At 68.9% G+C, this 52,693-nt stretch carries 70 protein-coding genes (2 of these 70 running past the window's edge); 19 read left to right on the top strand and 51 right to left on the bottom strand.

The features are described from left to right. Window positions 1-702: the 3' portion of a helix-turn-helix transcriptional regulator gene (locus tag OG627_RS21400; RefSeq protein WP_329067452.1), read on the top strand. It extends 150 nt beyond the left edge of the window; the window shows 702 of its 852 coding nt (coding positions 151-852); the start codon falls outside the window, past its left edge; its stop codon occupies window positions 700-702. An 8-nt stretch (window positions 703-710) separates the two neighbouring features. Here the strand turns inward: OG627_RS21400 and OG627_RS21395 are convergent, their stop codons facing one another. Then, a complete protein-coding gene (locus OG627_RS21395) occupies window positions 711-1,793 on the bottom strand; it encodes a protein kinase family protein (protein WP_329067451.1) in 1,083 nt (360 codons plus the stop codon). Window positions 1,794-2,144: 351 nt separating this feature from the next. Here OG627_RS21395 and fxlM point away from each other — a divergent pair, with 351 nt between their 5' ends. From fxlM to OG627_RS21375, 4 genes are all read left to right on the top strand, one after another. Next, entirely contained in the window at window positions 2,145-3,356 is a 1,212-nt protein-coding gene (fxlM, locus tag OG627_RS21390; RefSeq protein ID WP_329067449.1) for a methyltransferase, FxLD system, read from the top strand. A 79-nt stretch (window positions 3,357-3,435) separates the two neighbouring features. Next, window positions 3,436-3,603: a hypothetical protein gene (locus tag OG627_RS21385; protein ID WP_329067447.1), complete on the top strand. Its 168-nt coding sequence runs from the start codon at window positions 3,436-3,438 to the stop codon at window positions 3,601-3,603. A 141-nt stretch (window positions 3,604-3,744) separates the two neighbouring features. Continuing rightward, entirely contained in the window at window positions 3,745-6,555 is a 2,811-nt protein-coding gene (locus tag OG627_RS21380) for a lantibiotic dehydratase (RefSeq protein WP_329072846.1), read from the top strand. Then, a complete protein-coding gene (locus tag OG627_RS21375; protein WP_329067445.1) occupies window positions 6,539-7,819 on the top strand; it encodes a lanthionine synthetase LanC family protein in 1,281 nt (426 codons plus the stop codon). The genes OG627_RS21380 and OG627_RS21375 overlap by 17 nt, the downstream gene beginning before the upstream one ends. A 6-nt stretch (window positions 7,820-7,825) precedes the next feature. On the opposite strand, the gene OG627_RS21370 is transcribed toward OG627_RS21375, so the two are convergent. Next, entirely contained in the window at window positions 7,826-8,029 is a 204-nt protein-coding gene (locus OG627_RS21370; RefSeq protein ID WP_329067443.1) for a DUF397 domain-containing protein, read from the bottom strand. Window positions 8,030-8,034: 5 nt separating this feature from the next. Further along, window positions 8,035-8,898: a helix-turn-helix domain-containing protein gene (locus OG627_RS21365; protein ID WP_329067441.1), complete on the bottom strand. Its 864-nt coding sequence runs from the start codon at window positions 8,896-8,898 to the stop codon at window positions 8,035-8,037. Window positions 8,899-9,159: 261 nt separating this feature from the next. On the opposite strand from OG627_RS21365, the gene OG627_RS21360 reads away from it, so the two are divergent. The 3 genes from OG627_RS21360 to OG627_RS21350 are packed head-to-tail and all read left to right on the top strand — an operon-like array spanning window position 9,160 to window position 10,006. Further along, entirely contained in the window at window positions 9,160-9,639 is a 480-nt protein-coding gene (locus OG627_RS21360; RefSeq protein ID WP_329067439.1) for an ATP-binding protein, read from the top strand. Continuing rightward, window positions 9,636-9,851: a hypothetical protein gene (locus OG627_RS21355; protein ID WP_329067437.1), complete on the top strand. Its 216-nt coding sequence runs from the start codon at window positions 9,636-9,638 to the stop codon at window positions 9,849-9,851. Before OG627_RS21360 ends, OG627_RS21355 begins: the two co-directional genes overlap by 4 nt. After that, window positions 9,848-10,006, top strand: coding sequence for a hypothetical protein (locus OG627_RS21350; protein ID WP_329067434.1), 159 nt, complete (start codon window positions 9,848-9,850; stop codon window positions 10,004-10,006). Before OG627_RS21355 ends, OG627_RS21350 begins: the two co-directional genes overlap by 4 nt. A 98-nt stretch (window positions 10,007-10,104) precedes the next feature. On the opposite strand, the gene OG627_RS21345 is transcribed toward OG627_RS21350, so the two are convergent. From OG627_RS21345 to OG627_RS21325, 5 genes are all read right to left on the bottom strand, one after another. Further along, the gene (locus OG627_RS21345) at window positions 10,105-10,560 is read right to left on the bottom strand and encodes a hypothetical protein (RefSeq protein WP_329067433.1); all 456 of its coding nucleotides are present in this window, start codon (window positions 10,558-10,560) and stop codon (window positions 10,105-10,107) included. Between the two features lie 135 nt (window positions 10,561-10,695). Further along, a complete protein-coding gene (glmM, locus tag OG627_RS21340; protein ID WP_329067431.1) occupies window positions 10,696-12,054 on the bottom strand; it encodes a phosphoglucosamine mutase in 1,359 nt (452 codons plus the stop codon). Window positions 12,055-12,287: 233 nt separating this feature from the next. Then, window positions 12,288-12,815 (bottom strand): 30S ribosomal protein S9, encoded by a 528-nt coding sequence (rpsI, locus tag OG627_RS21335; RefSeq protein WP_114625523.1) that lies wholly within the window; start codon window positions 12,813-12,815, stop codon window positions 12,288-12,290. Between the two features lie 42 nt (window positions 12,816-12,857). Continuing rightward, window positions 12,858-13,301, bottom strand: a complete 444-nt coding sequence (gene rplM / locus OG627_RS21330) for a 50S ribosomal protein L13 (protein ID WP_114625522.1) — start codon at window positions 13,299-13,301, stop codon at window positions 12,858-12,860. Window positions 13,302-13,623: 322 nt separating this feature from the next. After that, complete coding sequence (locus OG627_RS21325) at window positions 13,624-15,243, bottom strand: ABC-F family ATP-binding cassette domain-containing protein (protein ID WP_329067428.1); 1,620 nt, start codon at window positions 15,241-15,243, stop codon at window positions 13,624-13,626. Window positions 15,244-15,347: 104 nt separating this feature from the next. Here OG627_RS21325 and OG627_RS21320 point away from each other — a divergent pair, with 104 nt between their 5' ends. After that, window positions 15,348-16,382: a hypothetical protein gene (locus OG627_RS21320; RefSeq protein ID WP_329067426.1), complete on the top strand. Its 1,035-nt coding sequence runs from the start codon at window positions 15,348-15,350 to the stop codon at window positions 16,380-16,382. 42 nt (window positions 16,383-16,424) lie between these two features. On the opposite strand, the gene truA is transcribed toward OG627_RS21320, so the two are convergent. The 31 genes from truA to rpsJ all read right to left on the bottom strand — a co-directional run bounded on the left by truA (window position 16,425) and on the right by rpsJ (window position 33,788). Continuing rightward, on the bottom strand, window positions 16,425-17,300 hold the full coding sequence (truA, locus tag OG627_RS21315; protein WP_329067424.1) for a tRNA pseudouridine(38-40) synthase TruA: 876 nt from the start codon (window positions 17,298-17,300) through the stop codon (window positions 16,425-16,427). A 76-nt stretch (window positions 17,301-17,376) separates the two neighbouring features. Beyond that, window positions 17,377-17,889, bottom strand: coding sequence for a 50S ribosomal protein L17 (gene rplQ / locus OG627_RS21310; RefSeq protein WP_329067422.1), 513 nt, complete (start codon window positions 17,887-17,889; stop codon window positions 17,377-17,379). 136 nt (window positions 17,890-18,025) lie between these two features. Further along, the gene (locus OG627_RS21305; protein ID WP_003956430.1) at window positions 18,026-19,048 is read right to left on the bottom strand and encodes a DNA-directed RNA polymerase subunit alpha; all 1,023 of its coding nucleotides are present in this window, start codon (window positions 19,046-19,048) and stop codon (window positions 18,026-18,028) included. Window positions 19,049-19,274: 226 nt separating this feature from the next. Continuing rightward, on the bottom strand, window positions 19,275-19,679 hold the full coding sequence (rpsK, locus tag OG627_RS21300) for a 30S ribosomal protein S11 (protein WP_003956432.1): 405 nt from the start codon (window positions 19,677-19,679) through the stop codon (window positions 19,275-19,277). A 66-nt stretch (window positions 19,680-19,745) separates the two neighbouring features. Then, window positions 19,746-20,126, bottom strand: a complete 381-nt coding sequence (gene rpsM, locus OG627_RS21295; protein WP_114625517.1) for a 30S ribosomal protein S13 — start codon at window positions 20,124-20,126, stop codon at window positions 19,746-19,748. Between the two features lie 177 nt (window positions 20,127-20,303). Further along, window positions 20,304-20,417, bottom strand: a complete 114-nt coding sequence (gene rpmJ / locus OG627_RS21290) for a 50S ribosomal protein L36 (RefSeq protein WP_003956441.1) — start codon at window positions 20,415-20,417, stop codon at window positions 20,304-20,306. Window positions 20,418-20,473: 56 nt separating this feature from the next. Further along, on the bottom strand, window positions 20,474-20,695 hold the full coding sequence (gene infA, locus OG627_RS21285; RefSeq protein ID WP_003956442.1) for a translation initiation factor IF-1: 222 nt from the start codon (window positions 20,693-20,695) through the stop codon (window positions 20,474-20,476). A 166-nt stretch (window positions 20,696-20,861) separates the two neighbouring features. Beyond that, the gene (gene map, locus OG627_RS21280; RefSeq protein WP_329067419.1) at window positions 20,862-21,698 is read right to left on the bottom strand and encodes a type I methionyl aminopeptidase; all 837 of its coding nucleotides are present in this window, start codon (window positions 21,696-21,698) and stop codon (window positions 20,862-20,864) included. Between the two features lie 123 nt (window positions 21,699-21,821). Next, the gene (locus tag OG627_RS21275) at window positions 21,822-22,472 is read right to left on the bottom strand and encodes an adenylate kinase (protein WP_329067417.1); all 651 of its coding nucleotides are present in this window, start codon (window positions 22,470-22,472) and stop codon (window positions 21,822-21,824) included. After that, complete coding sequence (gene secY / locus OG627_RS21270) at window positions 22,472-23,791, bottom strand: preprotein translocase subunit SecY (protein ID WP_329067416.1); 1,320 nt, start codon at window positions 23,789-23,791, stop codon at window positions 22,472-22,474. Before secY ends, OG627_RS21275 begins: the two co-directional genes overlap by 1 nt. Before the next feature lie 255 nt (window positions 23,792-24,046). Further along, window positions 24,047-24,502, bottom strand: coding sequence for a 50S ribosomal protein L15 (gene rplO, locus OG627_RS21265; RefSeq protein WP_114625513.1), 456 nt, complete (start codon window positions 24,500-24,502; stop codon window positions 24,047-24,049). Between the two features lies 1 nt (window position 24,503). Further along, a complete protein-coding gene (rpmD, locus tag OG627_RS21260) occupies window positions 24,504-24,686 on the bottom strand; it encodes a 50S ribosomal protein L30 (RefSeq protein WP_024491595.1) in 183 nt (60 codons plus the stop codon). Continuing rightward, complete coding sequence (gene rpsE, locus OG627_RS21255; RefSeq protein WP_114625512.1) at window positions 24,686-25,288, bottom strand: 30S ribosomal protein S5; 603 nt, start codon at window positions 25,286-25,288, stop codon at window positions 24,686-24,688. Before rpsE ends, rpmD begins: the two co-directional genes overlap by 1 nt. Window positions 25,289-25,335: 47 nt before the next feature. Next, complete coding sequence (gene rplR / locus OG627_RS21250; protein ID WP_114625511.1) at window positions 25,336-25,719, bottom strand: 50S ribosomal protein L18; 384 nt, start codon at window positions 25,717-25,719, stop codon at window positions 25,336-25,338. Window positions 25,720-25,722: 3 nt separating this feature from the next. Continuing rightward, window positions 25,723-26,262, bottom strand: coding sequence for a 50S ribosomal protein L6 (gene rplF, locus OG627_RS21245; protein WP_114625510.1), 540 nt, complete (start codon window positions 26,260-26,262; stop codon window positions 25,723-25,725). Between the two features lie 21 nt (window positions 26,263-26,283). Beyond that, window positions 26,284-26,682 carry a 30S ribosomal protein S8 gene (rpsH, locus tag OG627_RS21240; protein ID WP_030351444.1) on the bottom strand — a complete coding sequence of 133 codons (399 nt, stop codon included), beginning with the start codon at window positions 26,680-26,682 and terminating at the stop codon, window positions 26,284-26,286. Window positions 26,683-26,945: 263 nt separating this feature from the next. After that, the gene (locus OG627_RS21235; RefSeq protein ID WP_003948630.1) at window positions 26,946-27,131 is read right to left on the bottom strand and encodes a type Z 30S ribosomal protein S14; all 186 of its coding nucleotides are present in this window, start codon (window positions 27,129-27,131) and stop codon (window positions 26,946-26,948) included. A gap of 2 nt (window positions 27,132-27,133) precedes the next feature. Beyond that, the gene (rplE, locus tag OG627_RS21230; protein WP_114625509.1) at window positions 27,134-27,694 is read right to left on the bottom strand and encodes a 50S ribosomal protein L5; all 561 of its coding nucleotides are present in this window, start codon (window positions 27,692-27,694) and stop codon (window positions 27,134-27,136) included. Beyond that, window positions 27,694-28,017 (bottom strand): 50S ribosomal protein L24, encoded by a 324-nt coding sequence (gene rplX, locus OG627_RS21225; protein WP_114659657.1) that lies wholly within the window; start codon window positions 28,015-28,017, stop codon window positions 27,694-27,696. The genes rplE and rplX overlap by 1 nt, the downstream gene beginning before the upstream one ends. Window positions 28,018-28,019: 2 nt before the next feature. Then, on the bottom strand, window positions 28,020-28,388 hold the full coding sequence (gene rplN, locus OG627_RS21220; RefSeq protein WP_003974257.1) for a 50S ribosomal protein L14: 369 nt from the start codon (window positions 28,386-28,388) through the stop codon (window positions 28,020-28,022). Between the two features lie 100 nt (window positions 28,389-28,488). Then, window positions 28,489-28,773 carry a 30S ribosomal protein S17 gene (gene rpsQ / locus OG627_RS21215; RefSeq protein WP_329067412.1) on the bottom strand — a complete coding sequence of 95 codons (285 nt, stop codon included), beginning with the start codon at window positions 28,771-28,773 and terminating at the stop codon, window positions 28,489-28,491. After that, window positions 28,773-28,997: a 50S ribosomal protein L29 gene (gene rpmC, locus OG627_RS21210; protein ID WP_030351440.1), complete on the bottom strand. Its 225-nt coding sequence runs from the start codon at window positions 28,995-28,997 to the stop codon at window positions 28,773-28,775. Before rpmC ends, rpsQ begins: the two co-directional genes overlap by 1 nt. Continuing rightward, a complete protein-coding gene (rplP, locus tag OG627_RS21205) occupies window positions 28,997-29,416 on the bottom strand; it encodes a 50S ribosomal protein L16 (protein WP_014154587.1) in 420 nt (139 codons plus the stop codon). The genes rpmC and rplP overlap by 1 nt, the downstream gene beginning before the upstream one ends. Before the next feature lie 5 nt (window positions 29,417-29,421). Further along, window positions 29,422-30,270 (bottom strand): 30S ribosomal protein S3, encoded by an 849-nt coding sequence (rpsC, locus tag OG627_RS21200; protein WP_329067408.1) that lies wholly within the window; start codon window positions 30,268-30,270, stop codon window positions 29,422-29,424. After that, window positions 30,270-30,617 (bottom strand): 50S ribosomal protein L22, encoded by a 348-nt coding sequence (gene rplV / locus OG627_RS21195; protein ID WP_114625505.1) that lies wholly within the window; start codon window positions 30,615-30,617, stop codon window positions 30,270-30,272. Before rplV ends, rpsC begins: the two co-directional genes overlap by 1 nt. Before the next feature lie 40 nt (window positions 30,618-30,657). Next, complete coding sequence (gene rpsS, locus OG627_RS21190; protein WP_003966956.1) at window positions 30,658-30,939, bottom strand: 30S ribosomal protein S19; 282 nt, start codon at window positions 30,937-30,939, stop codon at window positions 30,658-30,660. A 12-nt stretch (window positions 30,940-30,951) separates the two neighbouring features. After that, window positions 30,952-31,788 carry a 50S ribosomal protein L2 gene (rplB, locus tag OG627_RS21185; protein ID WP_114659660.1) on the bottom strand — a complete coding sequence of 279 codons (837 nt, stop codon included), beginning with the start codon at window positions 31,786-31,788 and terminating at the stop codon, window positions 30,952-30,954. 50 nt (window positions 31,789-31,838) lie between these two features. Next, window positions 31,839-32,159 carry a 50S ribosomal protein L23 gene (gene rplW, locus OG627_RS21180; RefSeq protein WP_443073514.1) on the bottom strand — a complete coding sequence of 107 codons (321 nt, stop codon included), beginning with the start codon at window positions 32,157-32,159 and terminating at the stop codon, window positions 31,839-31,841. Continuing rightward, on the bottom strand, window positions 32,159-32,812 hold the full coding sequence (gene rplD, locus OG627_RS21175; protein ID WP_329067402.1) for a 50S ribosomal protein L4: 654 nt from the start codon (window positions 32,810-32,812) through the stop codon (window positions 32,159-32,161). The genes rplW and rplD overlap by 1 nt, the downstream gene beginning before the upstream one ends. Before the next feature lie 8 nt (window positions 32,813-32,820). Beyond that, window positions 32,821-33,465, bottom strand: a complete 645-nt coding sequence (rplC, locus tag OG627_RS21170) for a 50S ribosomal protein L3 (RefSeq protein ID WP_329067400.1) — start codon at window positions 33,463-33,465, stop codon at window positions 32,821-32,823. 14 nt (window positions 33,466-33,479) lie between these two features. Beyond that, the gene (rpsJ, locus tag OG627_RS21165; RefSeq protein ID WP_003948644.1) at window positions 33,480-33,788 is read right to left on the bottom strand and encodes a 30S ribosomal protein S10; all 309 of its coding nucleotides are present in this window, start codon (window positions 33,786-33,788) and stop codon (window positions 33,480-33,482) included. A 680-nt stretch (window positions 33,789-34,468) separates the two neighbouring features. Between rpsJ and OG627_RS21160 the strand changes: the two genes are divergently transcribed. Further along, complete coding sequence (locus OG627_RS21160) at window positions 34,469-34,903, top strand: RlpA-like double-psi beta-barrel domain-containing protein (RefSeq protein ID WP_329067397.1); 435 nt, start codon at window positions 34,469-34,471, stop codon at window positions 34,901-34,903. 256 nt (window positions 34,904-35,159) lie between these two features. Then, window positions 35,160-36,449, top strand: coding sequence for a serine hydrolase domain-containing protein (locus OG627_RS21155; protein ID WP_329067395.1), 1,290 nt, complete (start codon window positions 35,160-35,162; stop codon window positions 36,447-36,449). Window positions 36,450-36,489: 40 nt separating this feature from the next. On the opposite strand, the gene OG627_RS21150 is transcribed toward OG627_RS21155, so the two are convergent. From OG627_RS21150 to OG627_RS21115, 8 genes are all read right to left on the bottom strand, one after another. After that, window positions 36,490-37,596, bottom strand: coding sequence for a fatty acid desaturase (locus OG627_RS21150; RefSeq protein ID WP_329067393.1), 1,107 nt, complete (start codon window positions 37,594-37,596; stop codon window positions 36,490-36,492). A 42-nt stretch (window positions 37,597-37,638) separates the two neighbouring features. Beyond that, complete coding sequence (gene dapF, locus OG627_RS21145; protein WP_329067390.1) at window positions 37,639-38,634, bottom strand: diaminopimelate epimerase; 996 nt, start codon at window positions 38,632-38,634, stop codon at window positions 37,639-37,641. A 123-nt stretch (window positions 38,635-38,757) separates the two neighbouring features. Further along, window positions 38,758-39,666, bottom strand: a complete 909-nt coding sequence (locus OG627_RS21140; RefSeq protein WP_329067388.1) for a hypothetical protein — start codon at window positions 39,664-39,666, stop codon at window positions 38,758-38,760. After that, complete coding sequence (locus OG627_RS21135; RefSeq protein ID WP_329067387.1) at window positions 39,597-40,229, bottom strand: hypothetical protein; 633 nt, start codon at window positions 40,227-40,229, stop codon at window positions 39,597-39,599. Before OG627_RS21135 ends, OG627_RS21140 begins: the two co-directional genes overlap by 70 nt. After that, the gene (locus OG627_RS21130) at window positions 40,226-40,972 is read right to left on the bottom strand and encodes an AAA family ATPase (RefSeq protein WP_329067385.1); all 747 of its coding nucleotides are present in this window, start codon (window positions 40,970-40,972) and stop codon (window positions 40,226-40,228) included. Before OG627_RS21130 ends, OG627_RS21135 begins: the two co-directional genes overlap by 4 nt. Window positions 40,973-41,267: 295 nt before the next feature. Beyond that, complete coding sequence (locus OG627_RS21125) at window positions 41,268-41,456, bottom strand: DUF397 domain-containing protein (RefSeq protein ID WP_329067383.1); 189 nt, start codon at window positions 41,454-41,456, stop codon at window positions 41,268-41,270. 5 nt (window positions 41,457-41,461) lie between these two features. Then, window positions 41,462-41,650, bottom strand: a complete 189-nt coding sequence (locus OG627_RS21120) for a DUF397 domain-containing protein (RefSeq protein WP_329067381.1) — start codon at window positions 41,648-41,650, stop codon at window positions 41,462-41,464. After that, window positions 41,647-42,528 carry a helix-turn-helix domain-containing protein gene (locus OG627_RS21115; protein WP_329067379.1) on the bottom strand — a complete coding sequence of 294 codons (882 nt, stop codon included), beginning with the start codon at window positions 42,526-42,528 and terminating at the stop codon, window positions 41,647-41,649. Before OG627_RS21115 ends, OG627_RS21120 begins: the two co-directional genes overlap by 4 nt. Window positions 42,529-42,743: 215 nt before the next feature. Here OG627_RS21115 and OG627_RS21110 point away from each other — a divergent pair, with 215 nt between their 5' ends. From OG627_RS21110 to OG627_RS21095, 4 genes are all read left to right on the top strand, one after another. Next, window positions 42,744-43,190 carry an ATP-binding protein gene (locus OG627_RS21110; protein WP_329072842.1) on the top strand — a complete coding sequence of 149 codons (447 nt, stop codon included), beginning with the start codon at window positions 42,744-42,746 and terminating at the stop codon, window positions 43,188-43,190. Continuing rightward, on the top strand, window positions 43,178-43,420 hold the full coding sequence (locus OG627_RS21105; protein WP_329067377.1) for a hypothetical protein: 243 nt from the start codon (window positions 43,178-43,180) through the stop codon (window positions 43,418-43,420). The genes OG627_RS21110 and OG627_RS21105 overlap by 13 nt, the downstream gene beginning before the upstream one ends. Window positions 43,421-43,675: 255 nt before the next feature. Continuing rightward, window positions 43,676-44,659, top strand: a complete 984-nt coding sequence (locus tag OG627_RS21100; protein ID WP_329067376.1) for a helix-turn-helix domain-containing protein — start codon at window positions 43,676-43,678, stop codon at window positions 44,657-44,659. Window positions 44,660-44,780: 121 nt separating this feature from the next. After that, entirely contained in the window at window positions 44,781-45,221 is a 441-nt protein-coding gene (locus OG627_RS21095) for a peptidoglycan-binding domain-containing protein (RefSeq protein WP_329067373.1), read from the top strand. Window positions 45,222-45,322: 101 nt separating this feature from the next. Here the strand turns inward: OG627_RS21095 and OG627_RS21090 are convergent, their stop codons facing one another. Next, the gene (locus OG627_RS21090) at window positions 45,323-45,961 is read right to left on the bottom strand and encodes a response regulator transcription factor (RefSeq protein WP_329072839.1); all 639 of its coding nucleotides are present in this window, start codon (window positions 45,959-45,961) and stop codon (window positions 45,323-45,325) included. Further along, a complete protein-coding gene (locus tag OG627_RS21085) occupies window positions 45,958-47,898 on the bottom strand; it encodes a sensor histidine kinase (protein WP_329067371.1) in 1,941 nt (646 codons plus the stop codon). The genes OG627_RS21090 and OG627_RS21085 overlap by 4 nt, the downstream gene beginning before the upstream one ends. A gap of 302 nt (window positions 47,899-48,200) precedes the next feature. Here OG627_RS21085 and OG627_RS21080 point away from each other — a divergent pair, with 302 nt between their 5' ends. From OG627_RS21080 to OG627_RS21065, 4 genes are all read left to right on the top strand, one after another. Next, on the top strand, window positions 48,201-48,764 hold the full coding sequence (locus tag OG627_RS21080) for a papain-like cysteine protease family protein (protein ID WP_329067369.1): 564 nt from the start codon (window positions 48,201-48,203) through the stop codon (window positions 48,762-48,764). 12 nt (window positions 48,765-48,776) lie between these two features. Further along, window positions 48,777-49,664, top strand: coding sequence for a hypothetical protein (locus tag OG627_RS21075; protein ID WP_329067367.1), 888 nt, complete (start codon window positions 48,777-48,779; stop codon window positions 49,662-49,664). A 451-nt stretch (window positions 49,665-50,115) separates the two neighbouring features. Continuing rightward, the gene (locus OG627_RS21070; RefSeq protein ID WP_329067365.1) at window positions 50,116-50,784 is read left to right on the top strand and encodes an RNA polymerase sigma factor; all 669 of its coding nucleotides are present in this window, start codon (window positions 50,116-50,118) and stop codon (window positions 50,782-50,784) included. Next, entirely contained in the window at window positions 50,781-51,905 is a 1,125-nt protein-coding gene (locus tag OG627_RS21065) for a CU044_5270 family protein (protein WP_329067363.1), read from the top strand. The genes OG627_RS21070 and OG627_RS21065 overlap by 4 nt, the downstream gene beginning before the upstream one ends. Window positions 51,906-51,969: 64 nt before the next feature. On the opposite strand, the gene OG627_RS21060 is transcribed toward OG627_RS21065, so the two are convergent. Together OG627_RS21060 and OG627_RS21055 are read right to left on the bottom strand one after the other, a co-directional pair. Then, entirely contained in the window at window positions 51,970-52,344 is a 375-nt protein-coding gene (locus OG627_RS21060; protein ID WP_329067361.1) for a winged helix-turn-helix domain-containing protein, read from the bottom strand. Further along, a protein-coding gene (locus OG627_RS21055; protein ID WP_329067359.1) for a hypothetical protein crosses the window boundary here: on the bottom strand, window positions 52,341-52,693 show its 3' portion. The gene runs 118 nt beyond the window's last position; the window shows 353 of its 471 coding nt (coding positions 119-471); the start codon falls outside the window, past its right edge — the gene reads right to left on this strand; its stop codon occupies window positions 52,341-52,343. The genes OG627_RS21060 and OG627_RS21055 overlap by 4 nt, the downstream gene beginning before the upstream one ends.

Genomic DNA, 52,693 nt, shown 5'->3' with positions numbered 1-52,693 from the left:
TACACGCGGCTGGAGCAGGCCCGTGCCCCGCGCCCGTCGCGCGAGGTGCTGGCCGGTCTGGCCCGCGCGCTGCGGCTGTCGGACGCGGAACGCGCCCACGTGCACCATCTGGCCGGGGCCCCGCCGGGCCCGGCGCCCGGCCCTTCCCGTGAGGTGCGGCAGTCCATCCTCGACCTGCTGGACCGGCTGCCGCAGGCCGCGGCGATGGTGATGTCAGCGGCGGGCGAGGTGATCGCCTGGAACGATCTGGCCGCCGCCCTCATGGAGGACTTCTCCGCGCTGCCGCGCCGCGACCGCAACTTCGTACGCCGTGTCTTCCTCGAACCGCACGGTGCGGACGGCCCCCTGTACGGGCTCGCGGACGCGGCGGAGTTCGCCCGCTCGGCGGCCCAGGACCTGCGCGCCACCGCCGCCCGCTATCCCGACGACCCCGAGGTGTCCGCGCTGGTGGCCGAACTGCTCTCCGGCAGCGAGGAGTTCGCCCGCCTCTGGTCCTCCCACGACGTGGCTTCGGCGCCCGCGCTGTGCAAGACGTTCCGCCACCCGATGGTCGGCCCGGTCACCGTGAACTGCGACGTCCTCCAGATCGCCGACCGCGACCAGCGGGTCGTGATCTACACCGCCGACCCCGGCTCCCGGTCCGAGGAGGCGCTGCGGCTGCTGTCGGTCGTCGGCACGCAGAGCATGGACGTACCGGGCTGAGCGCCCGGTCAGCGCGTCCCCCGGATCCGGCGGATCCCCTCCAGCGGGTACGGAGTCTCCCGGCTCTCCCGTCCGAGTGCGCCGATGAAGTCCGACACCACCACGGCGAGCGGCGCGTCCCGGGCGATGATCGCGGCGGCTGCCGCCGGAATGCCGGTGGGCCGCTCGCCCCCGGCCCAGGCGCGCAGCAGCGCCGCGCGCTCCTCGCCCCGGCGCCCGTACAGGGCGGCGACCAGCCAGTGGACCAGATACGAGGTGGTGTAGGCGCGGTCATAGGTCCGGTGCCGGTCGAAGAAGCCGGTCTCCTCGGGCGACAGCGCGAACCGGGAGGAGAGGGAGAGGCCGTAGTCGGCGAAGAAGAGGCGCCGGCCGTCGGTCAGGATGTTCTCGAAGTGCGCGTCGAAGTGCAGGAGCCCCCGGCTGTTCATGAAGGAGACACCGGCCCCCAACTCCCGCTCCACCATGGCGCAGGCCCGGTCGACGGCCTCGCCACCGGCGTCCACTTGCTCGCCGAGCCACTGGTGCAGGTTCCGCGGGATGTACTCCAGGAACAGCGCGACACTGGCCGACGCGTCCCGCAGCCCCTCGATCCTGCGGCGCACAGGCGCCCCGCCTCCCCAGAAGGCGACGGCCCGGTCCACATCGGCCAGTTCTTCGGGCAGGGACACCGAGTCGGGCAGCACCCGCCAGTGGTACATGAGCGGAAAGCCCTCGTACTCCCCGGCCAGGACCCAGTCCGTGGTCATGGTGTGCACGGCCAGCTCCCGCCACGCCCCAAAACCCGGCCCGCCAAGGCCGTACTGGCAGAAGCCCGGCAGCCCGAACAGGTTCGCCGTGGACCGTACGTGCTCCGGCCGCCGCTCCCAGTCGGTCAGGGGCACCCGCTTCACGAAGACCGGCGTCCCGGCCACCTCCAGCAGGGCCGACGTCCCACCGACACCGGCCCCCAAAGGCGCGGCACCCTCCACGAGCGAGCCCAGCGCCCGGTCACTGAGCAGCGCCAGCGACGCGGACACGCCACCATGAGCGGCAAGCCGCACACCAACCGGAGACGTCAACCCATCACCTTCTAAACAGGGGTGAAACGACATTGATCCGCCGTGCTTGCCTCTCCCTTCCGAGCCAGACACACCGCGCCCTGGGTACTGCTGGTGACACCACAAGCCGCCCTCCGCGAGGACAGAGCCCACCACCTCACGGCACTGGTGAAGAGCCCCACAGTACGTAACCCTCTCGCAGAGTCCGGAGCACGCTCGGTCACATATACCAATGCATGCGATATCCATCAACCGGCTTGCCCGGCAGCCACAGCCCACCGCACTCTGACTGAGCAGCAGCCGCGTAAGGGAGCGGCAGAGCAACTACGATCCAACCCAAAACGCCTTTTTGATGGCAAACCTCCAGGTATGAATGGAAATTCCTTGACTGGAAAGGGTGTTGGAGTGCAACTGGACGCTGCGGCCACCGCCGCCAGGATGAACGCCGACCTGGCCAAGAATCTTCAGCACAAAGGCAGGATCACCAGTCCGCAAGTGGCCGCCGCGTTCGCGGCCGTGCCAAGGCACCTCTTCGTCCCCGGTACCCCGCTGGAGGACGCCTACCGCGACGACGTGGTGTTCACCGACCGCGACGCCGACGGGCAGCCGGTCAGTTCGGTCTCCGCGCCTTGGCTGGTGGCCACGATGCTGGAGCGCTTGCGTGCGCGACCGGGCGACAAGGTGCTCGAAGTCGGCTCAGGCGGTTACAACGCGGCGCTGCTGAGCTACCTGGTCGGCGCCGAATCCTCCGTGACCAGCCAGGACATCGACCCCGACGTGATCGATCGTGCCGCGCAGTGCCTTGAGGCCGCCGGGTACCCGAAGGTCCGCCTGGTCACCGGTGACGGACACTTCGGGGTCCCCGACGGCGCCCCTTACGACCGCATCATGGTGACCGTCCAGGCAACGGCGATCGCCCCAGCGTGGCTGGACCAACTGGCCGATGACGGTCGCCTGGTAGTCCCGCTCCGGCTACGAGGCATGGGGCGCCTGCTCACCTTCACCCGGGAGGGCAACCATTGGCGCGGAGGCGGCTGGGACTTGTGCGGCTTCGTACGGATGCGGGGGCAGGCCGAGAACGCCATGGGCACGACGCTGCTTGGTGGCGGCGTCCGGCTGCGATGGGACGGCGGCCCGCAGCCCGACCGAGACGCCCTGACCACGGCCCTGGCGAGTGAGCGCCAGGAGGCATGGACCGGAGTGACCGTCGGTGTCACCGAAGGCACTCGGCCCGTCGTGGACATGTGGCTGGCGACTGTGCTGGACGTGTTCGGACGCCTTCACGTGGACCAGCAGATCCCTGATCGGCAGGGCGGGCCATGGACGCTTCCCGGCGGCAGCTCCGCCACTTGGAGCACGGGCAGTATCGCCTACCTGACCATGCGCCCGGTGGACGACGGCGATTCCAGGTTCGAGTACGGAGTCGCCTGGCACGGTCCGGACGGGTCCCTGGCCGAGTCGTACGCGCGGCAGCTTCGCGCGTGGGACCGCGACCACCGCCGAGGAACGGGCCCGGCCCTCCTCCTCTACCCGGAAGGCTCAGCCCACCAGCCCGTGCCGGCAGCCGGACGTGTGCTGGAGCGGCCTGGCCCTCGCATGGTACTCGCCTGGCAGTGAGCATCACCGTTCCCCAGATCTCCCGGGCCACCACGGCGCGGGCACACCATCCCTTCGATGTGCAGGAGAGGAGGTTGACATGAGCATTGCCCTGTCCGAAGTGTTCCGGCTGGATGCCGCCAACACCGATCTGTCTCAGATCCGGTACGGCTTCGCTGAAACCGATGGCGACACCACCGGCGACGGCTGCGGGGAGTCCCCACCGCAGGGCCCCACCACGGGGTGCGTGACTCCCGACGCCCCGTAGCCGGTCGGCGGTCGGCGGTCGGCGGTCGGCGGTCGGCGGTCCAGCAAAGAGGTCGGGGTGGCGCGGTCATGTCCCGCGCCACCCCGCACAACGTGATGGGGCACGGTGGCAGGGAACGTCTTTACTTTCGGCCCGGTGGCAATGGCCCGTATTCCGCTGCTGGCCTGCGGCACAGACCAGGGGGAGGGGCTGATCGACGAGGGGCTGATCGAGGAAGGACTGTTCTTGGCCTCCCGGTCCCTGGAACAGTCGGCCCGCGACTCGCACAAAGCCGAAGTGACACGCACCGCCTACAGGATCCGGGCACAAACGCGGACGACTCCCCATGGTGTGTGGTGCGGGGTTGCCACCGCCCGGCTGGGGGGCCACCAGGTGGTGCTGCGCCTGGGCGAACGTCACCAGGCGGTCACCGTGCCCAGCCCTCAGTGGTTGCTCGGCTTCACGGACAGCGCCTTTCGGGCACCGGGCGTCGTACCGATGCTGGTGTTCACAGTGAACAACCTGGTGGTGGGTCATGGGGCCCGGTACGAGGCCGAGCATCCCGGCCGGGACGGATCCGGGCAGCTCGGCAGCGTCCTTGTCACCGGACTGTCCACGTGGCTGCTGAAGACATGCGCCGATGGCGTACTGGGGAGCGACGTCATCGCTGCCGTCCTGGAACGCTATCCGGGCGCGACGGCGGAGGCCGCCGAAGAGGCGCTCACACACATGGTCCGCACGGGAATCCTGCTGACCGACATTCTTCCCGAGGACCCGCGCGACGATCCGCTCGGACATCTCCTGCGCAAAGTCCCCGGATCTGCCCCCGAACACGCGCTCCTGATCAGGCTGCGGGAGCTGCTGAGAGAGGCCGACCAACACCCACCCGGTGCGGCACAACGACTCAGGCTACTGCGCTCGGCCCGGTCTCTCGCCGACCAAATCCACCTTGTCGACCGCCCGATCACTGTGGACACACTGGCCGACGCCGAACTGCGACTGCCCTCGGCCGTCGGCGCGCAAGCCGCCCTGGCCGCATCGGCGTTGTGGCGGATCAGCCACCGCACGCCCCCGCTGCGTCTCTGGTCGGACCGGTTCGTAGAGACGTACGGACGGCATCGCATGGTGCCGCTCCTGGAAGCCATCGACCCGACCGTCGGCATCGGGCCCCCACATGCGGGCGATGCCATCGCGGCCACCACCGAGTCCGGCGAGAGCCGGGAACAGCACAGTCGGCTGCTGGCTTCCCTCCTGTCGGACGCCCTCGCACACGGGCGGACCGAGGTCGAATTGACCGAGGAACACATCGAGCGCCTGGACCACGGTACGGGCCCGCCGCCGCGCAGCGCGGAGATCCACGTACGTATCGTGGCCGAGGCGGACGGCTCCTCCCGTTTGGTGGTCGGCCGCCTCGCCGCCCAGGACGCCGGCTCGGCCTCCGGCCGGTTCGCGCGGTGGCTCCCCCAACTGACCCCAAGCACACCGGACATCAACGGACCTGTTATTGCCGAGGTCGTCTGCCGACCCCTTTCCGCCAAGGCCGCAGGTCTGGCCGTCGAGACCGGGTTTGCCCCCTTTCGCATCCCGGTCGGCGTCCCCACCCGTGACGGTGACCTGCACCCGGAAGACTTGGCGATCACCAGCTCCAGCCGACAGTTGGTGTTGTGGTCGCACACCCTCCAGCAGCAGGTCGTACCGGTACTGTTCAGCCGCATCACCCGCGACCTCCTTCCGCCCGCCGCCCAACTCCTGCATCTGCTCGGCCACGTCGACGAGCGGCCCTGGCACACCTGGTCGTGGGGACCGGCCGCCTGCTTCCCGTACACCCCCCGGGTCAGCTGTCGCGGCGTCGTCCTGGCCCCGCAACGCTGGCTGCTGCCGGACGACGTGGTGGCCGCCGCAACGAGACAATCCACCTGGCATCGGCGCCTTGCCACCTGGCTCGCCACGACCTTTCCGCCGGTTCCTCCGGTCGTCGTGGCCGAGGAGTCGGACCGCCAGCTCCCTCTCCGCCCACACGACACGGATCACCAGGAGATCCTGCGGCGCACGGTGCTGCGAGGGACCCGATCGCTGACCGAAGCGCTCGGACACGGCAGCCACGAACTGGCGGTGAGAGGCCCGCGCGGCCGCCATCCTCTCGAACTGGTGGTCGCTCTTCAGCGCCGCACCAGCCCAGCGCAAGCCCTCACCGACCCCCGCACCGCTCCCCGGCCCCGAACAGCGGACACTTGCCCTCCGGGACGGGACTGGCTGTCCGCCGCCATCGCTGTTCCCGCCCGCCATCAGGACGCCGTACTGGAACGGCTTCCACCTGTCCCCGCCGGAGCCAGGCTGTTCTGGCTCCGCTACGACACCCCGGCACTGGGCCCGCACCTGCGCCTGCGCTTCCAAGCAGACCCGGGCACCTTGAGCGGACTGTCGCACTCCCTGGGAGAGTGGGCAGTCGGCCTCGCCGAGCAACGCCTGAGTGACGGACAACTCCACTATGCGCCCTATGTACGCGAGACACAGCGATACGGCGGTCCCCACTGCGTCCACGCGGCTGAGGACGTCTTCGTCGCCGACAGCGCCCTCGTCCTCGCCGCGCTCAACCACCCGGGAACCGAAGACGACCGCCTCCTACTCGCCGCTCGCTCAGCGACCGCGATCGCCCGCTGGTGCACCTCACCGTCCGCACTCCGCAGCGGCCCGCTGACCTCTGTCGAACGCAACCGACGGGAACGGCTACGCGCCCCAACCCGCACCGGCACCGTCCCGCCCCGGCTCACCACATTGTGGGAAGCACGGCAAGAAGCCCTGTCCGTCTACCGCGTGCTCCTTCCCACCCCGGAGATAGCCGACCGCTGCGCCTCGGACCTGATCCACATGCACTGCAACCGGCTCCTGGGCTCCGACTCCGGCCAAGAACGCATCGCCCGGTCCTTGGCCATCGACCTTTTCCACATCCAGGCCCATGTCCTCCGGCACTGACGCGCCGACCGCGCAAGCGACGGGCGTCGCCGACGCCCTGCTTGATCCGGAACGAGTCATGGCGGCCCTCCCGCCGCAAGCCGTTGCGACACTGTGCGACGGACTGGCGGGTACCGCGCTCCTGCACGCCTGTCTGGCCCAGTACCGGCCCGAGTTCGCCACGGCAGCCGCCGACCACTGGAAGGCAGCAGCCGACCTGCAAGCCGGCACACCACCGGACGGCATCCACACCGGCCCCGGCGCTCTGGCAGCCTCCCTGATCGTCGGAACGGGCTATCTCCCCGACCCCGGCCGCCACCGCGAGACCGTAGAAAGCGCCACGGCATGGCTGTCCGCCCGCGCCGAAGGTCTGGCCCGTCACCAGCGGCGGCGCGCCAACAGCGAGCGACCGGGCACGCCGTGGGCGGTGTACGACGCGATCAAGGGCCTGACGGGCGTCGGCCGCGTCCTTCTCGCCGCCCACACCGCCGGACACCACGACGCGGCCGACCGCGGACTGACGGCCGCGCTCACCACCCTCACCGCACTGATCCACACCCGGTACGGTTCCCGGCCAGGCTGGTGGCTGCCCGCCGTCGATCATCCACCCCCCGTCACCGTCCATCCCTCGGGCGCCGCCACCACCGGCCTCGCCCACGGCATAGCCGGTCCCCTCGCCTTCCTCGCGTCCGCCCACACGGCGGGCCGTACCGTTGCCGGACAGCCGGAGGCGATCCGTACGGCCGCGTCCTGGCTCCTCAGCTGGCAGGAGCCCACCGCGTCCTGGCCGACATTCGTCAGCGGCAACGACCTTGACGTCCCGCCCGCCCGGGAAGCGCGCCGCCGCGCACCGGGCAGGGGGGACGCCTGGTGCTACGGCAGCCCGGGGATCGGCCGTGCTCTCGCCCTCGCCGGCAACGCCCTGGCCGAGCCCGCCCTGACCGGCGCCGGGCACGACGCCATCGCCGCTCTCGGCGACCGCGACCGCGGCCCCGGCCGATGGGACACGGAAGGCCCCACGCTGTGCCACGGGTCCGCCGGAGTCCTCCAAGCCGCCGCCAGAGCCGGGTGCTGGGCCGTCGCGCGACAGGCCGCCGACCGTACGGCAGGCTTCCACGACCACCGACGGCCCTTCCGTTTCCCTCATGTCAAAGCCGGGGCGAGGTACGACAACCCCGGCTTCCTGACCGGCGCCACCGGAATCGCCCTTGCTCTGGCCGACTACAGCGGTCTGCTTCCCTCCAGCCCGGCCGCCTCCTGGGACTGCCTGCTGCTGCTGTCCTGACCGGCCCTACACGCCGCCGACGAAGGCGGCCCACGCGGAGGCAGGGACGACGAGGGCGGGGCCGGCCTTCTGCTTGGAGTCGCGGACGCCGACGTGGCCGGTGCCGGCGAGGTCGGCCACTTCGACGCACGCGGTGCCGTTCTCCGCGCTGTACGAAGACTTGAACCAGGCCGTCCCAGAGCTGAGTTGAGATATGGCGCGGTGATTCATGAGGGTCAGATCTCTCGTGCTAGTCGTTGCAGGAACATGGCTGTCTCACCAGGGGCAAGGGCCCCGGCCCGCAAGGCGTCGAACCTGCGGGTGAAGGTCCAGATCGTGGTGTCCTTATCGCCAAGGCTCGACCCGTCGACCGCATCGGACTGGACCACCGTGGGCAGCGGGCCGCCGAAGTCCATCAGCGCGAAGTTGAAGCTACAGCGGTAGGTCGAGATGCTCGCAGGGAGGATCTGAATCGTCACGTTGTCCAACTGCGAGAGCCTGATGATCTCCTCGTACTGTTCCCGCATCACATCAGGTCCACCGATCACCCGCCGCAGCACGGCCTCATCCAGGATGACCCAGAGTTCCAGCGGACTGTCCCTGCGAGTCAGCAACTCCTTGCGCTGCATGCGGATCTGAGTGTGGCGCTCCACGAACTCGGTGTTCGTCTCTTCGACGGATTTGGCCGTAAGAAACATCTCCCGGGCGTAGCGCTCGGTCTGAAGCACTCCGTAGACAACACCCGGCTGCCACGCACGGATGCTGCGTGCTCCACTCTCCAGCCCGATGTACATACTCATGCCGGACGGCAGCACGCTGCGATAGAGCGACCACCAGCCCCTGTTGAGCGAGTCACGGTGGATCTCCACCAGGAAAGTCACGTCTTCCTCGTCCACCACCCCATAGCGGTCGAGCAGGTCCTTCAAGTCCTGGACCTTCGGCAGACCGGTCAACCCGTTCTCCACGCGGTGGAGCTTGGACGGGGAAAACGTCAATCCGTCAGTCGCCTGCGCCAGGGTGAAACCGGCTTTGTCCCGCAACTCTTTCAGTTCCCAGCCAAGTTGCATACGCCGGACCGTTGGTCCTGTCGGTGCTGCCACGAGCGTGCCTCCGTAGTGGTAGAGCCTGCCGCGCTGCGGTGCTTGTGTCGAGTCTGGCAGCGCAAGTGCTCTCCGGAGATCCGTTAGCCCCTTCGATCACATATACCAACCCATCGGGGATTCCCACTTCAGCTTGCTTAGCAGGTACAACACGTCCCAATCTGGCTGAGCGACCACCCGGTCACCGAAGGTAGCAATCGCTGAAGTTACCGCTTACGGGTGATCTGCGCCCAAAACCCAGAAAAGCCGCTGGAGTTCCCCATGCCCCTCCACCACCCGGCCGACCCCGCCCGCCCTTCCAACCAGCAATCCTCCGCCCACCGCCCATTCATACTCAGCGCACGAGAGGCACACGGCGCCCTCCCCTCCCCCACCGGTCGGCCCGCCTACAGCCAGACGCTCCCCTGCGAGCCCGCGTCCGCCCACCGGGCCAGGCTCCTCGTGAGCGCGGCCTGCACCGCATGGGAACTGCCCGGCCTGACGGACAGCGCGACGCTGCTTGTATCGGAACTGCTCGCCAACTCCGTTGAGCACAGCGCCAGTCGGCTGGTTCGGGTGGTCGTCTCGCACCCCGAGCACGGCCGCGTACGGGTCGCCGTCGCCGACAACTCTCCCGCCCCGCCCACCCCCCGCACCGCCCCCGACGACGCCGAGGACGGCCGTGGACTCGCTGTTGTCCAGGCCCTCTCGGACCGGTGGGGTACGGACCTCAGGCGCTGGGGCAAGAACCGCGAGCCGTGAACCACCGCCCCGCGGACGGGCACCCGCCCCTGACCCGGCTCACACCCCGGCAGCAGATGGCCATCGACTGCGTCCGCTGCGCCCGCCGCCTCGGCATGGACGGCCGCGTACTCGGCGAGGTGCACCACCTCGGCCGGCTCTTCCGCCTCTGGGTCTGCACACCCGACTGCGCGGGGCCTCACCGCACACACCACGCGGACGGTACGACGTGATCAGCCTCCCGAATCGCCGCAGGATCCTGCTGGAGACCGCGCTGACCAGCCTGACGACCGCCATCCTGCTCATATCCCTGGCCTACGGAGCCACCGTCGACACGAAACATCCTCCCGCGCTCGACCCCCGCCACAGCCGTCCGGAAGGACGGTGAGGCCCAACCGCTCGTACCGCTCCCGGTCCGACCGTGATCAGCTCACCGGCCGGCTCCGACCAGCCAGTCGGCCAACTGCTGATCGTCGCTCAACGCGATCAGTTGCACGAAAGCCCAGTGGTCCCGGTGATCAGGGGCGGTACGGAGCCGGTCCTGCCAGTCCTCGGCATACTCCCGTCCGCCGAGACCGGGAGCCCCGGCAGGAGAATCGACCAGCCCCCGGCCTCTGCCACGGCTTCCGCCTTCGACGGGCAGACCTGTGCCAGATGGTGGCGCGGCCGCTCCGCGTCCACCACCGCGCCCCGGCGGTTCTCGCGCCGAACCGTGGCCACCCGGTGCTCACCTGCCCGGCCCTCACCGGCCGCGCCGAGGAGTTCCTCGCCGGCGCCCCGCAGTTCGGCGCGGGCAGCCTCGATCTCCTGCGGGCTGAACGCACTGTGCGCGGACTCATGCTCGGCTACGAGTTCGGCGAGATTGTCACGCTCGATCTGCCTCTGCGCGGAGACGTCAGCCACCGGCCCGTCGCCCACCCCGAAGGTCGTGTCATCGTTCATGCAACGATTCTCACGGCAAATGGCGTGCCCCAGGTCACGCGGGCGGGCCCGGCACGCGCCGTACCCGCCACGCTCAAGCACCCGCGCCGGACTCCGGGACCGCCCGAACCCCGCGCCCGACCCGCCCTCCGGCCCTCAGCCCAGCGTCGCCTTCACCGCGTCCGCCAGCCGGCTCGCCACCGAGCGCGCCTGGTCGATGTCGGCGGCCTCGACCATGACCCGTACCAGCGGCTCCGTGCCCGAGGGGCGCAGCAGGACGCGGCCCGTCGAGCCCAGGTCGCGTTCGGCCTCCGATACCGCCGAGGCCAGCTCCGCCGAGGTCTTCACCCGGGACTTGTCGACGTCGGGGACGTTGACGAGGACCTGGGGCAGCCGGCTCATGACGCCCGCCAGGTCGCCCAGCGTGCGGCCGGTCGCGGCGACGCGGGCGGCCAGCATGAGGCCGGTAAGGGTGCCGTCGCCGGTGGTGGCGTGGTCGAGGACGATGACGTGGCCCGACTGTTCGCCGCCGAGGGCGTAGCCGTGCTCCTTCATGGATTCGAGGACGTAGCGGTCACCGACCGCCGTCTCGACCAGCGTGATGCCCTCGCGCTCCATCGCCATCTTGAAGCCCAGGTTGGACATGACGGTCCCGACGACCGCGTTGCCGCGCAGGGTGCCCGCCTCGCGCATCGCGAGGGCCAGCACCGCGAGGATCTGGTCGCCGTCGACCTCCTCGCCCGCGCCGTCCACGGCCAGGCAGCGGTCCGCGTCGCCGTCGTGGGCGATGCCGAAGTCGGCGCCGTGTTCGACGACGGCCGCCTTCAGCAGCCCCAAGTGGGTGGAGCCGCAGCCGTCGTTGATGTTCAGCCCGTCGGGCTCGGCGCCGATCGTGATGACCTCGGCCCCGGCGCGGGCGAACGCCTCCGGCGACACCCGGGCCGCCGCGCCGTGCGCCTCGTCCAGGACGACCTTGAGGCCGTCGAGCCGGTTCGGCAGGACGCCGATCAGATGTGCCACGTACTGATCGAAACCTTCGTCGTACGTACGGACCCGGCCGACGCCCCCGCCGGTCGGCCGCGCCCACGGCTCGCCCGTACGGTGCTCGTCGTAGATCTTCTCGATCCGGTCCTCCAGCTCGTCGGCGAGCTTGTGGCCGCCGCGCGCGAAGAACTTGACGCCGTTGTCGGGCATGGCGTTGTGGCTCGCGGAGAGCATCACGCCGAGGTCGGCGCCCAGCACACCGGTGAGATACGCCACCGCCGGGGTGGGCAGCACACCGACGCGCAGGACGTCCACGCCCGCGCTCGCGAGCCCCGCGACGACCGCCGCCTCCAGGAATTCGCCGGACGCGCGGGGATCACGTCCGACCACCGCCGTGGGCCGATGCCCCTCGAACGTCCCCACTTCGCCGAGCACATGCGCCGCCGCCACCGACAGACCGAGCGCCAGCTCGGCCGTCAGGTCGGCGTTGGCGACACCGCGCACGCCGTCCGTGCCGAAGAGTCGTCCCACAGCTCTCCCTCCGAGAAACGGCCGGCGCAGCCATCCGCACCGACCGCAAATGCTCCGAAATTGCAAACTTATGTGCGCTCAAGTCGGCACATGAAAGCGATTGAGCGACGAGTGAGCGTCTCATGCTGTTATACGCCCGAGTAACCAAGAAAACGAACGCCCCGGCAGCACGGAGTGCCGCCGGGGCGTTCGTATGCCGTAAGGCCGTAAAGCCTGGTCCGGCAAGCGAGCGACTAGCGCTTGCTGTACTGCGGGGCCTTGCGGGCCTTCTTGAGACCGGCCTTCTTGCGCTCGACCGCGCGGTCGTCGCGGCTCAGGAAGCCGGCCTTCTTCAGCGTGGCGCGGTTGTTGTCCACGTCCGCCTCGTTCAGCGAGCGGGCCACGCCGAGGCGCAGGGCGCCGGCCTGACCGGAGACGCCGCCACCCGAGATGCGGGCGATGACGTCGTAGCGGTTGTCCAGCTCAAGCACCTTGAAGGGCTCGTTGACAGCCTGCTGGTGCACCTTGTTGGGGAAGTACTCCTCAAGGGTGCGACCGTTGATCTTCCACTTGCCGGTGCCCGGAACGATCCGGACGCGGGCGATGGCGTTCTTGCGACGACCCAGGCCGGCGGCGGGCTGGGGGTCGCCGAAGCGGCCCGCCAGGGACTCGGAGGTGTACTCACCCTCGACGGGGACCTCCGACTCGAAGGTCGTCACCGCGTCGAAGGTCTCCTCGGCCTCGGGGGCCTCGACGGGGGTCTCTGCAGTGGTCTCGGCCACGATGCTCCTCAGATTTCTTTTCGTCTTAGGGGGTGGCCGGAACTACTGCGCGACCTGGGTGATCTCGAACGGGACCGGCTGCTGCGCAGCGTGCGGGTGCTGGTCACCCGAGTAGATCTTCAGCTTCGAGAGCATCTGACGGCCCAGGGTGTTCTTGGGAATCATGCCCTTGATGGCCTTCTCGACGGCCTTCTCGGGGTTCTTGGCGAGCAGCTCGTCGTAACGGACGGAGCGCAGACCACCCGGGTAACCGGAGTGGCGGTACGCCATCTTCTGGGTCTTCTTGTTGCCGGACAGGTGCACCTTGTCCGCGTTGACGATGATGACGAAGTCACCGGTGTCGACGTGGGGCGCGTAGATCGCCTTGTGCTTACCGCGCAGAAGGTTGGCGGCGGTGGTCGCCAGACGGCCCAGGACGATGTCCTGCGCGTCGATGATGTGCCACTGGCGCGTCACATCGCCGGGCTTGGGGCTGTACGTACGCACGGTCGTATGCCTTCGCTTCTTCAGTGAGTGGAGTCCTGACAAGGCCACCCGGACGATCACGACAGCCCTGGTGATACGCCGGGGACGCAACCCGTGTACCTACCGCTGTCCATCGGCCCGGTGGACCGGCGTAAGGGCCCCTCGCGTGAGAACGACCAAGCCAATACGCATAACGAACCAGAAGAATACCGTCGCTGCCCCGTACGGGTCAAAACGGGGTCCCAGCCGCCCCGGACCACGTCCAGGGACCCACCCCGGACCCCACCACGGACCCTGCCCCCGGACCACGCCCCGGGACCCCGTCCCAGGGGGCCGTCGGCCGTCACCGCTCCCGTACCACCCGGCCCTCGTCCCACACCGGCTCCGGCGCCTCCCGTACCAGCCCGTCCGCCCCGAACACCAGATAGCGGTCGAAGGTACGGGCGAACCAGCGGTCGTGCGTCACCGCCAGCACCGTCCCCTCGTACGCCTCCAGACCGTCCTGGAGCGCCTCCGCCGACTCCAGGTCCAGGTTGTCCGTCGGCTCGTCCAGCAGCAGCGCCGTCGTCCCGGCCAGCTCCAGCAGCAGGATCTGGAAGCGCGCCTGCTGACCGCCGGAGAGCTTCTCGAAGGGCTGGTCCCCCTGGCCGCTCAGCTCGTAGCGGCGCAGCACGCTCATCGCCCCGCCCCGGTCCTTCGCGTGCTCCGTCCACAGGATGTCGACCAGCGTGCGGCCCACCAGCTCGGGGTGGGCGTGGGTCTGCGCGAAGTGGCCGGGCACGACCCGGGCGCCCAGCTTCCACGTCCCGTCGTGCCGTACGTCCTCCCCGGCCAGCAGCCGCAGGAAGTGCGACTTGCCCGAGCCGTTCGAGCCCAGGACCGCCACCCGCTCGCCGTAGTAGATCTCCAGCGAGAAGGGCTTCATCAGACCGGTCAGCTCAAGGTTCTCGCAGGTCACGGCGCGTACGCCGGTGCGTCCGCCGCGCAGCCGCATGGTGATCTCCTGTTCGCGCGGCGGCTCCGGCGGCGGTCCCGCCTCCTCGAACTTGCGCAGCCGCGTCTGCGCGGCCGAGTACCGGGACGCCATCTCGTGGCTGACCGAGGCCGCCTGCCGCAGATTGACCACCAGCCGCTTCAGCTGCGCGTGCTTCTCCTCCCAGCGCCGCTTCAGCTCCTCGAAGCGGGCGAACCGCTCCCGGCGCGCCTGGTGGTACGTGTCGAACCCGGCGCCGTGCACCCACACGTCCGAGCCGGCCGGACCCGGCTCCACGCTCACGATCTTCTCGGCGGCCCTGGCCAGCAGCTCCCGGTCGTGCGAGATGAACAGGACCGTCTTACGGGTCTCCCGCAGCCGCTCCTCCAGCCACCGCTTGCCCGGTACGTCCAGATAGTTGTCCGGCTCGTCCAGCAGCAGCACCTCGTCGGGCCCGCGCAGGAGAGCCTCCAGAACCAGCCGCTTCTGTTCGCCGCCGCTCAGTGTGCGCAGCGCGCGGAACTGCGCCGTGTCGTACGGCACACCGAGGGCGGCCATCGTGCACATGTCCCAGACGGTCTCGGCCTCGTACCCGCGCGCCTCGGCCCAGTCGCTCAGCGCCTGCGCGTACGCCATCTGCGCGGCCTCGTCGTCGACCGTCATGATCGCGTGCTCGGCCTTGTCGACCGCGGCGGCGGCCTCGCGGATACGCGGCTGGGCGACGGATACCAGCAGGTCACGTACGGTCCGATCGTCCCGTACCGATCCGACGAACTGCGACATCACGCCGAGCCCGCCGCTGACGCTCACCGTGCCGCCGTGCGGCTGCAACTCCCCCGCGATCAGTCGCAGCAGTGTGGTCTTGCCCGCGCCGTTGGCCCCCACGAGCGCCACGACGCCGCCCTCGGCGACGCGGAACGAGGCGTCGGCGAGCAGCACCCGTCCGTCGGGCAGGTAGTACTCCAGGTGCGCGGCCTCTAGATGTCCCATGTCCGGCATTGTCGGTGCAGACGGCCCCTGGGCCCAATCGGTTTCCGGTCTCCGGACCCGTTCCCGGGGCAGACCGCGGGCATGCGCGGGCTTAAACTCCCGGCATGAGCTTTGGGCAAGGGGGGGCCTCCTGGGGTGACCCCGGTTCACCGGGACACGACCCGCATGGATCACAGGACCCGTACGCATCGCAGGCACCATACGGAACACCGCCGTCACCGGAGCCGTACGCACAAGAGCCGTTCGCTCAGGACCCGTTCGCCCAGAACGCGTTCGGACCCTCGAACCGGTTCGGCGCGGCGGAGCGTGACACGGAGGACCGGTACGGCACGCAGACCCCGGACTGGGGCGCGCTCGCCGACGAGTCCGCCGCGCGCGCCCGCCGCAAACGCTGGCTGCTGATAGGCGGCGGCGTCCTCGCCACCGGCGCGATAGCGGCGGTCGTGGCGACCACCGTCGTCAGCGTGAACAAGGGCGACGCCAACGCCTCGGAGGGCCAGGCGAGCCAACTGCCCCCGGCCGCCGCGCTGCCGACGGAGACCACCGAGCCGGAGCCGGCCTTCTCCTCGGTCGCGCCGCCGCCCCCGCCGAATCCGAAGGACTTCGTCTCCAGCGCCGACAAGGACAGGGCGCCGCTGAGCGCCGAGACGCTCTTCCCCGGCGACAAGCTGACGGCCGCCGACCGCGTCTACCGCAAGGGCGCCACGACGACCACCACCAACTGCGCGGCGGCAGCGCAGGGTTCGCTCGGCTCGATCCTCGCCTCGAACAGCTGCGACCAGGTCATCCGCGCCACCTTCAGCAAGGACGGGATCGCCGTGACCGTCGGCGTCGCGGTCTTCGCGAACGAGACGCAGGCGCTGAAGGCCAAGGAGCAGGCGGAGGGCGGGATCGCCTCGCTCTCGGGAGCGGGCGTCCCGACCTTCTGCCGGGCCCCCTCGGTCTGCCGCAAGACCACCAACTCCTACGGCAGGTACGTGTACTTCACGGTCGGCGGCTTCACCAGCGGCCGGAACGTCACCACGTCGGACAAGGACGTCTTCACCACCGGTGACGACGTGGCGGAGTTCACGTTCCAGCAGATCCTGGCCCGCGGCCAGGCCCAGGCGTCGGCGGCCGCCACCAAACCCGTCGACTAGGCCGTTCCTGGCGATCCTGGCGAGCCGGGCCCGGACGGGGCGTCAGCAGCAGCCGTCCGGCGCCCCGCCCGCCCCGCCCAGCGTCCGCTTGTTGCGCGCCTGCCGATTGCGTTCACCGAGCAACTCGTCGGCCGGATAGCCGACTTCCTCCAGCGTCAGCCCGTGCGGCCGTACGACGTGGACCGCCGAGTCCCGTACCCCCGCCGCCAGCACCTTCGCCGGCCACTCCACGGGCCGGTGCCCGTCCCCCACGAACAGCAGCGCGCCCACCAGCGAGCGCACCATGTTGTGGCAGAAGGCATCGGCCCGCACGGTCGCCGTGATGATCCCGTCCGCGCCCCGCTCCCACTCCAGCCGCTGGAGCGTACGGATCGTCGTCGCGCCCTCGCGCCGCTTGCAGTACGCGGCGAAGTCGTGCTCGCCGACCAGCCCCGCCGACGCCGCGTTCATCGCCGCCACGTCCAACTCCCAGTCGTGCCAGAGCACATGTCCGCGCAGCAGCGGATCGACCCCGCCCGGATGGTCCGTCACGCGGTACGCGTAGCGCCGCCAGATCGCGGAGAACCGCGCGTTGAAGCCCGCCGGGGCCGGAGCCGCCCGCCACACCCGTACGTCGTGCGGCAGCCGCCCCGCGAGCCGCCGCAGCAGCCGCTCCGCGTGCTCCTCCCACACCTCCAGCGGCAGGTCCACGTGCGCCACCTGCCCGCGCGCGTGCACGCCCGCGTCGGTGCGCCCGGCGACGGTCAGCTCGTACGTACGGGAGGACCGCGTCACCGTACGCAGCGCGTCCTCGATCTCCCCCTGCACGGTGCGCCGGGTGCGCTGCTTCGCCCAGCCGGAGAAGTCCTTGCCGTCGTAGCTGAGGTCCAGCCGTACCCGTACGTGTCCGGGCGCCGCGCCCTCGGTTTCCTCGTTCACCCGACGATCCTCTCAAAGCAAAGCGGACGGGCCCGCCCCCGTGAGGGAGCGGACCCGTCCGTGCGAACAGCGGGACTCAGGCGTCCTTGGACGCCTCGTCCTTGACCTCGGCGTCGGCCGGCTTGGCGTCCTCGACGGTCTCGGCCGGAGCCTCGTCCTTCTTGAGGGCGTCTTCCTTGACGGCGCGCTTGGTCGCGGCCTCGGCCTCACCGGTGGCCTCCTGCGCCACGGTCAGCGCCTCGACCAGCTCGATGACCGCCATCGGGGCGTTGTCGCCACGACGGTTGCCGATCTTGGTGATACGCGTGTAACCACCGGGGCGGTTCTCGTAGCGCGGGGCGATCTCGGTGAAGAGCGTGTGGACGACGCTCTTGTCCGTGATCGACTCCAGCACCAGGCGACGGTTGTGGATGTCGCCCTTCTTCGCCTTGGTGATGAAACGCTCGGCGATGGGACGCACACGACGGGCCTTGGCCTCGGTCGTGGTGATGCGGCCGTGCTCGAAGAGCGACTTCGCGAGGTTCGCGAGAAGCAGCTTCTCGTGCGCGGCGCTGCCGCCCAGACGGGCACCCTTGGCGGGCTTCGGCATGGTGTTACTCCTTCATATCTGCACCGGCCGTGTCAGGTACCGATGTCAGTTCCCACGAGGCGGGCGCCTCGCGGAAGGCAAAATCAAGCCCGTCCGGCGATTGAGGACAGAGCCTCGACCGCCGGCCGGAGGCGTGTCAGTACTGCTCGGTCTCCACGAACCCGGCGTCCGCGTCGTCGTCGGCGCCGAAGGCGTCGGCGGCGGCGGTCGGGTCGAATCCGGGCGGGCTGTCCTTGAGCGCCAGGCCCATGCCGGCCAGCTTCGCCTTGACCTCGTCGATCGACTTCGCACCGAAGTTGCGGATGTCGAGCAGGTCGGCCTCGGACCGCGCCACGAGCTCACCCACGGAGTGGATGCCCTCGCGCTTGAGGCAGTTGTACGACCGAACGGTGAGCTCCAGCTCCTCGATCGGCAGGGCGAGATCGGCGGCGAGCGCGGCGTCCGTGGGCGAGGGGCCCATGTCGATGCCCTCGGCGTCGATGTTCAGCTCGCGCGCGAGACCGAACAGCTCGACCAGCGTCTTACCGGCGGACGCCATGGCGTCGCGCGGCCGCATGGCCTGCTTGGTCTCGACGTCGACGATCAGCTTGTCGAAGTCGGTGCGCTGCTCGACACGGGTCGCCTCGACCTTGTACGTGACCTTGAGCACCGGCGAGTAGATGGAGTCGACCGGAATACGGCCGATCTCCTGGCCCACCTGCTTGTTCTGGACGGCGGAGACGTAGCCGCGACCGCGCTCGACGGTCAGCTCCATCTCCAGCTTGCCCTTGCCGTTCAGCGTCGCCAGGACGAGGTCCGGGTTGTGGACCTCGACACCGGCCGGCGGGGCGATGTCGGCGGCGGTGACCAGGCCGGGGCCCTGCTTGCGCAGGTACATCACGACGGGCTCGTCGTGCTCCGAGGAGACGACCAGCTGCTTGATGTTGAGGATGAGGTCGGTGACGTCCTCCTTGACGCCCGGCACGGTGGTGAACTCGTGCAGGACTCCGTCGATCCGGATGCTGGTGACAGCGGCACCGGGGATCGAGGAGAGGAGCGTACGGCGGAGGGAGTTCCCGAGCGTGTAGCCGAAGCCCGGCTCCAGCGGCTCGATGACGAACCGCGAGCGGTATTCGTCAACGACTTCTTCGGTCAGCGAAGGGCGCTGAGCGATCAGCATGGCGAGATCCTTCAGTCATGGGCACCCACTATTTGATGCCCTATGTGCAAGGGTACGGGCGGCACGGCCCGAATGAGCCGTACCGCCCGCACCCCGAAAAACAACGCGTCGCCGACCCCGAGGGGTCAGACGCGGCGGCGCTTGGGCGGCCGGCAGCCGTGCCGCACCGTGTGGGGAATAATCCCCACGCCCCTAGCCCCAAACCCCGTCGTGGCCGATCCGGAGATCAGACGCGGCGGCGCTTGGGCGGCCGGCAGCCGTTGTGCGGGGTGGGGGTGACGTCCTGGATCGAGCCCACCTCCAGGCCGGTGGCCTGGAGCGAACGGATCGCGGTCTCACGGCCGGAGCCGGGACCCTTGACGAAGACGTCGACCTTGCGCATGCCGTGCTCCTGCGCGCGACGGGCGGCCGACTCGGCGGCCATCTGCGCGGCGAAGGGGGTGGACTTGCGCGAGCCCTTGAAGCCGACGTGGCCGGCGGAGGCCCAGGAGATCACGTTGCCCGAGGGGTCCGTGATCGAGACGATGGTGTTGTTGAACGTGCTCTTGATGTGGGCGTGCCCGTGAGCGACGTTCTTCTTTTCCTTGCGGCGCACCTTCTTGGCAGCGCCCTGACGACCCTTGGGGGGCATCTGTTTCTCCTACAGGGAGGTGGTCGGTCCTACAGCGAAGACCGCTGGTGAGCGTCCGGCTGAGGACTACTTCTTGCCCGGCTTCTTCTTGCCGGCGATGGCGCGACGCGGGCCCTTGCGGGTACGAGCGTTCGTGCTGGTGCGCTGACCGTGCACCGGCAGGCCGCGGCGGTGACGCAGACCCTGGTAGCAGCCGATCTCGACCTTGCGGCGGATGTCGGCGGCGATCTCGCGACGGAGGTCACCCTCGGTCTTGAGGTTGCCGTCCACGTACTCGCGGATCTTGACGAGGTCTTCCTCGGCCAGGTCGCGGACGCGGACGTTCGGGTCGACGCCGACGGCGGCGAGGGTCTCCTTGGACCGGGTGCGCCCGATACCGAAGACGTAGGTGAGGGCGACCTCGACGCGCTTTTCGCGCGGGAGGTCAACGCCTGCGAGGCGTGCCATTCATGGCTCCTGTTGATTCGGAGGTCTTCCGCAGCGTCTGTCCCGGCCGCCGTACGGATACGGTCCGGGTCCCCGGCCTCCGCCGGAGGTGTCGGTCCCGTCGCCGGGAGCCGGACACTGCTTGATTACGAGTTGCTCGCGTCGCGCGAAGTACTGCGAGAGGCAGGCGGTCGTGCGTCAGCCCTGGCGCTGCTTGTGGCGCAGGTTGTCGCAGATGACCATGACCCGGCCGTGACGGCGGATCACCTTGCACTTGTCGCAGATCTTCTTGACGCTCGGCTTGACCTTCATGGGATTGAGGTTCTCCGGGTCAGTGCGGACACCCGTCTGAGGGGCGCCAGCAAGATCTACTTGTATCGGTAGACGATCCGGCCACGCGTCAGGTCGTACGGAGACAGCTCCACCACAACCCGGTCATCGGGAAGGATCCGGATGTAGTGCATCCGCATCTTTCCGCTGATGTGCGCGAGGACCTTGTGACCGTTCTGCAGCTCCACCTTGAACATGGCGTTCGGGAGGGACTCGATCACGGTGCCCTCGATTTCGATGGCACCTTGCTTCTTGGCCACGCTTCGCCCTTCGAATCGGCTACCTTGATCGATTCTGGCAGCCGTATGAGGACACACGGGTACACCAGATCCGACGCGTCAGTCTACGGGAGCCCTCTCGAAAAGACGAATCCGTTCAGTTTGCCCAGAGCGGGAGATCTTTAAGCAGAGCAATGGGGCCGCCCCGCTACCCCAAGGGGTCCGGCGCCGCCGTGATCCCCAGCTCCGCCAGCTTCGCCCGGCCGCCGTCCGGGGCGGTGAGGACCAGCGGGCCCTCCTCGGTCAGGGCCACCGAGTGCTCCCAGTGCGAGGACCAGGTGCCGTCCGTGGTGACCACCGTCCACTCGTCCTCCAGCACCTCCGTATGGGGGGTACCGAGCGACACCATGGGCTCGATCGCCAGGCAGAAGCCGGGGATCAGCTTCGGGCCCTTGCCGCGCTTGCGGGTGACGTAGTTCAGCAGGTGCGGGTCCATGTGCATCGCCGTACCGATGCCGTGGCCGCCGTACTCCTCGATGATCCCGTACTTCCCGCCGCCGGGGCGGGGCTGGCGGCGGATGTACGTCTCGATGGCGCGGCTCACGTCCACCAGCCGGCTGCCGCCGCGCATGGCCGCGATACCGGCCCACATCGACTCCTCGGTGACCCGGGACAGCTCGACCAGCTCCGGGGCGTGACCGGTGCCGACGAAGGCGGTGAAGGCCGCGTCACCGTGCCAGCCGTCGATGATCGCGCCGGCGTCGATGGAGATGATGTCGCCGTCCTTGAGGACGGTCCTGTCGTCGGGGATGCCATGGACCACGACCTCGTTGACCGAGGTGCAGATCGTCGCGGGGAACCCGCCGTACCCGAGGAAGTTGGGCTTGGCGCCGTGCTCGGCCAGCACCTTGCGGGCGACCTGGTCCAGATCGTTCGTGGTGGCGCCGGGTACCGCCGCGGCACCGGTCGCCGCGTGCACGGCGGCGACGACCAGTCCCGCCTCGCGCATCTTCGCGATCTGCTCGGGAGTCTTGATCTCCACCATGGCTATGCCTTCCAATGATCGGTCACTACTGAACATCGTGTTCAACAGTAAGGCCGTGGCGCCCGGAGGGGCACCACGGCCTTACGAAATCTTCTGCTGCCGGCTCGGGCTGCCGCCCGGGCCCTACGCCCGCCCCAGCGCCTCCATCGCGCGCTCGGTCACCTCGGTGACCTTGCCGAGCGCGGAGATCGTCACTACCAGGCCCTGGGCCCGGTAGTGGTCGATGATCGGCTCGGTCTGGGTGTGGTAGACCTCAAGGCGGGTACGCACCGTTTCCTCGGAGTCGTCGTCCCGCTGGTACAGCTCGCCGCCGCAGACGTCACAGACGCCCTCCTTCTTCGGCGGGCTGTACGTCACATGGAAGACATGCGCGCTGTCGTTGCGGCAGATCCGCCGGCCGGCGATCCGCTTCACGACCTCGTCCTCGGGGACCTCCAGGTCGAGCACCGCGTCCAGCTTCAGGCCCTTCGCCGTCAGCAGTTCGTCGAGCACACCGGCCTGCGAGACATTGCGCGGAAAGCCGTCCAGCAGGAAGCCGTTCTCGGCATCCGGCTTCTCCATGCGGTCCTGCGCCATCGCGTTGGTGACCTCGTCGGGCACCAGGTTCCCGGCGTCCATGTACGCCTTCGCCTGTTTGCCGAGGTCCGTGCCCTGGCTGATGTTGGCCCGGAAGAGGTCGCCCGTCGAGATGTGCGGAATCGACAGGTTCTTGGCAAGGTACGCGGCCTGCGTTCCCTTGCCGGCACCGGGCGGTCCGACGAGGACGATTCGCATCAGCGGAGGAACCCTTCGTAATTGCGCTGCTGAAGCTGGCTCTCGATCTGCTTCACGGTCTCCAGACCCACACCCACGATGATCAGGATGCTTGTCCCGCCGAACGGGAAGTTCTGGTTAGCACCGCCGAAGCCCGCCAACGCCATCGTCGGAACAAGAGCAATCAGACCCAGGTACAGCGAGCCCGGCCAAGTGATCCTGTTGAGCACGTAGCTCAGATACTCGGCCGTGGGGCGACCTGCCCGGATACCCGGGATGAAGCCACCATACTTCTTCATGTTGTCGGCGACTTCTTCGGGGTTGAAGGAGATGGCCACGTAGAAGAAGGCGAAGAAGACGATCAGCAGGAAGTACGTCGCGATGTAGTACGGATGGTCACCCTTGACGAAGTGCGCCTCGATCCAGGTCTTCCAGGCGGAGTCGCCGCTGGAGAACTGGGCGACCAGGGCCGGGATGTAGAGCAGCGACGACGCGAAGATGACGGGGATCACACCCGCCTGGTTCACCTTGAGCGGGATGTACGTGGACGTACCCCCGTAGGACCTGCGGCCGATCATGCGCTTCGCGTACTGCACGGGGATCCGGCGCTGCGCCTGCTCGACGAAGACGACCAGGGCCACCATCACGAAGCCGATCAGGATGACGGTGCTGAACTCGATCCAGCCCTTGGCGAGCGTGCCGCTCTCCTTGATGGCCCACAGCGCGCCGGGGAAGCCGGCGGCGATGGAGATGAACATCAGGATGGACATGCCGTTGCCGATGCCGCGGTCGGTGACGAGTTCACCGAGCCACATGACCGCCGCGGTGCCCGCGGTCATGGTGATCACCATCAGGGCGGTGATGAAGATCGACTTGTCGGGCACGATCTCCGAGGCGACCGGGCAGCCGCTGAAGAGCGCGCCGCTGCGGGCGGTGGCGACCAGACCGGTGCCCTGGAGGACGGCGAGGGCGACCGTCAGATAACGGGTGTACTGCGTGATCTTGGCCGTACCGGACTGACCCTCTTTCTTGAGGGCCTCCAGCCGGGGGATGACCACGGTCAGCAGCTGCAGGATGATGCTCGCGGTGATGTACGGCATGATGCCGAGCGCGAAGATCGTGATCTGCAGCAGCGCCCCGCCGCTGAACATGTTCACCAAGCCGAACAGGCTGTTATTGCCCTTCTGGGCCGCGTCGACACACTCCTGGACATTCGCGTAGCTGACGCCGGGTACGGGGATGTGCGCCCCGAGCCGGTACAGCACGATGATGCCGAGCGTGAAGAGCAGCTTCTTGCGCAGGTCGGGCGTCTTGAACGCCCGGGCGAACGCGGTGAGCACGGTGCCTCCTGCGACCCCCGCGCTACTGCGTCAGAGGTGACGGTATTGAGGATCGACGGATAAGGAACGAGCGTTACCACGCGGCGAGTCCCTGCGGACACACCGCGCGGCGGGGGTCCGGGGGCGGTCCCCCGGCTTCAATACAGCAACAACGCACGCCACCTTACCGGCGACAGTGCCCCCCTTGGAACGACCAACCGGGGATGCCCCATTTAGGAGGCATCCCCGGTCGGATGTTCAGGCCATCGAGTTGTCTCAGACGAGCTCGGTGACGGTGCCGCCGGCAGCGGCAATCTTCTCCTTGGCGGACCCGGAGACGGCGTCAACCGAAACCTGGAGCGCTACGGAGATCTCGCCCTGGCCCAGGACCTTGACGAGGCTGTTCTTGCGCACCGCACCCTTGGTGACCAGGTCGGCCACCGTGACCTCGCCGCCCTCGGGGTAGAGAGCGGAGAGCTTGTCCAGGTTCACGACCTGGTACTCGGTGCGGAAGGGGTTCTTGAAGCCCTTGAGCTTCGGCAGACGCATGTGGAGGGGCATCTGCCCACCCTCGAAGCGTGCCGGAACCTGGTAACGGGCCTTCGTACCCTTGGTACCACGACCTGCGGTCTTACCCTTGGACGCCTCACCACGACCCACACGGGTCTTGGCGGTCTTGGCGCCCGGGGCAGGACGGAGGTCATGAGCCTTCAGCGGGCTGTTCTCCGCCATGTCAGTCAACCTCCTCAACCGTGACGAGGTGCCGCACGGTGTTGGCCATGCCGCGGAACTCGGGACGGTCCTCCTTGACAACCACGTCGTGCAGGCGCTTCAGCCCGAGCGAACGAAGGGTGTCGCGGTGGTTCTGCTTGCTGCCGATGTACGACTTCGTCTGCGTGATCTTGAGACGGGCCATTACGCACCCGCTCCCGCACGCGCACGAAGCAGGGCCGCGGGGGCGACGTCCTCGAGGGGCAGACCGCGGCGGGCCGCGATCTCCTCGGGACGCTGCAGGCCCTGGAGGGCCGCCACGGTCGCGTGCACGATGTTGATCGCGTTGTCGGAGCCGAGCGACTTCGACAGGATGTCGTGCACGCCGGCGCACTCGAGCACGGCGCGCACCGGGCCACCGGCGATCACACCGGTACCGGGGGAAGCAGGCTTGAGCAGGACAACGCCCGCGGCCTTCTCGCCCTGGATCGGGTGAGGAATGGTGCCCTGGATACGGGGGACCTTGAAGAAGTTCTTCTTGGCCTCCTCAACACCCTTGGCGATGGCGGCCGGAACCTCCTTCGCCTTCCCGTAACCGACGCCGACGGTGCCGTCACCATCGCCCACCACGACCAGCGCGGTGAAGCTGAAGCGACGACCACCCTTCACAACCTTGGCGACACGGTTGATCGCGACAACGCGCTCAACGTAAGCGGTCTTCTCGGCGGCAGCGCCACCGTCGCGACCCTTCCGGTCCCGCCGCTCGCCGCCACCGGCACCGCTTCCGCGGCGCTGGGGTCCAGCCATTGGATTTACCTCTCTCTGTTACGTCCGCTTTGCGTAGGAACCGGGGCTTAGAACTTCAGCCCGGCTTCGCGGGCGGCGTCAGCCAGAGCGGCAATGCGCCCTGCGTACTGGTTACCACCGCGGTCGAACACGACGGCCTCGACACCGGCGGCCTTGGCGCGCTCGGCGACCAGGGATCCGACCAGCTTCGCCTGGGCGCTCTTGTCGCCCTCGCCGCCGCGGATCGACGTGTCCAGGGTCGACGCCGACGCGAGCGTGTGGCCCGCGATGTCATCGATGACCTGCGCGACGATGTTGCGGTTGGAGCGCGTCACGACCAGACGAGGACGCTCCGGCGTACCGGAGACGTGCTTACGGACGCGGATGTGGCGACGCTTGATGGCGGCGCGCTTGTACGCGTCACCCTTGGCAATCTTTACACCGTATGCCATGGCTTACTTACCCGCCTTTCCGACCTTGCGGCGGATGACCTCGCCCGCGTACTTGACGCCCTTGGCCTTGTACGGGTCGGGCTTCCGCAGCTTGCGGATCTTAGCGGCGACCTCGCCGACCTTCTGCTTGTCGATGCCCTCGACAGAGAACTTCGTGGGCGTCTCGACCTTGAAGGTGATGCCTTCGGGGGCCTCGATGAGAATCGGGTGGCTGTAGCCCAGGGCGAACTCCAGGTTGGAGCCCTTCGCCTGGACGCGGTAGCCGACACCGCTGATTTCGAGCGCCTTGATGTATCCCGTGGTCACGCCGGTGATCATGTTCGCCACCAGCGTGCGGGACAGGCCGTGAAGGGCCTTGTTCTGACGCTCGTCGTTGGGGCGCAGCACCGAGAGGGTGCCGTCCTCGCCCTTGGTGACCTCGATCGGCGCGGCGACGGTGTGCGAGAGGGACCCCTTGGGGCCCTTCACCGCGACCGTGCGGCCATCGATGGTGACGTCCACACCGGCGGGAACCTGGATGGGGAGCTTGCCGATTCGCGACATGAGCTTTTCCTCCGTTCCCGACTACCAGACGTAGGCGAGGACTTCCCCACCTACGCCCTTCTTGCTGGCCTGCTGGCCGGTCAGGAGACCGTGGGACGTGGAGATGATCGCCACGCCCAGGCCGCCGAGGACCTTCGGCAGATTGGTGGACTTCGCGTACACGCGCAGACCCGGCTTGGAGATGCGCTTGATGCCGGCGATCGAACGCTCGCGGTTCGGGCCGAACTTCAGCTCCAGGACGAGGTTCTTGCCGACTTCGGCGTCCTCGACCTTCCAGCCGGTGATGAAGCCCTCCTGCTGGAGGATCTCCGCGATGTGCGACTTGATCTTGCTGTGCGGCATCACGACGTCGTCGTGGTATGCCGAGTTCGCGTTGCGCAGACGCGTGAGCATGTCTGCGATGGGATCAGTCATGGTCATGAATTGGCCTTCGGCCTCTCTCGCCGGGGTTTCCTGTATGCGCCATCCCTCTCCCCGAATCAGAGTCGGGACGGGTGCGGTGCGGGGACCTACGGCGTAGTAAGTCGTTATGGACGGCGGGCGCCCAACCCCACAAGCCTACGGCATGTGGAGGAGGGCTCCCGCCAACCAATTACTTACCGAGAGTTTCGAGCAGTCCGCCCACCCGTCGCCCGACCGCCACCCCTCAAGGGCGGCCTTCGGCCGACAGATTGGATTCAGGACTACCAGGAACTCTTGGTCACGCCCGGCAGCTCGCCGCGGTGGGCCATCTCACGAAGGCACACACGGCACAGGCCGAACTTGCGGTAGACGGAGTGGGGCCGGCCGCAGCGCTGGCAGCGGGTGTAACCGCGCACGCCGAACTTCGGCTTACGGGCGGCCTTAGCGATCAGAGCCTTCTTCGCCACGGTCAGTTCTCCTTGAACGGGAAGCCGAGGTGACGAAGGAGGGCACGACCCTCGTCGTCGTTGGTCGCCGTGGTGACCACGGTGATGTCCATGCCCCGGACCCGGTCGATCTTGTCCTGGTCGATCTCGTGGAACATGACCTGCTCCGTGAGACCGAAGGTGTAGTTGCCACGGCCGTCGAACTGCTTCGGCGACAGACCGCGGAAGTCACGGATACGCGGCAGCGCGAGCGACAGCGTACGGTCCAGGAACTCCCACATGCGGTCACCGCGGAGGGTGACGTGGCAGCCGATCGGCTGACCCTCGCGCAGCTTGAACTGCGCGATGGACTTCCGGGCCTTGGTGACGGACGGCTTCTGGCCGGTGATCGTGGTGAGGTCGCGGATGGCGCCCTCGATCAGCTTGGAGTCGCGGGCGGCGTCGCCCACACCCATGTTGACCACGATCTTGACGAGACCGGGGATCTGCATGACGTTCTCGTAGGAGAACTCCTCACGCAGCTTGCCCGCGATCTCCTCGCGGTAGCGCAGCTTCAGACGCGGCGCGGTAGTGGTCGCAGTCATCAGATGTCCTCACCGGTCCGCTTGGCAACGCGGATCTTGTTGCCCTCGTCGTCAAAGCGGTAGCCGACGCGAGTGACGACCTTCTTGCCGTCCTTCTCCACGACCAGCTGAACGTTGCTGACGTGAACGGGGGCCTCGGTGGTCACAATGCCGCCGGTCTGCGAACCGCGAGCCGTCTGACCGGCCTTGGTGTGCTTCTTGACCCGGTTGACACCCTCGACGAGAACACGGTCCTGCGTGGGGTAGGCCACAATGACCTTGCCCTGCTTGCCCTTGTCCTTACCGGTGATGACCTGGACCAGGTCGCCCTTCTTGATCTTCATGCTTACAGCACCTCCGGCGCGAGCGAGATGATCTTCATGAACTTCTTCTCGCGCAGCTCACGGCCGACCGGGCCGAAGATACGGGTGCCGCGAGGGTCGCCGTCGTTCTTCAGAATGACGGCGGCGTTCTCGTCGAAGCGGATGTACGAGCCGTCCGGACGGCGGCGCTCCTTGACGGTGCGAACGATGACGGCCTTGACGACGTCACCCTTCTTCACGTTGCCACCGGGGATCGCGTCCTTGACGGTGGCGACGATGACGTCGCCGATGCCCGCGTAGCGGCGACCCGAGCCACCGAGAACACGGATGGTGAGAATTTCCTTCGCACCCGTGTTGTCGGCGACGCGCAGTCGCGACTCCTGCTGGATCACGTCTATCTCCTGATCGTCTGCCGGTTCCCCGGGGGCCATTCTGCGAATGGCCCCCGGAGCCTGGCGGAACTAGTCCGAGAGGAAACCCCCTCGGAGGGTGTTACTTGGCCTTCTCGAGGATCTCGACGATGCGCCACCGCTTCGTGGCGGACTGCGGCCGGGTCTCCATCAGGAGGACGCGGTCGCCGATGCCGGCGGCGTTCTGCTCGTCGTGCGCCTTGAGCTTGTTCGTACGGCGGATGACCTTGCCGTACAGCGCGTGCTTGACGCGGTCCTCGACAGCGACGACGACGGTCTTGTCCATCTTGTCGCTGACGACCAGACCCTCACGGGTCTTGCGGTCTCCGCGGGAAGCCTTGGTCTCGGTCACGTTGTTCTCAGTCATCAGGCGCTCTCCACCGTCTCGATGCCCAGCTCGCGCTCACGCATCAGGGTGTAGATCCGCGCGATGTCCTTACGGACGAGCTTCAGCCGCCCGTGGTTTTCGAGCTGACCGGTCGCCGCCTGGAAGCGGAGGTTGAACAGCTCTTCCTTGGCCTCGCGAAGCTTGGCGACAAGCTCCTCGTTGCCCAGCTCGCGCAGTTCGGACGCCTTGGTAACGGCCGCCATCACGACTCACCTGCCTCGCGCCGAACGATCCGGCACTTCATCGGAAGCTTGTGAGCAGCGCGGGTAAGCGCCTCACGCGCAATCTTCTCGTTCGGGTAGGACAGCTCGAACATCACCCGACCGGGCTTGACGTTCGCGATCCACCACTCGGGGGAACCCTTACCGGAACCCATGCGGGTCTCGGCAGGCTTCTTGGTGAGCGGACGGTCCGGGTAGATGTTGATCCAGACCTTGCCGCCACGCTTGATGTGACGGGTCATCGCGATACGAGCGGCCTCGATCTGACGGTTCGTCACGTACGCCGGGCTCAGCGCCTGGATGCCGTACTCACCGAACGCAACCTGCGTGCCACCCTTGGACATACCGCTGCGCTTCGGGTGGTGCTGCTTGCGGTGCTTGACCCTACGGGGGATCAGCATTTCGGTCAGACCTCCGTTCCGCCGGTAGAAGGCGCCGCCGCGTCAGCGGCGGGAGCGGCGGTGGCCTCGGCCTTGGGGGCCTCGGCTCCGGCGCCCTGCTGCGGCTTACGGCCGCGGCCGCCACGCTCGCCACCACGGCCACCGCGGCCGGCGGGGCGGTCGTTGCCGCCACCACGGGCCGGACGGTTGCCGGCGCGGGCCGCGGCGTTCTCGGCGCGCACCTCGGCGATGTTCTTGACGTCGCCCTTGTAGATCCAGACCTTCACACCGATGCGGCCGAAGGTCGTCTTGGCCTCGAAGAAGCCGTAGTCCACGTTCGCGCGGAGCGTGTGCAGGGGCACGCGGCCCTCGCGGTAGAACTCCGAGCGGGACATCTCGGCGCCGCCGAGACGGCCACCGCACTGGATCTTGATGCCCTTGGCGCCGGCCTTCATCGTCGACTGCATGCTCTTACGCATGGCGCGACGGAAGGAGACACGCGAGGACAGCTGCTCGGCGACGGCCTGGGCCACCAGCTGAGCGTCGACCTCGGGGTTCTTGACCTCAAGGATGTTGAGCTGAACCTGCTTGCCGGTCAGCTTCTCCAGCTCGCCGCGGATACGGTCCGCCTCGGCGCCGCGGCGGCCGATGACGATGCCCGGACGCGCGGTGTGGATGTCCACGCGGACTCGGTCGCGGGTGCGCTCGATCTCGACCTTCGAGATGCCGGCCCGCTCCATGCCCTTCGTCATCATGCGACGAATGGCAACGTCTTCCTTGACGTAGTCCTTGTACAGCTTGTCGGCGTACCAACGGGACTTGAAGTCCGTGGTGATACCGAGCCGGAACCCATGCGGGTTAACCTTCTGGCCCATTACCGGGTTCCTTCCTTGCTGCTGACGACCACGGTGATGTGGCTGGTCCGCTTACGGATCCGGTAGGCCCGGCCCTGGGCGCGCGGCCGGAACCGCTTCAGGGTCGGACCCTCGTCCACGTACGCCTCGCTGATGACCAGCGAAGAGGCGTCGGTGTGGTCGTAGTTGTGAGCGGCGTTGGCGATGGCGCTGTCGAGCACCTTGCCTACCGTCACGCTCGCGGCCTGCGGGGCGAAGCGCAGGACCGCCTGAGCCTCCGTGGCATCCATGCCACGGATGAGGTCCACCACTCGGCGGGCCTTCATGGGCGTGACGCGGATGTACCGCGCCTGGGCCCTGGCTTCCATGGTTGTCCCTTCGGTGTAAGTCATAGTCAGTCACCCCGCGTTAGCGGCGCTTCGACTTCCGGTCGTCCTTGACGTGGCCGCGGAAGGTGCGAGTCGGCGAGAACTCGCCGAGCTTGTGGCCGACCATCGACTCGGTGACGAACACCGGGACGTGGATCTTGCCGTTGTGCACCGCGATCGTGTGGCCGAGCATGGCCGGGACGATCATCGAGCGACGGGACCAGGTCTTGATGACGTTCTTGGTGCCTGCTTCGTTCTGGACATCCACCTTCTTGATGAGGTGTCCGTCGACGAAGGGCCCCTTCTTGAGACTGCGCGGCATCTAAACCCGCTCCTAGCGCTTCTTGTTCGTCTTGCGGCGGCGGACGATGTACTTGCTGCTTGCCTTCTTCGGCGAGCGAGTACGACCCTCCTTCTGACCCCACGGGCTGACCGGGTGGCGACCACCGGAGGTCTTGCCCTCACCACCACCGTGCGGGTGGTCGACCGGGTTCATCGCGACACCGCGGACGGTCGGGCGAACGCCCTTCCAGCGCATACGGCCGGCCTTGCCCCAGTTGATGTTCGACTGCTCGGCGTTGCCGACCTCGCCGATCGTGGCGCGGCAGCGGACGTCGACCATCCGGACCTCGCCGGAGGGCATACGAAGGGTGGCCATAGAGCCTTCCTTCGCGAGCAGCTGGACCGAAGCACCCGCGGAACGGGAGATCTTCGCTCCGCCACCGGGACGCATCTCGATGGCGTGGATCGTCGTACCCACCGGGATGTTGCGCAGCGGGAGGTTGTTGCCCGGCTTGATGTCGGCGCCGGGGCCGTTCTCAACCCGGTCGCCCTGGCTCAGCTTGGCCGGGGCGATGATGTAGCGCTTCTCGCCGTCTGCGTAGTGCAGCAGCGCGATGCGAGCGGTGCGGTTGGGGTCGTACTCGATGTGCGCGACCTTGGCCGGCACGCCGTCCTTGTCGTGACGACGGAAGTCGATCACGCGGTAGGCACGCTTGTGTCCACCACCCTGGTGGCGAACGGTCACACGACCGGCGTTGTTACGGCCGCCCTTGCTGTGCAGCGGGCGGACCAGCGACTTCTCCGGCGTGGACCGCGTGATCTCGACAAAGTCGGCGACGCTGGAGCCACGACGGCCCGGGGTCGTCGGCTTGTACTTGCGGATACCCATTGTCTCTCAGTCCTCGGAAATATTCCGGATCCTGGACGTCTCGACCTCCGTCAGGAGGTCGGGCCGCCGAAGATGTCGATACGGTCGCCCTCGGCAAGGGTCACGATGGCGCGCTTGGTGTTGGCGCGCTTGCCGAAACCGGTGCGGGTGCGCTTGCGCTTGCCCTGGCGGTTGATCGTGTTGACCCCGGCGACCTTGACCGAGAAGACCGCTTCCACGGCCTGCTTGATCTGGGTCTTGTTGGCGTGGGGCGCCACGATGAACGTGTACTTGTTCTCGTCGAGCAGCGCGTAGCTCTTCTCGGAGACCACGGGCTTGACAAGAATGTCGCGCGGGTCCGTGAAGGTCTTGCTGGTGATCTCGGCGGCCATCAGGCTTCGCTCCCCTCGTTGTCATCGGCCTTGGAAGGGCCAGACACGAAGGACTCGAAAGCGGCCTTGGTGAAGACCACGTCGTCGGAGACGATCACGTCGTACGTGTTCAGCTGGCCCGGCGCCAGGATGTGCACCTGGGGCAGGTTGCGGGCGGACAGCCACGCGGCCTCGTCGGCCCGCTCGACGACCAGGAGCACGTTCTTGCGCTCGCTGATCTTGCCCAGCAGGGTCTTGGCGGCCTTCGTGGACACCGCGTCCTCGACCAGGCCGGAGACGACGTGGATACGAGAGTGACGGGCCCGGTCGGTGAGGGCTCCGCGCAGGGCGGCGGCCTTCATCTTCTTGGGGGTCCGCTGCGAGTAGTCACGCGGCTGCGGGCCGTGGACGACGCCACCGCCGGCGAACTGCGGGGCGCGGGTCGAGCCCTGACGGGCGCGGCCGGTGCCCTTCTGGCGGTACGGCTTCTTGCCACCGCCACGGACTTCGCCGCGGGTCTTGGTCTTGTGCGTGCCCTGTCGGGCAGCGGCCAGCTGGGCGACTACGACCTGGTGGATCAGCGGAATGCTGACCTTGGCGTCGAAGATCTCCGAAGGGAGTTCGACGGTCCCGGCCTTGTCGCCTGCCGGCGAAAGGATGTCAACGGTGCTCATCAGTTACCTCAGGCCCCCTTGGCCGCGGTACGGACCAGGACGAGGCCGCCGTTCGGACCAGGAACCGCACCCTTGATCAGGAGCAGGCCCTTCTCCGCGTCAACGGCGTGAACGGTCAGGTTCTGGGTGGTGACCCGCTCGTTGCCCATACGGCCCGCCATGCGGAGGCCCTTGAACACACGACCCGGGGTGGCGCAGCCACCGATGGAGCCGGGAGAGCGGTGCTTGCGCTGGGTGCCGTGACCGGCGCCGAGGCCCTTGAAGTTGTGACGCTTCATGACACCGGCGAAGCCCTTGCCCTTGCTCTTGCCCGTGACGTCAACCCTGACGCCGGACTCGAACGCGGCAGCGGTGATCTCCTGGCCGAGCGTGTACTCGCTCGCGTCGGAGGTGCGCAGCTCCACCAGGTGGCGGCGGGGGGTCACGTCGGCCTTGGCGAAGTGGCCCTTGAGGGGCTTGTTCACCTTGCGAGGGTCGATCTCGCCGAAGGCGATCTGGACCGACTCGTAGCCATCGCTGTCATTCGTACGGACCTGGGTAACGACACAGGGCCCGGCCTTCACCACGGTCACCGGGACGACACGGTTGTTCTCGTCCCAGACCTGGGTCATGCCGAGCTTCTCGCCCAGGACACCCTTGATCGGCTTAGTCATCTCTTCCGCGCCTCTCAGAGCTTGATCTCGATGTCAACGCCGGCCGGAAGGTCCAGGCGCATCAGCGAGTCAACGGTCTTGGGCGTCGGGTCGAGGATGTCGATCAGGCGCTTGTGCGTGCGCATCTCGAAGTGCTCGCGCGAGTCCTTGTACTTGTGCGGCGACTTGATGACGCAGTACACGTTCTTCTCAGTGGGCAGCGGCACCGGGCCCGCGACCGACGCACCAGTACGCGTCACCGTCTCGACGATCTTCTTCGCCGAGGAATCGATGACCTCGTGGTCGTAGGCCTTGAGCCGGATGCGGATCTTCTGTCCCGCCATGGCTGCTTCGTAGTCCTGTCTCTCGTAACGCTCTGGGACCCGGTAGTTCCGGGCTCTTCTCCGACCCACGCGGTCGGGCGTGTCGCATCCCTGCCGCGAAAATTTCCCGAAGGATTTTCCCTGCGAGGGGTGCGGCCCAAGTCCGCGAGCCGGGGTCGAGCCGCGTCAGTAGTAATAACGAACGCGTTCAGCCACCGGGAGCCTGATTGGTACCCCACTGACACTTCCCGGAAGATTCCCGTACGTCCGCCTCAGCGCTGCCCGTAAGGCAGTTGGGGCGACGAGTACTGTGGGACTCGCTTCCGGTCCTCCCGGCGGGAGGCGCGCAGCATTGGCACTCAACCGAGCAACCTGAACAGTGTGCCACAGGCGCCTCGGCCCTGGCCAATCAGGGTGCAGAAGCGTACCCCACGACCGGATCGGTCAATCCACACGCACCACCGACGGCCATTGTCCGCGACCTTGCGCACGCGGACCGTCACGCGAGGTGACCAGGAGTACGCACTGCCAGGAGTGGCGGAAAAGGCCCTCTGGGAAAGCGGTGGCCCCGTGCGCATCATTAGTCCGGACCAGACACGGACCGAGCACGGCCACGCGCTGCCCCCCACTCCCCCCACCGCTTCCACCGGACGACTGGCGCCACTCCCGAACACACCCACCTGTTCGAAGGGGTCGATCGCATGTCCCGCACCTCGCGCGCTTCCGCCATGTCCCGCATCCCCACGGCCCTGCTGGCCGGAGCCTCGACCGCCCTGGCCCTGGGCACCCTCGGCGCCACCGCGACCTCCGCCACCGCCGCGCCGGACACGGCGCGGATCGCCGGCCAGGCGACCTGGTACAACACCGGCCTCGGCGCCTGCGGCTGGAACAACAACGACGGCGAGCTGGTGGTCGCCGTCTCGCCCGGCGTGTACGGCACGTACCCCAACCCCAACAACTCCCCCGTCTGCGGACGGCAGCTACAGGTCAACGGCCCACTCGGCTCGGTGACGGTCACGGTCGTGGACCGCTGCGCGGGCTGCGCCACGAACGACGTGGACCTCAGCCCGGCCGCGTTCTCCCGCATAGGCGACCTCAACGCGGGCCGGATCAACGTCAGCTGGGACTGGCTCTGACCGGCAGCCGCGCGGCTCGCGTGCCGGCGGCTCCCGCTCCCGTGCCGGTGGCTCCTGTACCGGTGGCTGCCGTACCGGTGGCTCCTGTGCCGAGAGGGGGGTAACCCCCTTTCACGGATGGGTGGTTGCCTGATGGCCGTCCCGTCGTGCGGTCGGCAGAGTTCTTCCTGTCAGCAGCAGCCCGGCGGTGAGCGCCGCGGGGCTGCTCACCGCCGGGCTCGACCGGAGCCCGGCCTCTGCTCGGGAGAGTCCGCACATGGGTACACGCACGCAGTCGACGCGCCGCAGGAGTCTGTCGGCGGCGGTGGCGCTGACACTGGCCACCGCCATCACCGCGACGGCGGCGGTCACGGCCTCCGCGAGCCCGGCCCACCCGGTGGACACCAGCCCCGGCACGGCACGGCAGTCGCAGGTGAAGCAGCTCGCCGAGCTGGCGCAGGAGGCCGCGGACACCGGTTCACTGGGGACGATCGTGCGGGTCGACCGGGGCCACGGACCGGTCGTGGAGATCGCCCGGCAGGCGGCCTGGACCAGGGCCGACCACGTCCTCAGGACGAACGACCAGTTCCGGGTCGCCTCCAACACCAAGACCGTGACGGCCACCCTGGTCCTGCAACTGGTCGCCGAGGGGAGGATCCGCCTTGCCGACCCGGTCGAGAAGTGGCTGCCCGGCCTGGTTCCGGGCGGACAGGGGATCACCGTCGAGATGCTCCTGAACCACACCAGCGGCCTGGACGACTTCGTATTGGTGCCCGAGTTCCTGCCCTCCCTCCTCGGACTGGAACAGCGCGCATGGGCCCCCGAGCAGCTGCTGGCCCTGGCCGAGACCCGCGGCGCGCCGGGCGAGGAGTGGTTCTACAGCAACGCCAACTACGTGGCGCTCGGTCTGGTACTGGAGAAGGCCACCGGGCAGCCGCTGGCCGACCTGATGGAACAGCGCGTCATCCGGCCGCTCGGCATGAAGGACACCTACCTGTCCACCGACGCGAGCTGGCGCACCGGCCGGGGCCATGTCACCGGTTACGAGCCTGATGCCGAGCACCTCGCCCCGCTCCTGCCGCCCGGCGCACCCGAGGGCCTCGGCCCCGCGGGCCCGGCGCGCGGTGACCACGTCGATGTCACGGGGATCGACCCGAGCTGGGCCGGGGCCTCCGGCGGCATGGTCTCCACCGCCCAGGACTGGGACCGCTTCCTGACCGCCCTGATGTCGGGCAAGCTGCTGCCTCCGGCCCAGATGAAGCAGATGCGCACCACCGTCGCGCAGGACGCCGCCGACCCGAAGGGCGACCGCTACGGGCTGGGCCTGATGGAGGTCCGCACCCCCTGCGGAACGGTATGGGGCCACACCGGCGGCCTGCCCGGCTACGGCAGCGAGATCTACACCGACCGCACAGGCAGCCGCAGCGTCACGGTCCTGACCTCCACCAACCTGGGCGTCAGGCTGCCCGCCGCCGCCCCCGCGAACAAGGCCCTGGCCGACGCGGCGGTCTGCACGATGCTGGGCAAGCCCCTCCCCACCACCAAAACCGCCACCGCCACACACTGAGCCTTGCGGCCCTGCGGGCACGTCCAGGGCGCTGGACGACTTACCGCAGCCGTTCCGGTCCGCTCAGAGAACGCGCACGCGGCCGCGCGGGCGACGACTTCGTAGGCGCGCGACCCCCGTCCTCATGACGCCTCCCGCCGAGTGCCCGGTGATGGCGAATGATCACTGCGGACCGCCCCAGCAGCAACGCCTGCGGCGTGTACTCGGGATTCCCGATGCTCCGTTCCAGAGCGGGGAGGTAGTTCCAGCGCACCGCCGGATGGACGGAGTGGGCGTAGTGGAACAGATCCCCGTTCGGAAGCCATGTCCCCCGGGCCAGCAGCGCCAGGACCGGGCTCCGGGGGTAGAGGCGCAGGCAGCGGGCGGCCTCGATGGCCGCCGGGCTTCCGGCGGCGGGCTCGGCGTCGAACCAGCGGTGCTCCACCAGCAGGCTCATCCACGCCAGTTGCGGATAGAGCAGGAGCCGTGGCAGCAGGAAGCCGAAGAGCGCGGCGGGCCAGCCGACGAGGAGGCCCGCCGCGACCGGAACCGCTGCGAAGGCGAGCAGTCGCCACCACGAGCCCCTCCGTGGCCGCAACGTGGTGGCCAGGGTTCGGCATGTGTGCGCGAGGCCCGTGGGCGTCAGAGGATGTACCACGGCCAGGGCGAACCGAAAAGGACGTGCCCCGGGGAGCAGACCGGCGCGGTGCAACTCCGCCAGGTTGGGATCGACTCCGGCGACTGTGGCGTTGGGGTGGTGCTGACGTACGTGCTTCTCGCGCCGCACGGGCACCGGCACGAAGCCGAGCGGAGCGTGGACGGTCGCCTCGGTCCACGCGGTGCCCGCCTTGGCGCTCCGCGTGAGCACCCCGTGGACCGCGAAGTGGCTGACCTCTTGGAGATGCCGAAATTTCACCGCGACCGCCACCGTGACCGCGACCCAGCCCACCGGCCCCGTACGGACCGCCAGCACCCACCAGCCCGCCACTTCCAGCCAGTGCCCCGCCAGCAGCAGCACAGGCGTGACGTCATTGGCCCGTCGGCGCTGCGCCGCCATGACCGTATGCAGCGATCCCGGGGGATCATCACCTCGGGCGGGGCTGAACCACCACCGGTCGACCTGCCGCAGGACGATCCCGGCCACAATGATCATTAAGGGGATGAGCATGTCCCATTCCTCATGTCCATGAGCCCGCCCGTCCCCTGCGGATCAGATGATGGTCGGGCTGACTCCGGCCGCACGCAACGCCTTCAGATTCTCCTGGAACAGCGCGTCGAATGCCTCGATCTCCGAAAGATAGGTCTCGCCCGTGATCTCCAGCGGACCGTCGTTCAAGAGCGCCGCGGGGTCGATCTCCGTGCGGTAGACCACCGTGGCGTTGCCTTCGAGAACCGGCTGCCACCGGCCCTCGTGCTCCTGAAGCCAGGAACGGGCGGGACCGCCAGGGTTGCGGATCAACAGCGCCACGTCGGGGTCGACCAGACCGAGCCGCGAGGTCACCGCGCGGGAGGCGGCCACCCCGGAGCCGCAGGACGGCGTCAGTCCCGCGCCGCGCTCGAAGGTGTGGACGAACACCTCGTCGTCGGCCAGGGGCAGGACGAAGGAGACATTGGCCCCGATCGGGAACGCCTCCGGATCGGCGGCGACCCTGCTGCCCGTCTCGACCAGCTCCGCCTCGTCGTACGCGTCGACAACGGTGACCAGGTGCGAGTTGGGGACGGCCAGCGCGGTCACGGCGCGCTCGGTGTGGAAGGGCGGGAAAACCTGACCGACGAACGGCCGGCGCACCCCGGCCACCAGCGGCTCGGCCGGGGAGAACTCGACGGAAGGCAACTCGACAGCGACCTGCCGCACGCCCTGCGGGGTGAAATTCGCGTTACGGACAGTGAAGCTGTACGGCCCGGTGTGCACGACAGCGGAATCCGCACCGTACTTGTCCAGCAGCAGCCGACCCGCGCAGCGCATGCCATTGCCGCAGAGGAGTGCGGGCGAGCCGTCGGGGTTGAAGAACCACGCTCGGGCCGACCCGTCGCCGTTGTCGGCGAGAAAGTACACGCCGTCGCTTCCCAGGCCCAGCTTTCTGTCGCACAGCCGCTCGACCGCGCGGGTTACGTCCCCGGAGGCGAAGTGATCGTCCGGGGCTCCGTCGATGACGAAGATGTCATTGCGTGACCCATGGGTCTTGGCGATCGAGAGATGCGACATGGCTGGCGAGAACCGCTTTCCGACTCACACCGGCCCCGCAGACCGGCTGGTTGCGCCCATTCTACCGAGAGGGGCAGCACCCGGTCCGGGTGCTTGCCGCCCCAGCCGTCCCGTGATCGCAGCTCACAGCTCGCTTACGGCTGCCCGGACCCTGGCCGCATCCCAGACGCCGGCGTCGAGCATCGGACGGACCACGGCCTCGTAGGACTGCAAGACGAAGGGGGCCGAGTCCGCGCCATGGCTCCAGATGGACTCGAAGCGTCCGGTCCAGCGGTCGACCTGCTTGAAGTAGACCGAGGACCGGCCGTGTGTGTAGTCGGCGTCGCCCTGCTCCTCCTCCACCAGCACGGCCGCCCCGGAAACGACAACGAAGTCGACGGCCTGTTCGGCCCGGAGGCGGTCGCGTACGGCGATGCCGCACTGCACGCCGAGAGCGCGGTGGTGATTGATCAGCTGCGTCAGCGACTGCGCGTAGGACTCCCGTGCCAGGTCCTCGGCCCACCCGATGAAGAGCCGCTGAACCGTACCGCCGGACTCGATGAGCCGGCGGTTGACCGCGAGGTACTCCCGGCGCTGCGTCAGGAGGTTCGGGTTGGTCGTCAGATCTGCGGCGAGTACGCGCCTCGGCTGGGAGTCGGACTCGATAAGCACCTTGAACAGCAGGACCGACAACCGGGGCACCTCGGACGCGTACACCTGTAGATGCCCGTCCGCGATCTCCCCGAAGTCCGCGATGAGTTCCCTCTCCAGCTGTGAGCGGACCAGATCGAAGAACTGCGCATCGGACATGTCGTGGCTGTTGGCTCTCCGTAACTGAACGTAGATCCTCCGCAGCCACATGTGGCTGGCCACCGCGAACAGGAGCAGGACCGTCTCCACAGCGAGGAGGACATTCGTGTTGAGCTTGTCGTTCACCCAGGCGGCAACCGGGACTGCGACTCCCGCGACCCCGATGATCCCGTTCAGCAACGGTGACGCGACCCCGGCGACCGCGCGATCGGCCCAGTCTCGGCGTACAGGTACAGCGGACATCGACAGCTTCCCCTCGCCCATCGGATACGTTCCGAATGCCGATGATTCCCGAGCGTTACCAGCCGCGGCAAGGACGCGTACGAGGCGCGAAAGGGCCGGGGGTCAGTGCTCCGAGGCGTACGAGACGAAAGGTCGCGCTCCACCACAATGCTCAGATCGCCCGTACCGAGCTGTTGCCGCGCGGCGTGGTCGACAAGGTCCATGCCCGTGACCCCGCCGTCGCACAGGGACATGAGGAGCGAGCTGTCCCAGGTGCGCTCGTGCAGTACCCAGGGAGCTTCACCGAGCGCGGTCTTCCGCAGCATGCTCATGAACATGGCGGCGCACCGGCGCCGGGCGGCGCCTTCCTTGATCTGGAAGACGTGGTTTCCGGTCTCGACCACCGTCGCGGTGGGCAGGATGAACTGGACGCGGTCGGAGAGTCGGCGGTCCATCTCGGCGAGCACGTCGGCTCTGTGGTCGTTCATGTACGGAACGTCGAGGATCTCGACGAAGACGGACGTGTCAAGGAAGTCGACAACGGGAAGCTCAAGGCCGGAGCCCGGCCGACGCTGCTTGCTCACAGGCTCCTCAAGAAGTCCTCGACGCTGATCGTCTCCGCGTCCCGGGGACGTACGGCGTCCGGTAGCCGTCCCTTGGCGACCGCGTCCCCCAGGTCGCCCGCTGCCAGAAGGTCCACGTACCCGGGCAGCTCCGTGAGAGGCGTCAGCCTGCTCTCCCCCGAGTCCGGATCACGGGTGCAGACAACAACCCCTGAGTGGTCCTGCGCGGTGAGTGCGTTGAGCAGGGCGGGGCTGTGGGTGGTGAAGAGAACCTCGATACGGCGCTGCTGGGCCTCTTCCCTCATCAGACGCAGCACCCGCGCCGCCTGGGTGGGGTAGAGCCCGTTCTCGATCTCCTCGATCACGAGGAGCCGTGCGGGACGGCCCTTGTCCATCTCACCGCCGCGATCGGGCGCGTCGAGCAGGGCCGTACCGAAGGCGAGGAATCGCAGCATGCCGTCGCTGAGCAACCGAGCAGGGACCTCATGTACGGCGCCGTGGAACCCTGACTCCTGGAGCACGAGCTGTACGTCTCCGAGCGAGGTGACGACCGTGTCGATGTCGACCACCGGATTCTCCGGCATCCCGCTGATCAGCTTCTTGAGCCGACCGAAAGCCTGCGGGGCGCTGCTCCGCAATTCACCCACCACCGCGCTCAGGTTGTCGGCGCTGCGGCGCAGTTCGGTGTCCCGCTCCGGCACGTACTGACGCATGAGGTGCGGGACCGGGTCCAGCAGGAAAGCCTGCCGGAGGGCAGACAACACCTGTTCAGCTGCTTGATGCACCAGGCGGCCGGCGCTTGTCTTGTCCGGCACAAAGAGTGGCACCCGAGGACATACGGAGGGTGAGGTTCTGGAGGGACAGGCGCTGGTCGGTGAAGCTCTTGAAGGAGGTGAGGCGCACTTCCTCCAGGCGGGGGGTCTGCACTGGGCACCTCGCTCGCTCGTCCGGGGCCCGCCGGGCGCAGCGAGGCCGTCTGTCAGCTAACAGCACCCGCTCAGCACCGTCCAACAGGACGGGCATATGGATACGGGCTGCCGCTCACCCGGCCTACGGGGGTCAGTGCTCCGAGGTGTACGAGACGAAGTCGGCCCAGGCCGGGGCGGTGAAGCCGAGGTGGGAGCGGTGGGTGTCCTTGGAGTCGCGGACGTGGACGGTGCGAGGGGTGGCGGCCACCTCGACGCAGTCGTTGTCATCGCTGCCGCTGTAGCTGCTCTTGAACCAGTTCAGCTCGGACTCCAAGGACATACCGATCACCTCTCCGAGGTGTACGAGACGAAGTCGGCCCAGGCACCGGGACCGAAGCCGAGGTGCGAGAGCTGGGTGTCCTTGGAGTCGCGGACGTGGACGGTGCGCGGGGTGGCGGCTACCTCGACGCAGTCGTTGTCACTGAGGCCGCTGTAGCTGCTCTTGAACCAGTTCAGCTTGGATTCACGGATCATGTCTCTCCCAGCACTTTCTCGATGAAGGCCAGCGACTCCCGTGGGCTGAGAGCCTGCGATCGGATGATCCCATATCGCATTTCCAGGATCTGAATGTCTTTCGGGTCGGAGAGCACCCGGCTGGTGAGCTGCCCCACCGTCCACCCCACTGTCGAGCCGTCCCTGAGCTTCACCACTTCGAGTTCTCCACCCATTCCGGCGTGGTCCTCACGGTCCGTCGGCATCACCTGGATCTCGACGTGGCGCAACTGCCCTCGTTCCAGAAGATGTTCGAGTTGTCGGCGCAACACCATTCTGCCTCCGATGGGCCGCCGTAGCGTGACCTCTTCCTGGACAAAAGTGAGCGTCGCCTGCGGGGTACGGTCAAAGATCGCCTGCCGGGCCATCCGCGCGGCCACATACCGCTCACGGTCGTTCGGCGTGAAGGGAGGGCGCCGGACGTCAAAGAGCGCCCGCGCGTACTCCTCCGTCTGCAACAGGCCCGGCACGTTGTGGTTCCCGTACGCGCCCAGTTCGACGGCCTCCGCCTCCAGCTTCGTCACGTCACGGACCTTCTTCGGGTACCTCGCCTCCGCGATGTCCACCTTCATCTCGGCAATCTTGCCGCCCGCGCCCAGGATCCTGTCCGCCTTGTCCAGGAACTCCGGCCTGGGGATGCGCTTGCCCGCCTCCACCTTGTAGATCTGGTTCTCGCCGTACCCGAGCGCGACGCCGAACTCCGCCTGGCTCAGTCCCGCCGATACGCGCCACAGCTTGATCTGGCGGCCCACCGCCACGATGACCGGCCGCGAGTCGTCGTCCGGGTCTGCCTCCCAGTCCGGCTCGTCCGCGCCGTCCGTCGTGAAGTCCTTGCCCTTGGCGTTGCTGTCCGCACCCACTTCGTACACCTCCGAAATCGTGCCGTCATGGCTCAATCCCCTTGGCCCCACGGAAGGTCACGGCGCGCGACCCGGACAGAGCCCGGACAGAAACGCGCTGGAGCTGTACACATCACCGTCCGTAAGGGATATGTGACTGTTCAGGCTATGCGGATCCGGCCACGCTGTGTGACGTGAACCACGAAATCGTCGACAGCGGCTTCGACGCCGGCCACGTGCCGCTCACCCAATCCGCGCCGTTCTCCGAGGAGTTCCGCGTCCAGTTCTCGTCCACCCGCAGAGGCGCCCGGCTGGCGCGGCTGCTGGCCGTGGAGCAACTGCGTTCGTGGGGGCTGCCCTTCGACGCGGCGGCGCAGGTCGTCGCGGAGTTGGCGTCGAACGCCGTACAGCACGGCCGTACGCCGGGCCGGGACTTCCGCCTCGTTCTGCGTCGGCCGACGCCGGAGGTGCTCCGGATCGAGGTGACCGACACCCAGGGCGCGCTGCTGCCCGCCACCGGCCGGTCGCTCCCCGCGTGCGCGGAGTCGGGGCGCGGGCTGCTGCTGGTGGAGGCGCTCGCCGATCGGTGGGGCGTGACGTCGGGGCCGCTGCCCTGCAAGACCGTCTGGGCCGAGTTGGCCATCCCCGACGACGGCGAGGAGGCCGCCGCATGGATCCGATAACCGCTCGGGCTCTTTGGGGAGTCACCTCGATCTCCCTCAGCCTCGTCGTCCTGGCCGTGGGCGTGGTGTACGCGCGGGCGGAAAGCCGGGAGCGGGACGTCGCGCCGGCGCCCCTGGAGGTCGAGGAGGTCTACTCGTACACCTGTTACTGCTATCGCGATCCAGTACAGGTGACCGTACGGATGCACCAGATCCCGCGTCGCCATGGGCGGGGCATCCGGAGCCCGTGAACACGGGCTCCGGTGGGCCATGCCCTGGGGCTGCGGGACGTCAAAAGACCAAAGAACCCAGGGAAATAACCAACCAAACCCCACCCCTCCCGGTTCGAGTCACCCACACGGGTGATCTCGCCCTGAATGGCTGGCTTTTGGCGAGTTTGGGGAGGCAGGCTCTGCCTCAACGCAACACCCAGACATGAGACGGCCCCCGGCCGGGACTGGCATCCCGATCGAGGGCCTGACCACTGAGGAAGAAAGAGCTTCCCGATGGCTGAGCAGCAGTTTAGTGCGCCCACCCGCGCCCTTCAGTTAGTTCGCGGATCCGGCTCCGGCGTGGCGAAAGTCGAGGAATTCCAGGACCCCGGCTACACGATCGTCGGCAACCACCTCGCCCAGCATGGCGAGTTGTCGTTCACCGCGATCGGCCTGGGGACTCATATCCAGTCACTGCCCGAGGGCTCGCCGGTGGACATCCGGACGCTGGCCGCGCATTCCCCCGAGGGGCGGGAGCGGATCGCCTCCGCCTTAAGGGAGTTGGAGGCGCACGGGTACATCGAACGGCGTCGCGAACGGACCGCCGGGGGCCGGATCGTCAGCCTGACGATCTCCTACAACAACCCCGAGGCCACGCGCGCCCGGCTGGCACGGCTCGCTCGCGAAGAGCCCGAGTGCGAGCCCGAGTGCGAGCCGGAGCCCGAGTGCCAGTCCGAGCCGGAGCCGAAGCGCGAGCCCGAGGCCGCGTGTGAGTGCCAGTCCGAGCCGGAGCCGGAGCCGGAGCGCGAGCCCGAGCCGGTCGTACGGGAGACCCCGCCCCCGCTCCCCCACCCGCAGGCGCCCGACCCCGCCCCCGAGAACCCCGAGAACCCCGAGCACACCCGCGCCGCCACCGACCTCCTCGCCGGGCTGCGCCGCGACGACCCGCGCCTTCTCCTCTCGGAGCGCGACGTACAACGCCTCACCCCCGGCGTCGCCGCCTGGTTGGAGCGCGGCGCCGCGCCCGACTCCGTACGCCGCACCCTGACCGCGAGCCTCCCGCCCGACCTGCGCCACCCCGCCGCCCTGCTGGCCCACCGGCTCACCGCGCTCCTGCCGCCCCCGCTCCCGGCCGCGCCCGGCGCCGCCACGGCTCCCCGCCCGGTCCCGCTCCAGAACTGCGACAGCTGCGACCGCGCGTACCGGTCGCCGGAGCCGGGCGAATGCCCCGGCTGCCTCGCGTCACGCGCGCTTCGGGAAGCGGCTCCAGCGGCCTGACCCGACTTCTCGCGATTCGCCTTCTCAGGGTCTGCCCCGATGTACGCACGCGCGGGCGCCCATAGCTTCGTCACCAGCCGAACACACCGGCCATCAAGCCACTTTCGGAAGGAATACGAAGATGTCCCGCAACTCCACCATCTCCACCATCTCCACCCTCACGTCCAAGAGCCGCGTCCGCAGCCTGGCGACGGCCGTCGTCCTCGCCTCCGCGCTGACCGCCGGAACGGCGGCGATCGCCGCGTCCCCGGCCGCCGCGGCCCCTCAGTCGAGTGCGACGGTCCAGGCCGCCTGCAAGCAGCAGAGCGGCTACTGGTACTGCGGTTACGACAACCGCAAGACACCTCCGACCATCAAGAAGGGTGCCAAGGGGAACACCGTCAAGGAGGCCCAGGCCCTCCTGCTCTCCCTCGGCTACAGCGTCGGCTCGTCAGGGGTCGACGGCGACTTCGGCGCTGCCACCCACAACGCGGTGGTGAAGTTCCAGAAGGACTTCAAGGTGGCCGGCGGTGCGGACGGGATCGTCGGCGCCAACACCTGGAAGGCCCTGCGCACCGTCTGACCTGACCAACACGACGGTGAGGGGGCGTTCCATCCGCCTGTGGTCGTGGTCCTACGGGGGTGGGCCACGACCGCAGGCGCCAGCGTGACGGCCGGCGCCCGTCACGCCCGCAGATGCGCCAGCACCGCCAACACCCGCCGGTGATAGCCCAGATCGGGCTCCAGCAGGAGCTTGGTGAAGACGTTGCGGACGTGCGTCTCCAGCGTCTTGCCGCTGATCCGCAGCCGCTCGGTGATGGCCTCGTTCGATCGGCCCTCCGCCATCAGCGCCAGTACCTCGCGCTCCCGGGGCGTCAGCGCGTCCAGTTCGTTTGTCGCCCGGCGCCGTCCCATGAGCCGGGCGACGACCTCCGGGTCCATGACGGTCTCCCCGGCGGCCACGCGCTGGAGCGCGTCGGAGAGTTCACCGGCGTCGGCGACCCGGTCCTTGAGCAGATAGCCGAAGCCCCGGCAGTCGCGCGCCATCGCCTGCACCGCGCTCGTGGTCTCGACGTACTGGGAGAGCAGCAGCACCCCCGTACCGGCGAAGCCCTCGCGGATCGCGAGCGCCGCGCGGATGCCCTCGTCGGTGTGGGTGGGCGGCATGCGGATGTCGAGGAGCACGACGTCGGGGCGCTCGGCTGCGACCAGGGCGAGCAGCCCGTCGCCGTCCCCCACCTCGGCGGCGACCACGATGCCGAGGTCCGTCAGCAGCCGTACGAGACCCTGGCGCAGCAGCGCGGAGTCCTCGGCGACGATCACTCGCACGGCAGCTCCGCCCGGACCAAGGTGCCGCCCCCGGCCGGGGATTCCACCCGTAACGTCCCGCCGACGGCGCTCACCCGGTCGGTGAGGCCACGCAGCCCGCTGCCGCCCGCCGGGTCGGCGCCGCCGGTGCCGTCGTCGGTGATCTCGACGGCCAGCCGGGGGCCGGTACGGCGTACGTGTACGGACACGGCCCCCGCCGAGGCGTGTTTGGCCGCGTTGGCGAGGGCCTCGGAGACCACGAAGTAGGCCGTCGTCTCGACCGCTTCGGGGAACCGGCCGGGCTCGGCCAGGACGACGACCGGCAGCGCGGCCTGCTCCGCCAGGGCGGTGATCGCGGGGCCGAGCCCGGCGCGGGAGAGCACGGCCGGGTGAATGCCGTGGGCGATGTCCCGCAGCTCGGAAAGCGCCTGACGGAGCGTCTGTTCCGTCTCGGTCACGGCGAGGCGCAACGACGGATCGCTGCTGTGGGGCAGTTCGGCGCCGACACGGCGCAGGTTCATCAGGGCGAGGACCAGCCGGGTCTGCGCGCCGTCGTGCAGGTCCCGTTCCAGGCGCCGGCGTTCCTCGTCGGCGGTGCGCAGCAGCCGGGCGTGCAGCGCGCGGGCCCGGGAGTCGCTGCCGACGGCCTGTTCGGCGAGCTGCACGTTGCGCAGGCACAGTCGTACGGAGGCGGCGACCGAGTCCATCAGGGCGGGGTCGTCGCACAGGGCGCTGTCGTACGTCATGACGGCCAACGGCACGCGCTCGCCGCCGCTTTCGGGGCCGCTTTCGGGACCGCTTTCGGGGCCGGTGTCCCCTATGCCCGTCACGGCGACCGACCCGCCGCGCACCAGGACGGTGTTTCTCGGCCCGGGCTCCGGCCCGGCCGGTACGGCGGGCAGTGTGATCGGCCGGCCGTCCGGGTCCTCGTACGTACCCGGCGGACCGCCGCCCGCGCGCAGTCCGATCCGCAGGGAGGGATCGCCGAGGACGTTGCGCAGCGCCTCCTGGAGCTGACGCGGGGAAGGTTCGGCTCCGGCCGCTATGACGAGGTTGCCGGCCGAGGCGCGCCTCAGTCGCATCCGCAGCAGACCGAGGAGGAAGGAGACTGGAACGGCGACCTGGCAGAGATCCGACGGCACGGTCAGCACGGCGCCCGCCGCCCCCAGCACGGCGGGGTTCGCCACGTACAGGATCTCCCAGCCGACGAACACGAGCGCGAGGGCCACCGACACCCCGGCGGGCAGCAGCATGCGGCGGCGCGCCGGGGTGCTCGCACGCCAGCGGCCGACCAGCAGGACGAAGATCCACAGGGTGAGCAGGGCGCCCGCCCAGCGGTAGCAGAGGTCGACCGCGTCGAAGAGGTCGGTGCCGAGGACGGTGGCGCCGGGCACGGCCAGGAGCGCGTTGCCGTCGCAGTCGCGGCAGACCAGGTAGCTGGTGTCGGAGCCGGCAGCCGGGTCGTACAGCAGTACGCGCGCCAGGCCGCCCACGGCCACCAGTCCGTAGCAGGCTGCGACGGTACGGCGCTCCCTGACCCCGGTCACCCGGCCCTCGGGGAAGGCCAGCAGCAGATGGGCGAGTACGGCGAGATTCAGCGCCTCGCCCCAGGCCCCGAGGGCGAAGACCACCGGCTGTCCGAAGCCCTGGAGGTTGCCGACGAACCACGTCAGCCCCTCGGCGAGCAGCAGTACGCCGGTACGGTTCGCCGGCCGGCGCCACAGAGCCACGATTCCCGCGCCGGCATACGCCCATCCCACCGCGAGGTCCCGTCCCACCTCGACGGGCCCGGCACCGGCGCGCGCGTAGCCGAGGGCGCCGCAGACACCGGCGCCGACCGCCCCGGCCGCCCCGACCGCCCCGACCGCAGCCGCCCACGACCAGAGCCCCGTCCCCGGCTCCGGCCGCGCCACATACCGCCGGTACCCGGCTCCGCCGCCCCACGCCCGCACGCGGTCCATCATCCCGTAGCGCCCAGGTTCCCCACAGCCGCCACACCGGCCAATCCAACCAAGCTCGTTGCTTGGTAGGGGTGTTGATCGAGGGAGCGCGGAAGGCCGGGCCGGCTCCACAACTGCGACAGCCGCGCCACGACGCCACCCGCCGGAGCTGATCACCTGATCTCGTGATCAACCAGCCAATAGCCACTACGGGTTACATTCCCGCAAGGTGCCCATACGCCCTTTAAGTGATGTGCTGTCATATCCCTGCCATATTGCCCCGCTTGTCTCATCGCACAAAGGAAGGCAGGAACATGGGCAGATTCAGGTGCAGGCCCGCGGCTTCGGCCATCGTGCTGGCCGCCGCGGGGTTGCTCGCGCCGACAGGCGGTACGGCTCACGCCGAGGCGGGTCAGGACAACATCGGCATGTACAAGCAGGAGAAGACCCAGTGGTGCTGGGTCGCCTCCGGCCTGACGATCGCCAAGTTCCAGGGGTTCGGCTCCACGCAGACGGACTTCTGCAACCGGGCCCAGCCCTACTACGGCTGCGACAACCAGCCCGCCACACTCGGCGACATGGCCAGGGGCTGGAACAGTCTCGGCATGCGCAACCCCGGCTCGGGCCTGGACAGCGCGGCCACGTTCGACCAGGTGTACAACGAGGTCAAGGCGGCCCGGCCGATCGGCACCCGCATCGGGTGGACGTCCGGCGGTGGCCACATGAACGTCGTCTACGGCTTCGACACCTCGCGCGAGACGATCGCCGTGGCGGACCCGTGGCCGGACACCGCCACGTACACCTGGTGGAACTACAGCGACTACGTGAGCAACAGCTCTTCCAAGTGGACCCACTCCCGCATCGGCATCTCCGGCTAAGGCAGGCCCTCCATGCGCGACACCAGTGACACCAGCGGTACCAGAACGTCCAGCAGGTGGGCCGGCTCTCGCTTCTCCCGCCTGTCCATCGTCCTCGCACTGAGCACGTCCGCTCTGCTGTCCGTCGGCGGCCCGGCCCACGCGGCCCTGGCCAAGGACCCGCTCCCGGCCGACATCCCCGACTACCAGGCCGCCCTCGACGTGGTGAAGTCCGCCGACGTCCGTAACGCCGTCTGCCGCTTCCTGAGCATTCCGGTGCCCACCGACAGCGCCGGCGGGACGGTGCGGACGCTCCCCGACACGCCCGAGCCGTGCCAGGGCCTCCCGGCCTTCACGATCAAGGACCCGGTGGCGCTGAACGAGATCACTCCCGGATTCGTCGCGGGCACCGTCCCGCCACTGCCCACCGAGGCGGTGAAGCTGGCGTCCCTGGTCTCCTCGCTGAGCGCCACCGTCAACGGCCGCAGCGCGACCGTCATGCTCGCCCCCACCCAGGGCGGCGGCTGGCACCTGGCGGCCGTGCGCGACGGCGACAGCGACGTCACGTACGCCGCCAAGGCCACCGTGGGCACCCTGGTCTTCACCGAGCCGCAACTCCGCGGCTGGTACCAGCTCAAGCTCACCACCGTCGAGCCGCTCAACGACCAGGCCCGGCAGGGACTGGCCGGCCAGGCGTCGATGTCACTCAGCGACTACCAGAAGCTGGTCAAGGCCCGCTACGCCGACAAGCTGCCCGGTTCGGAGTACGACACGGCGGGGTACTCCAGCGGCTACAGCCCCCAGCAGAAGGCAGCCGAGACGTCGTCCGTCACCCCGCTGCTGGCCGGTTCCGGCGTGGCACTGGCCCTGGCGGGCGCGGCCGTCGCCCTCCGCCGACGCCGGCGCGCGAGCACCGGCTGAACCCGTCCCGCGCGCGACGACGACTCGCGGCCTCGTAGGGAAACGCCCGGCACTCCGAGGACACGGAGCGCCGGGCGGGGCTGTGTGCGAGGGGCGCGAGGCGCCGCGACTGCCGTACCCCACCTCGCCGAGGCGGAGCGGATCCCGTACCCCCAGGCCGGCGCGGCTCCCGTTTCGACGCCGGTGCCCGCGAGCAAGCCGCTCGGCGCGGGCACCGGCAGGCACCGCAAACCGCAGGCACCGCAAACCTCAGACACCGGGGCCCAACAGGCGCTGACCCTCAGGAGCGCCCCGGCAACGGCCGACCTCCCGGACCAACAGCGGGCCGCTTGAGCGGCGCCGGGCTACGGGTGCTGTGGCGCGGGTGCTGTGGCGCGGGTCACGGGAACCCCTCGGTCCGACCGGAGAGGTAGGTGGTGTGAGATGTGATGAACAGGACGATCGGGAGCGCATGCGCGCACGCATCAGGGCGGGCGACCGCGAAGCGTTCGCCGCGCTCTACGAGGAGTACGCGCGGGCGGTCTACAACCACGCCTACCGGCTGACGGGCGATTGGTCGACCGCCGAGGAGGTGCTGTCCGAGACCTTCCTGGCCGCCTGGCGCACCCGTCACGCCGTCGAGCCGGAGGGCGACTCGCTGCGGCCGTGGCTGTTCGGAATCGCCACGAACAAGGCACGCAACGCCAACCGCGGTATCGGGCGGCGCCTGGCCTTCCTGGCCCGCCGCCCCGCCCCGGAACCGGTGACGGACATCGCGGACGCCGCGGCCGGACGCGTGGACGACACACGGCGGATCGCCGCGGTCCGGCAGGCGCTGGGCGGACTCCGCCGCCAGGAACGCGAGGTGCTGGCCCTCTGCGTCTGGTCCGGGCTGGACTACGCCGAGGCCGCCGAGGCCCTGGGCATCCCGGTGGGCACCGTACGGTCGCGGCTGTCCCGCGCCCGTAACCGGCTGCGACGGCTCACCGACGAGGAACTCGGCCGGACGCCGGACGGGTCAGCGCGGGAAGCGCGACCCGGAGAAGCGGTCCGATCAGGAACGGAACCCCGCCCCCGCCGCGGAGAGGCAGAGGGCAGGGCCGCGTTCGTGGCCCTGCCCATCCAGGAGGAAGCCCGATGAACGACCGCACCTCCGGCCCCGAGCGGGCCGAACACGAGGAACTGGCCCGGCTGCTGCCGGCCCCGGCCGAACGGGACCTGCCCCCGGGCCGTCATCTCCACCACAAGGACACCCTGATGCGTCTGATCGACCAGGACGGCGACCGCGCCACCACCGCCCGCCCCCGGCCCCGCCTCCTGCGCCCCGCCGTCCTGCTGCCCGCCGCCGGACTGGCCCTGGGCGGGGTGCTGCTGACCACGCTCGCCGTGACCGGCCGGGACCACGCTCCGGCATCCTCCACCGCGGGCACGAGTTCCCGGGCCACGGCCCCGCGCGGCGCGGCCGTACTGCTCGACCGGATCGCCTCGGTCGCCGGGAAGAGCGACGAACCGACGGTCGGCGACGACCAGTTCGTGTACGTCAAGTCACTACAGAGCGACAACGAGGGCGAATTCGGCGGCCCGGTGAAACTGACCGAGCCCCGCGAGCGTGAGGTCTGGATGTCGCAGAAGGCGGGGCCGGTGATCGATGTCGGCCTGATCCACCAGGACGGTTCGTACTTCCCGATCACCGTCGGGGTCCCGGACGGCGAGACCCCCGTCGGCTATCCGGCGGGCCTGAACCGGCCGACGTACACGTGGCTGGCCTCGCTGCCCACCGACCCGGACGCCCTGCTCCGGCGGCTCACCACCGAGATCACCCGGGACCAGGACGCGCGCGACACCCCGGCCGAGGACCGGGACCAGGCCCAGGACGCCTTCGAGACCATCGGTGAGCTGCTGGTGGAGACGCTGATGCCGCCGAAGACCGCGGCCGCCCTCTACAAGGCCGCGGCGAAGATCCCCGGCGTGACCGTGGACTCCGACGCGGTGGACGCGGCCGGCCGGCACGGGATCGGCGTGGCCCGCGACAACACGCGGGCCGGTTGGCGCACCGCCTGGATCTTCGACTCGACCACCCTGGAGTACCTGGGCGAACGGAGCTACCTCATCAGGGACACCTCCATGGGCAAGAAGGGCACCCTGATCAACAAGTCGGCGGTCCTGGAGCGCGCGGTCGTCGACGCCCTCCGCGAAAAGCCGTCGGACGAGAAGCCGTCCGCCGGGAAGCCGTCCGCCGGGAAGCCGTCGACTACGACCTGATCCCGACAGGGAGCCGGCGGGGCGTGGCCACGCCCCGGCCGGCCGGCCGGTGGGCCACCGCGCCCTAAGAGCTGTGCGGCGGCCCGCCCGTCTCCTGAGTCTGCACGGCTGTCGCCTGGATGCCCGCGTTCCGGGCCGTGGCCGCGATGTCCTGGAGCGCCGCGATGTGCCGGGCCAGGGCCTCCTGCCCGGTGGGCGTGAGCGACAGCCAGGTGCGGGGACGCTTGCCGACGTAGCCCTTGCGGACGGTGAGGTAGCCGATCGCCTCCAGGGCGGAGGCGATCTTGCTGAGCATGGAGTCCGACACCTGGCAGCTGCCGCGCACGGTGGCGAACTCGGCCTCGTCGCAGGCGGAAAGAAACGCGACGACCGTCAGCCGGGTGGGGTGGTTGATGGCCGCGTCGATCGAAGACGGTCGCGGCTCGGGAGTGGCGGTCATCCAACCTTCCGGAGCTGCTGCTGGATCGTTGTGTTCCGGATGACGAACACTACCCAAGTGCCCAGCCCCAGTGCGGTGAACAGCGCGACCTTGGTGACCGCGCCATCCGCCCCGAACCGCCGGCACAGCCCGTACGTCGCGCTCCCCGCGGCGAGAAGCGTCAGGAACGGAACAGCGGCCCGGCGCAGCCGTGCGGACCAGGGCAGTGTCACCATCACTCCCGTCCTTCGCCTGGCAGCGCCGACGAGCGCGAGCAACAGGGCCAGGCCCGCGAGCGAGATCAGCAGCGAGAGGATCGCTCCCCAGCCGCCCAGACTCTCGACCCAGGCTTCCCCGAGCGCGGGAACGA

Origin of the sequence: Streptomyces sp. NBC_01429 (assembly GCF_036231945.1) — a bacterium.
In the GTDB taxonomy this organism is placed as follows: Bacteria; Actinomycetota; Actinomycetes; order Streptomycetales; family Streptomycetaceae; genus Streptomyces.
This window is presented reverse-complemented; position numbering and strand designations above follow the sequence as displayed.

What these genes read in the sequence shown, in the direction of transcription:
- OG627_RS21395 (WP_329067451.1), bottom strand. Translation starts at nt 1,793, where the DNA reads ATGTCGTTTCACCCCTGTTTAGAAGGTGATGGGTTGACGTCTCCGGTT.
- OG627_RS21385 (WP_329067447.1), top strand. Translation starts at nt 3,436, where the DNA reads ATGAGCATTGCCCTGTCCGAAGTGTTCCGGCTGGATGCCGCCAACACC.
- OG627_RS21380 (WP_329072846.1), top strand. Translation starts at nt 3,745, where the DNA reads ATGGCCCGTATTCCGCTGCTGGCCTGCGGCACAGACCAGGGGGAGGGG.
- OG627_RS21375 (WP_329067445.1), top strand. Translation starts at nt 6,539, where the DNA reads ATGTCCTCCGGCACTGACGCGCCGACCGCGCAAGCGACGGGCGTCGCC.
- OG627_RS21370 (WP_329067443.1), bottom strand. Translation starts at nt 8,029, where the DNA reads ATGAATCACCGCGCCATATCTCAACTCAGCTCTGGGACGGCCTGGTTC.
- OG627_RS21360 (WP_329067439.1), top strand. Translation starts at nt 9,160, where the DNA reads ATGCCCCTCCACCACCCGGCCGACCCCGCCCGCCCTTCCAACCAGCAA.
- OG627_RS21345 (WP_329067433.1), bottom strand. Translation starts at nt 10,560, where the DNA reads ATGAACGATGACACGACCTTCGGGGTGGGCGACGGGCCGGTGGCTGAC.
- OG627_RS21325 (WP_329067428.1), bottom strand. Translation starts at nt 15,243, where the DNA reads ATGGGACATCTAGAGGCCGCGCACCTGGAGTACTACCTGCCCGACGGA.
- OG627_RS21320 (WP_329067426.1), top strand. Translation starts at nt 15,348, where the DNA reads ATGAGCTTTGGGCAAGGGGGGGCCTCCTGGGGTGACCCCGGTTCACCG.
- rplQ (WP_329067422.1), bottom strand. Translation starts at nt 17,889, where the DNA reads ATGCCGAAGCCCGCCAAGGGTGCCCGTCTGGGCGGCAGCGCCGCGCAC.
- OG627_RS21305 (WP_003956430.1), bottom strand. Translation starts at nt 19,048, where the DNA reads ATGCTGATCGCTCAGCGCCCTTCGCTGACCGAAGAAGTCGTTGACGAA.
- rpsK (WP_003956432.1), bottom strand. Translation starts at nt 19,679, where the DNA reads ATGCCCCCCAAGGGTCGTCAGGGCGCTGCCAAGAAGGTGCGCCGCAAG.
- rpsM (WP_114625517.1), bottom strand. Translation starts at nt 20,126, where the DNA reads ATGGCACGCCTCGCAGGCGTTGACCTCCCGCGCGAAAAGCGCGTCGAG.
- rpmJ (WP_003956441.1), bottom strand. Translation starts at nt 20,417, where the DNA reads ATGAAGGTCAAGCCGAGCGTCAAGAAGATCTGCGACAAGTGCAAGGTG.
- map (WP_329067419.1), bottom strand. Translation starts at nt 21,698, where the DNA reads ATGGTGGAGATCAAGACTCCCGAGCAGATCGCGAAGATGCGCGAGGCG.
- OG627_RS21275 (WP_329067417.1), bottom strand. Translation starts at nt 22,472, where the DNA reads ATGCGAATCGTCCTCGTCGGACCGCCCGGTGCCGGCAAGGGAACGCAG.
- rplO (WP_114625513.1), bottom strand. Translation starts at nt 24,502, where the DNA reads ATGGCGGAGAACAGCCCGCTGAAGGCTCATGACCTCCGTCCTGCCCCG.
- rpmD (WP_024491595.1), bottom strand. Translation starts at nt 24,686, where the DNA reads ATGGCCCGTCTCAAGATCACGCAGACGAAGTCGTACATCGGCAGCAAG.
- rpsE (WP_114625512.1), bottom strand. Translation starts at nt 25,288, where the DNA reads ATGGCTGGACCCCAGCGCCGCGGAAGCGGTGCCGGTGGCGGCGAGCGG.
- rplR (WP_114625511.1), bottom strand. Translation starts at nt 25,719, where the DNA reads ATGGCATACGGTGTAAAGATTGCCAAGGGTGACGCGTACAAGCGCGCC.
- rplF (WP_114625510.1), bottom strand. Translation starts at nt 26,262, where the DNA reads ATGTCGCGAATCGGCAAGCTCCCCATCCAGGTTCCCGCCGGTGTGGAC.
- rpsH (WP_030351444.1), bottom strand. Translation starts at nt 26,682, where the DNA reads ATGACCATGACTGATCCCATCGCAGACATGCTCACGCGTCTGCGCAAC.
- rplE (WP_114625509.1), bottom strand. Translation starts at nt 27,694, where the DNA reads ATGACTGCGACCACTACCGCGCCGCGTCTGAAGCTGCGCTACCGCGAG.
- rplX (WP_114659657.1), bottom strand. Translation starts at nt 28,017, where the DNA reads ATGAAGATCAAGAAGGGCGACCTGGTCCAGGTCATCACCGGTAAGGAC.
- rpsQ (WP_329067412.1), bottom strand. Translation starts at nt 28,773, where the DNA reads ATGACTGAGAACAACGTGACCGAGACCAAGGCTTCCCGCGGAGACCGC.
- rpmC (WP_030351440.1), bottom strand. Translation starts at nt 28,997, where the DNA reads ATGGCGGCCGTTACCAAGGCGTCCGAACTGCGCGAGCTGGGCAACGAG.
- rplP (WP_014154587.1), bottom strand. Translation starts at nt 29,416, where the DNA reads ATGCTGATCCCCCGTAGGGTCAAGCACCGCAAGCAGCACCACCCGAAG.
- rpsC (WP_329067408.1), bottom strand. Translation starts at nt 30,270, where the DNA reads ATGGGCCAGAAGGTTAACCCGCATGGGTTCCGGCTCGGTATCACCACG.
- rplV (WP_114625505.1), bottom strand. Translation starts at nt 30,617, where the DNA reads ATGGAAGCCAGGGCCCAGGCGCGGTACATCCGCGTCACGCCCATGAAG.
- rpsS (WP_003966956.1), bottom strand. Translation starts at nt 30,939, where the DNA reads ATGCCGCGCAGTCTCAAGAAGGGGCCCTTCGTCGACGGACACCTCATC.
- rplB (WP_114659660.1), bottom strand. Translation starts at nt 31,788, where the DNA reads ATGGGTATCCGCAAGTACAAGCCGACGACCCCGGGCCGTCGTGGCTCC.
- rplW (WP_443073514.1), bottom strand. Translation starts at nt 32,159, where the DNA reads ATGGCCGCCGAGATCACCAGCAAGACCTTCACGGACCCGCGCGACATT.
- rplD (WP_329067402.1), bottom strand. Translation starts at nt 32,812, where the DNA reads ATGAGCACCGTTGACATCCTTTCGCCGGCAGGCGACAAGGCCGGGACC.
- rplC (WP_329067400.1), bottom strand. Translation starts at nt 33,465, where the DNA reads ATGACTAAGCCGATCAAGGGTGTCCTGGGCGAGAAGCTCGGCATGACC.
- rpsJ (WP_003948644.1), bottom strand. Translation starts at nt 33,788, where the DNA reads ATGGCGGGACAGAAGATCCGCATCCGGCTCAAGGCCTACGACCACGAG.
- OG627_RS21160 (WP_329067397.1), top strand. Translation starts at nt 34,469, where the DNA reads ATGTCCCGCACCTCGCGCGCTTCCGCCATGTCCCGCATCCCCACGGCC.
- OG627_RS21155 (WP_329067395.1), top strand. Translation starts at nt 35,160, where the DNA reads ATGGGTACACGCACGCAGTCGACGCGCCGCAGGAGTCTGTCGGCGGCG.
- OG627_RS21150 (WP_329067393.1), bottom strand. Translation starts at nt 37,596, where the DNA reads ATGCTCATCCCCTTAATGATCATTGTGGCCGGGATCGTCCTGCGGCAG.
- dapF (WP_329067390.1), bottom strand. Translation starts at nt 38,634, where the DNA reads ATGTCGCATCTCTCGATCGCCAAGACCCATGGGTCACGCAATGACATC.
- OG627_RS21140 (WP_329067388.1), bottom strand. Translation starts at nt 39,666, where the DNA reads ATGTCCGCTGTACCTGTACGCCGAGACTGGGCCGATCGCGCGGTCGCC.
- OG627_RS21125 (WP_329067383.1), bottom strand. Translation starts at nt 41,456, where the DNA reads ATGTCCTTGGAGTCCGAGCTGAACTGGTTCAAGAGCAGCTACAGCGGC.
- OG627_RS21120 (WP_329067381.1), bottom strand. Translation starts at nt 41,650, where the DNA reads ATGATCCGTGAATCCAAGCTGAACTGGTTCAAGAGCAGCTACAGCGGC.
- OG627_RS21105 (WP_329067377.1), top strand. Translation starts at nt 43,178, where the DNA reads ATGGATCCGATAACCGCTCGGGCTCTTTGGGGAGTCACCTCGATCTCC.
- OG627_RS21100 (WP_329067376.1), top strand. Translation starts at nt 43,676, where the DNA reads ATGGCTGAGCAGCAGTTTAGTGCGCCCACCCGCGCCCTTCAGTTAGTT.
- OG627_RS21095 (WP_329067373.1), top strand. Translation starts at nt 44,781, where the DNA reads ATGTCCCGCAACTCCACCATCTCCACCATCTCCACCCTCACGTCCAAG.
- OG627_RS21080 (WP_329067369.1), top strand. Translation starts at nt 48,201, where the DNA reads ATGGGCAGATTCAGGTGCAGGCCCGCGGCTTCGGCCATCGTGCTGGCC.
- OG627_RS21075 (WP_329067367.1), top strand. Translation starts at nt 48,777, where the DNA reads ATGCGCGACACCAGTGACACCAGCGGTACCAGAACGTCCAGCAGGTGG.
- OG627_RS21070 (WP_329067365.1), top strand. Translation starts at nt 50,116, where the DNA reads ATGCGCGCACGCATCAGGGCGGGCGACCGCGAAGCGTTCGCCGCGCTC.
- OG627_RS21065 (WP_329067363.1), top strand. Translation starts at nt 50,781, where the DNA reads ATGAACGACCGCACCTCCGGCCCCGAGCGGGCCGAACACGAGGAACTG.
- OG627_RS21060 (WP_329067361.1), bottom strand. Translation starts at nt 52,344, where the DNA reads ATGACCGCCACTCCCGAGCCGCGACCGTCTTCGATCGACGCGGCCATC.